Source organism: Mycolicibacterium aurum (assembly GCF_900637195.1).
Lineage (GTDB): Bacteria > Actinomycetota > Actinomycetes > Mycobacteriales > Mycobacteriaceae > Mycobacterium > Mycobacterium aurum.
The window spans coordinates 2,290,451-2,344,373 of the sequence record NZ_LR134356.1 but is presented as its reverse complement, the minus strand read 5'-3'; the positions used below and the strand labels follow the sequence as shown (position 1 = coordinate 2,344,373).

The 53,923-nt window shown below is 67.3% G+C and carries 62 protein-coding genes and 1 pseudogene (2 of these 63 cut by a window edge); 28 read left to right on the top strand and 35 right to left on the bottom strand.

What is annotated here, in order from left to right:
• The 4 genes in view from EL337_RS11195 to EL337_RS11180 are tightly spaced (at most 28 nt apart) and all read left to right on the top strand, a layout consistent with a single transcriptional unit that may run on beyond the window.
• Positions 1-565: the 3' portion of an amino acid ABC transporter permease gene (locus tag EL337_RS11195; RefSeq protein WP_048634723.1), read on the top strand. It extends 116 nt beyond the left edge of the window; only the last 565 of its 681 coding nucleotides appear in the window; its start codon lies beyond the left edge, outside the window; the stop codon is at positions 563-565.
• Positions 565-1,449, top strand: a complete 885-nt coding sequence (locus EL337_RS11190) for an amino acid ABC transporter permease (protein WP_048634722.1) — start codon at positions 565-567, stop codon at positions 1,447-1,449. The genes EL337_RS11195 and EL337_RS11190 overlap by 1 nt, the downstream gene beginning before the upstream one ends.
• Before the next feature lie 28 nt (positions 1,450-1,477).
• Positions 1,478-1,888: a DUF1622 domain-containing protein gene (locus EL337_RS11185; RefSeq protein WP_048634721.1), complete on the top strand. Its 411-nt coding sequence runs from the start codon at positions 1,478-1,480 to the stop codon at positions 1,886-1,888.
• Positions 1,885-2,157, top strand: coding sequence for a hypothetical protein (locus EL337_RS11180; RefSeq protein ID WP_048634720.1), 273 nt, complete (start codon positions 1,885-1,887; stop codon positions 2,155-2,157). Before EL337_RS11185 ends, EL337_RS11180 begins: the two co-directional genes overlap by 4 nt.
• Positions 2,158-2,182: 25 nt before the next feature.
• Here the strand turns inward: EL337_RS11180 and recX are convergent, their stop codons facing one another.
• Together recX and recA are read right to left on the bottom strand one after the other, a co-directional pair.
• Positions 2,183-2,734, bottom strand: coding sequence for a recombination regulator RecX (recX, locus tag EL337_RS11175; RefSeq protein WP_048634719.1), 552 nt, complete (start codon positions 2,732-2,734; stop codon positions 2,183-2,185).
• Entirely contained in the window at positions 2,703-3,752 is a 1,050-nt protein-coding gene (gene recA / locus EL337_RS11170) for a recombinase RecA (RefSeq protein WP_048634718.1), read from the bottom strand. The genes recX and recA overlap by 32 nt, the downstream gene beginning before the upstream one ends.
• 159 nt (positions 3,753-3,911) lie before the next feature.
• Here recA and EL337_RS11165 point away from each other — a divergent pair, with 159 nt between their 5' ends.
• Complete coding sequence (locus EL337_RS11165) at positions 3,912-4,802, top strand: alpha/beta hydrolase (RefSeq protein WP_048634717.1); 891 nt, start codon at positions 3,912-3,914, stop codon at positions 4,800-4,802.
• A 4-nt stretch (positions 4,803-4,806) separates the two neighbouring features.
• On the opposite strand, the gene EL337_RS11160 is transcribed toward EL337_RS11165, so the two are convergent.
• Both EL337_RS11160 and EL337_RS11155 read right to left on the bottom strand, forming a co-directional pair.
• Positions 4,807-5,001, bottom strand: a complete 195-nt coding sequence (locus tag EL337_RS11160) for a DUF3046 domain-containing protein (protein ID WP_048634716.1) — start codon at positions 4,999-5,001, stop codon at positions 4,807-4,809.
• A gap of 9 nt (positions 5,002-5,010) precedes the next feature.
• Positions 5,011-6,183: a glycosyltransferase gene (locus EL337_RS11155; RefSeq protein WP_048634715.1), complete on the bottom strand. Its 1,173-nt coding sequence runs from the start codon at positions 6,181-6,183 to the stop codon at positions 5,011-5,013.
• 43 nt (positions 6,184-6,226) lie between these two features.
• Between EL337_RS11155 and EL337_RS11150 the strand changes: the two genes are divergently transcribed.
• Positions 6,227-6,679, top strand: a complete 453-nt coding sequence (locus tag EL337_RS11150) for a limonene-1,2-epoxide hydrolase family protein (protein ID WP_048634714.1) — start codon at positions 6,227-6,229, stop codon at positions 6,677-6,679.
• Positions 6,680-6,691: 12 nt separating this feature from the next.
• On the opposite strand, the gene pspM is transcribed toward EL337_RS11150, so the two are convergent.
• From pspM to pgsA, 4 genes are all read right to left on the bottom strand, one after another.
• Positions 6,692-7,510: a phage shock envelope stress response protein PspM gene (gene pspM, locus EL337_RS11145; RefSeq protein WP_048634713.1), complete on the bottom strand. Its 819-nt coding sequence runs from the start codon at positions 7,508-7,510 to the stop codon at positions 6,692-6,694.
• A 17-nt stretch (positions 7,511-7,527) separates the two neighbouring features.
• Positions 7,528-8,352 carry a phage shock protein PspA gene (gene pspA, locus EL337_RS11140; RefSeq protein WP_048634712.1) on the bottom strand — a complete coding sequence of 275 codons (825 nt, stop codon included), beginning with the start codon at positions 8,350-8,352 and terminating at the stop codon, positions 7,528-7,530.
• Positions 8,353-8,458: 106 nt separating this feature from the next.
• Positions 8,459-8,791 (bottom strand): transcriptional regulator ClgR, encoded by a 333-nt coding sequence (clgR, locus tag EL337_RS11135; protein ID WP_048634711.1) that lies wholly within the window; start codon positions 8,789-8,791, stop codon positions 8,459-8,461.
• Between the two features lie 101 nt (positions 8,792-8,892).
• Positions 8,893-9,477, bottom strand: coding sequence for a CDP-diacylglycerol--glycerol-3-phosphate 3-phosphatidyltransferase (pgsA, locus tag EL337_RS11130; RefSeq protein WP_048634757.1), 585 nt, complete (start codon positions 9,475-9,477; stop codon positions 8,893-8,895).
• A 43-nt stretch (positions 9,478-9,520) separates the two neighbouring features.
• Here pgsA and EL337_RS11125 point away from each other — a divergent pair, with 43 nt between their 5' ends.
• Positions 9,521-10,042, top strand: a complete 522-nt coding sequence (locus EL337_RS11125) for an amino-acid N-acetyltransferase (RefSeq protein ID WP_048634710.1) — start codon at positions 9,521-9,523, stop codon at positions 10,040-10,042.
• A gap of 9 nt (positions 10,043-10,051) precedes the next feature.
• Here EL337_RS11125 and EL337_RS11120 read toward each other — a convergent pair whose 3' ends face one another.
• Positions 10,052-11,125: a type III polyketide synthase gene (locus EL337_RS11120; RefSeq protein WP_048634709.1), complete on the bottom strand. Its 1,074-nt coding sequence runs from the start codon at positions 11,123-11,125 to the stop codon at positions 10,052-10,054.
• Positions 11,112-11,978 (bottom strand): UbiA family prenyltransferase, encoded by an 867-nt coding sequence (locus EL337_RS11115; RefSeq protein WP_048634708.1) that lies wholly within the window; start codon positions 11,976-11,978, stop codon positions 11,112-11,114. The genes EL337_RS11120 and EL337_RS11115 overlap by 14 nt, the downstream gene beginning before the upstream one ends.
• A gap of 90 nt (positions 11,979-12,068) precedes the next feature.
• On the opposite strand from EL337_RS11115, the gene EL337_RS11110 reads away from it, so the two are divergent.
• Complete coding sequence (locus EL337_RS11110; RefSeq protein ID WP_048634707.1) at positions 12,069-13,124, top strand: class I SAM-dependent methyltransferase; 1,056 nt, start codon at positions 12,069-12,071, stop codon at positions 13,122-13,124.
• 2 nt (positions 13,125-13,126) lie between these two features.
• Here the strand turns inward: EL337_RS11110 and EL337_RS11105 are convergent, their stop codons facing one another.
• Positions 13,127-15,655, bottom strand: a complete 2,529-nt coding sequence (locus tag EL337_RS11105) for a DNA translocase FtsK (protein ID WP_109860214.1) — start codon at positions 15,653-15,655, stop codon at positions 13,127-13,129.
• 200 nt (positions 15,656-15,855) lie between these two features.
• On the opposite strand from EL337_RS11105, the gene EL337_RS11100 reads away from it, so the two are divergent.
• From EL337_RS11100 to EL337_RS11085, 4 genes are all read left to right on the top strand, one after another.
• Positions 15,856-16,170: a putative quinol monooxygenase gene (locus EL337_RS11100; protein WP_048634705.1), complete on the top strand. Its 315-nt coding sequence runs from the start codon at positions 15,856-15,858 to the stop codon at positions 16,168-16,170.
• A gap of 33 nt (positions 16,171-16,203) precedes the next feature.
• Entirely contained in the window at positions 16,204-17,022 is an 819-nt protein-coding gene (locus tag EL337_RS11095; RefSeq protein ID WP_048634704.1) for a mycofactocin-coupled SDR family oxidoreductase, read from the top strand.
• Positions 17,019-17,891, top strand: a complete 873-nt coding sequence (locus EL337_RS11090; RefSeq protein WP_048634703.1) for an SAM-dependent methyltransferase — start codon at positions 17,019-17,021, stop codon at positions 17,889-17,891. Before EL337_RS11095 ends, EL337_RS11090 begins: the two co-directional genes overlap by 4 nt.
• A gap of 412 nt (positions 17,892-18,303) precedes the next feature.
• Positions 18,304-18,969 carry a response regulator transcription factor gene (locus tag EL337_RS11085; RefSeq protein WP_048634702.1) on the top strand — a complete coding sequence of 222 codons (666 nt, stop codon included), beginning with the start codon at positions 18,304-18,306 and terminating at the stop codon, positions 18,967-18,969.
• A gap of 461 nt (positions 18,970-19,430) precedes the next feature.
• Here EL337_RS11085 and EL337_RS11080 read toward each other — a convergent pair whose 3' ends face one another.
• From EL337_RS11080 to thyX, 3 genes are read right to left on the bottom strand one after another with little or no spacing between them, the layout of a single operon-like run.
• A complete protein-coding gene (locus tag EL337_RS11080) occupies positions 19,431-21,107 on the bottom strand; it encodes a ribonuclease J (protein ID WP_048634701.1) in 1,677 nt (558 codons plus the stop codon).
• On the bottom strand, positions 21,107-22,015 hold the full coding sequence (gene dapA, locus EL337_RS11075) for a 4-hydroxy-tetrahydrodipicolinate synthase (protein ID WP_197724221.1): 909 nt from the start codon (positions 22,013-22,015) through the stop codon (positions 21,107-21,109). The genes EL337_RS11080 and dapA overlap by 1 nt, the downstream gene beginning before the upstream one ends.
• A 45-nt stretch (positions 22,016-22,060) precedes the next feature.
• Entirely contained in the window at positions 22,061-22,813 is a 753-nt protein-coding gene (thyX, locus tag EL337_RS11070; protein WP_048634699.1) for an FAD-dependent thymidylate synthase, read from the bottom strand.
• A 61-nt stretch (positions 22,814-22,874) separates the two neighbouring features.
• On the opposite strand from thyX, the gene EL337_RS11065 reads away from it, so the two are divergent.
• Positions 22,875-23,474 (top strand): tRNA-specific adenosine deaminase, encoded by a 600-nt coding sequence (locus tag EL337_RS11065; protein WP_048634698.1) that lies wholly within the window; start codon positions 22,875-22,877, stop codon positions 23,472-23,474.
• Between the two features lie 37 nt (positions 23,475-23,511).
• Here the strand turns inward: EL337_RS11065 and EL337_RS11060 are convergent, their stop codons facing one another.
• From EL337_RS11060 to EL337_RS11045, 4 genes are read right to left on the bottom strand one after another with little or no spacing between them, the layout of a single operon-like run.
• Positions 23,512-24,405: a haloalkane dehalogenase gene (locus EL337_RS11060; protein ID WP_048634697.1), complete on the bottom strand. Its 894-nt coding sequence runs from the start codon at positions 24,403-24,405 to the stop codon at positions 23,512-23,514.
• A gap of 3 nt (positions 24,406-24,408) precedes the next feature.
• The gene (locus EL337_RS11055; RefSeq protein WP_048634756.1) at positions 24,409-25,623 is read right to left on the bottom strand and encodes a winged helix-turn-helix domain-containing protein; all 1,215 of its coding nucleotides are present in this window, start codon (positions 25,621-25,623) and stop codon (positions 24,409-24,411) included.
• A 56-nt stretch (positions 25,624-25,679) separates the two neighbouring features.
• Complete coding sequence (locus tag EL337_RS11050; protein ID WP_048634696.1) at positions 25,680-26,165, bottom strand: dihydrofolate reductase; 486 nt, start codon at positions 26,163-26,165, stop codon at positions 25,680-25,682.
• Between the two features lie 2 nt (positions 26,166-26,167).
• Positions 26,168-26,968 (bottom strand): thymidylate synthase, encoded by an 801-nt coding sequence (locus EL337_RS11045; protein ID WP_048634695.1) that lies wholly within the window; start codon positions 26,966-26,968, stop codon positions 26,168-26,170.
• Between the two features lie 42 nt (positions 26,969-27,010).
• On the opposite strand from EL337_RS11045, the gene EL337_RS11040 reads away from it, so the two are divergent.
• Together EL337_RS11040 and EL337_RS11035 are read left to right on the top strand one after the other, a co-directional pair.
• On the top strand, positions 27,011-27,748 hold the full coding sequence (locus tag EL337_RS11040; RefSeq protein ID WP_048634694.1) for a dienelactone hydrolase family protein: 738 nt from the start codon (positions 27,011-27,013) through the stop codon (positions 27,746-27,748).
• Between the two features lie 5 nt (positions 27,749-27,753).
• Positions 27,754-28,674 carry an HpcH/HpaI aldolase/citrate lyase family protein gene (locus tag EL337_RS11035; protein WP_048634693.1) on the top strand — a complete coding sequence of 307 codons (921 nt, stop codon included), beginning with the start codon at positions 27,754-27,756 and terminating at the stop codon, positions 28,672-28,674.
• Here the strand turns inward: EL337_RS11035 and EL337_RS11030 are convergent.
• Genes EL337_RS11030 through dapB form a run of 4 tightly spaced genes read right to left on the bottom strand, consistent with a single transcriptional unit; the run spans position 28,668 to position 30,799 of the window.
• On the bottom strand, positions 28,668-29,129 hold the full coding sequence (locus tag EL337_RS11030) for a hypothetical protein (RefSeq protein WP_048634692.1): 462 nt from the start codon (positions 29,127-29,129) through the stop codon (positions 28,668-28,670). The genes EL337_RS11035 and EL337_RS11030 overlap by 7 nt on opposite strands.
• Positions 29,130-29,145: 16 nt before the next feature.
• Positions 29,146-29,601 (bottom strand): flavodoxin family protein, encoded by a 456-nt coding sequence (locus EL337_RS11025; RefSeq protein ID WP_048634691.1) that lies wholly within the window; start codon positions 29,599-29,601, stop codon positions 29,146-29,148.
• Positions 29,598-30,065, bottom strand: a complete 468-nt coding sequence (locus tag EL337_RS11020) for a hypothetical protein (RefSeq protein ID WP_048634690.1) — start codon at positions 30,063-30,065, stop codon at positions 29,598-29,600. The genes EL337_RS11025 and EL337_RS11020 overlap by 4 nt, the downstream gene beginning before the upstream one ends.
• Positions 30,062-30,799 (bottom strand): 4-hydroxy-tetrahydrodipicolinate reductase, encoded by a 738-nt coding sequence (gene dapB / locus EL337_RS11015; RefSeq protein ID WP_048634689.1) that lies wholly within the window; start codon positions 30,797-30,799, stop codon positions 30,062-30,064. The genes EL337_RS11020 and dapB overlap by 4 nt, the downstream gene beginning before the upstream one ends.
• 166 nt (positions 30,800-30,965) lie before the next feature.
• Between dapB and EL337_RS11010 the strand changes: the two genes are divergently transcribed.
• The 4 genes and pseudogenes from EL337_RS11010 (at position 30,966) to EL337_RS10995 (ending at position 34,038) form a co-directional block, all read left to right on the top strand.
• A complete protein-coding gene (locus EL337_RS11010) occupies positions 30,966-32,102 on the top strand; it encodes a 13E12 repeat family protein (protein ID WP_083443245.1) in 1,137 nt (378 codons plus the stop codon).
• 197 nt (positions 32,103-32,299) lie between these two features.
• Positions 32,300-33,382, top strand: coding sequence for an IS110 family RNA-guided transposase (locus EL337_RS11005; protein WP_048634688.1), 1,083 nt, complete (start codon positions 32,300-32,302; stop codon positions 33,380-33,382).
• A 7-nt stretch (positions 33,383-33,389) separates the two neighbouring features.
• Positions 33,390-33,632: pseudogene (locus tag EL337_RS11000) on the top strand (HNH endonuclease signature motif containing protein); the annotation flags it as partial.
• A 19-nt stretch (positions 33,633-33,651) separates the two neighbouring features.
• The gene (locus EL337_RS10995) at positions 33,652-34,038 is read left to right on the top strand and encodes a hypothetical protein (RefSeq protein WP_048634686.1); all 387 of its coding nucleotides are present in this window, start codon (positions 33,652-33,654) and stop codon (positions 34,036-34,038) included.
• Positions 34,039-34,041: 3 nt separating this feature from the next.
• Here the strand turns inward: EL337_RS10995 and EL337_RS10990 are convergent, their stop codons facing one another.
• A complete protein-coding gene (locus EL337_RS10990) occupies positions 34,042-34,554 on the bottom strand; it encodes an HTH-type transcriptional regulator AldR (protein ID WP_048634685.1) in 513 nt (170 codons plus the stop codon).
• Between the two features lie 113 nt (positions 34,555-34,667).
• On the opposite strand from EL337_RS10990, the gene ald reads away from it, so the two are divergent.
• Complete coding sequence (ald, locus tag EL337_RS10985; RefSeq protein ID WP_048634684.1) at positions 34,668-35,783, top strand: alanine dehydrogenase; 1,116 nt, start codon at positions 34,668-34,670, stop codon at positions 35,781-35,783.
• 8 nt (positions 35,784-35,791) lie between these two features.
• Here the strand turns inward: ald and EL337_RS10980 are convergent, their stop codons facing one another.
• A complete protein-coding gene (locus tag EL337_RS10980; RefSeq protein WP_048634683.1) occupies positions 35,792-36,175 on the bottom strand; it encodes a YchJ family protein in 384 nt (127 codons plus the stop codon).
• A 46-nt stretch (positions 36,176-36,221) separates the two neighbouring features.
• Between EL337_RS10980 and EL337_RS10975 the strand changes: the two genes are divergently transcribed.
• Positions 36,222-36,779: a DUF4334 domain-containing protein gene (locus EL337_RS10975; protein WP_048634682.1), complete on the top strand. Its 558-nt coding sequence runs from the start codon at positions 36,222-36,224 to the stop codon at positions 36,777-36,779.
• Here EL337_RS10975 and bla read toward each other — a convergent pair.
• The 5 genes from bla to EL337_RS10950 form a co-directional block, all read right to left on the bottom strand.
• Entirely contained in the window at positions 36,762-37,664 is a 903-nt protein-coding gene (bla, locus tag EL337_RS10970; RefSeq protein ID WP_048634681.1) for a class A beta-lactamase, read from the bottom strand. The genes EL337_RS10975 and bla overlap by 18 nt on opposite strands.
• An 18-nt stretch (positions 37,665-37,682) precedes the next feature.
• Positions 37,683-39,038, bottom strand: a complete 1,356-nt coding sequence (locus tag EL337_RS10965) for a M16 family metallopeptidase (RefSeq protein ID WP_048634680.1) — start codon at positions 39,036-39,038, stop codon at positions 37,683-37,685.
• Positions 39,016-41,283 (bottom strand): polyribonucleotide nucleotidyltransferase, encoded by a 2,268-nt coding sequence (locus tag EL337_RS10960; protein WP_048634679.1) that lies wholly within the window; start codon positions 41,281-41,283, stop codon positions 39,016-39,018. The genes EL337_RS10965 and EL337_RS10960 overlap by 23 nt, the downstream gene beginning before the upstream one ends.
• Before the next feature lie 336 nt (positions 41,284-41,619).
• Positions 41,620-41,889, bottom strand: coding sequence for a 30S ribosomal protein S15 (rpsO, locus tag EL337_RS10955; protein ID WP_048634754.1), 270 nt, complete (start codon positions 41,887-41,889; stop codon positions 41,620-41,622).
• A gap of 144 nt (positions 41,890-42,033) precedes the next feature.
• Positions 42,034-43,008, bottom strand: a complete 975-nt coding sequence (locus EL337_RS10950; RefSeq protein ID WP_048634678.1) for a bifunctional riboflavin kinase/FAD synthetase — start codon at positions 43,006-43,008, stop codon at positions 42,034-42,036.
• 87 nt (positions 43,009-43,095) lie between these two features.
• On the opposite strand from EL337_RS10950, the gene mntR reads away from it, so the two are divergent.
• Genes mntR through EL337_RS10935 form a run of 3 tightly spaced genes read left to right on the top strand, consistent with a single transcriptional unit; the run spans position 43,096 to position 45,959 of the window.
• A complete protein-coding gene (mntR, locus tag EL337_RS10945) occupies positions 43,096-43,809 on the top strand; it encodes a manganese-binding transcriptional regulator MntR (protein ID WP_197724220.1) in 714 nt (237 codons plus the stop codon).
• A 10-nt stretch (positions 43,810-43,819) separates the two neighbouring features.
• A complete protein-coding gene (locus EL337_RS10940) occupies positions 43,820-44,251 on the top strand; it encodes a type II toxin-antitoxin system Rv0910 family toxin (RefSeq protein WP_048634677.1) in 432 nt (143 codons plus the stop codon).
• A 43-nt stretch (positions 44,252-44,294) separates the two neighbouring features.
• The gene (locus EL337_RS10935; RefSeq protein ID WP_048634676.1) at positions 44,295-45,959 is read left to right on the top strand and encodes an acetolactate synthase large subunit; all 1,665 of its coding nucleotides are present in this window, start codon (positions 44,295-44,297) and stop codon (positions 45,957-45,959) included.
• 3 nt (positions 45,960-45,962) lie between these two features.
• Here EL337_RS10935 and truB read toward each other — a convergent pair whose 3' ends face one another.
• The 3 genes from truB to EL337_RS10920 are packed head-to-tail and all read right to left on the bottom strand — an operon-like array spanning position 45,963 to position 48,471.
• Complete coding sequence (truB, locus tag EL337_RS10930; RefSeq protein WP_048634675.1) at positions 45,963-46,898, bottom strand: tRNA pseudouridine(55) synthase TruB; 936 nt, start codon at positions 46,896-46,898, stop codon at positions 45,963-45,965.
• Positions 46,853-47,530 (bottom strand): 4'-phosphopantetheinyl transferase PptT, encoded by a 678-nt coding sequence (gene pptT / locus EL337_RS10925; RefSeq protein ID WP_048634674.1) that lies wholly within the window; start codon positions 47,528-47,530, stop codon positions 46,853-46,855. Before pptT ends, truB begins: the two co-directional genes overlap by 46 nt.
• Positions 47,527-48,471 carry an ACP phosphodiesterase PptH gene (locus tag EL337_RS10920; RefSeq protein WP_048634673.1) on the bottom strand — a complete coding sequence of 315 codons (945 nt, stop codon included), beginning with the start codon at positions 48,469-48,471 and terminating at the stop codon, positions 47,527-47,529. The genes pptT and EL337_RS10920 overlap by 4 nt, the downstream gene beginning before the upstream one ends.
• A gap of 164 nt (positions 48,472-48,635) precedes the next feature.
• On the opposite strand from EL337_RS10920, the gene EL337_RS10915 reads away from it, so the two are divergent.
• A complete protein-coding gene (locus tag EL337_RS10915) occupies positions 48,636-49,220 on the top strand; it encodes a DUF3558 domain-containing protein (protein WP_048634672.1) in 585 nt (194 codons plus the stop codon).
• A 40-nt stretch (positions 49,221-49,260) separates the two neighbouring features.
• On the top strand, positions 49,261-50,904 hold the full coding sequence (locus EL337_RS10910) for a CocE/NonD family hydrolase (protein WP_048634671.1): 1,644 nt from the start codon (positions 49,261-49,263) through the stop codon (positions 50,902-50,904).
• Here the strand turns inward: EL337_RS10910 and EL337_RS10905 are convergent.
• Entirely contained in the window at positions 50,893-51,453 is a 561-nt protein-coding gene (locus EL337_RS10905; protein WP_048634670.1) for a DUF1802 family protein, read from the bottom strand. The genes EL337_RS10910 and EL337_RS10905 overlap by 12 nt on opposite strands.
• Positions 51,450-51,716 (bottom strand): DUF2277 domain-containing protein, encoded by a 267-nt coding sequence (locus tag EL337_RS10900; RefSeq protein WP_048634752.1) that lies wholly within the window; start codon positions 51,714-51,716, stop codon positions 51,450-51,452. Before EL337_RS10900 ends, EL337_RS10905 begins: the two co-directional genes overlap by 4 nt.
• A 44-nt stretch (positions 51,717-51,760) precedes the next feature.
• Here EL337_RS10900 and EL337_RS10895 point away from each other — a divergent pair, with 44 nt between their 5' ends.
• Positions 51,761-52,528, top strand: coding sequence for an enoyl-CoA hydratase (locus EL337_RS10895; protein ID WP_048634669.1), 768 nt, complete (start codon positions 51,761-51,763; stop codon positions 52,526-52,528).
• A gap of 103 nt (positions 52,529-52,631) precedes the next feature.
• Complete coding sequence (locus tag EL337_RS10890; RefSeq protein WP_170216914.1) at positions 52,632-53,261, top strand: TetR family transcriptional regulator; 630 nt, start codon at positions 52,632-52,634, stop codon at positions 53,259-53,261.
• 23 nt (positions 53,262-53,284) lie between these two features.
• Here EL337_RS10890 and EL337_RS10885 read toward each other — a convergent pair whose 3' ends face one another.
• On the bottom strand, positions 53,285-53,923 hold the 3' portion of the coding sequence (locus EL337_RS10885) for a sugar phosphate isomerase/epimerase family protein (protein WP_048634667.1). Its footprint extends 228 nt past the window's final position; the window shows 639 of its 867 coding nt (coding positions 229-867); its start codon lies beyond the right edge, outside the window; the stop codon is at positions 53,285-53,287.

Here is a 53,923-nt window from a genome sequence, read left to right as displayed (position 1 = left end):
CCGGCTCGCACCGGTGCCGATGCTCAATCTGATCGGCACGGCGTACGTGAACATCGTGCGCAACACCCCCCTGACGCTGATCATCCTGTTCTGCTCGTTCGGGTTGGCCCAGACACTGGGGGTCACGCTGGCCACCCGGCAGTCGCCGACGTTCATCGAGGACAGCAGCTTCCGGTTGGCCATGCTCGGTCTGACGGTCTACACGGCGTCGTTCGTCTGTGAGACCATCCGCTCCGGGATCAACACCGTGCCCCTGGGGCAAGCCGAGGCGGCCCGGTCCCTGGGCCTGTCATTCGGCCAGAATCTGCGAATCGTGATGCTGCCGCAGGCCTTTCGGGCCGTGGTCATCCCGATGGGTTCGGTGCTGATCGCGCTGACGAAGAACACCACGATCGCGTCGGCGATCGGGGTGGCCGAGGCTGCGCTGTTGATGAAGGAGATGATCGAGAACACGGCGGCGGTGATGGTGGTCGGCGGCATCTTCGCCCTCGGTTTCGTCGTCCTGACTCTGCCGACCGGGTTGCTGTTCGGCTGGCTCGGAAAGCGGATGGCGGTGGCCAGGTAATGGCTGCCGGATCTTCTGTCCTGTTCGACGCCCCCGGGCCGCGGGCGCGGATACGCAACCATGTGATCAGCGCGGTCACTGTCGTCGTGTTCCTGGCGGTCGCGTGGGTGGTGTATTCGCGGCTGCAATCGGCAGGTCAGTTGACCGCGGCCAAGTGGGAGCCGTTCCTGACGTCCGACCTGTGGGTCACCTACGTGCTTCCTGGAGTGGAAGGCACCCTGAAGGCGGCCGCTGTCTCGATCGTGCTGGCGCTGGCGCTCGGCCTGGTGCTCGGCGTGGGCCGGATGTCCAACCACAGCGGTATCCGCTGGTTCTGCTCGGTGTTCGTCGAGTTCTTCCGCGCCGTCCCGGTGTTGATCATGATGATCTTCGCGTACTTCCTGTACGCGTTCTACGACGTGTTCCCGGCGCAGTACCTTGCGCTGGCCGGCGTCATCACCGGCCTCACGCTCTACAACGGCGCCGTGATCGCCGAGATCGTGCGGGCCGGCGTGCACGCCCTGCCGCGAGGGCAGGGCGAAGCGGCATCGGCGCTGGGCATGACGTCAGGGCAGACGATGAGGTCGATCCTGCTCCCGCAGGCGATCACGTCGATGCTGCCGGTACTGATCTCCCAGCTCGTTGTGGTGCTCAAGGACACCGCGATCGGCTACCAGATCACCTTCGTCGAGATGGTCCGCCAGGGCACGGTGGTGGGGTCCTCCTATGGCAACTACATCCCTGCCCTGATCGTCATCGCACTGCTGATGATCAGCGTCAACTTCGCGCTCTCGTGGTTCGCCACCCGACTCGAGCGCCGGCTGAGCCGGGCCGGGCGTGGGGCCGCCCCGATGAATGCCGATGCCGTCGAGCAAGAAGGCGTTCCGGGCGCCAAAGCTGTGTGACCCTCGCCGCGCGACGCCGGAAGGTGAGATGACGACATCCCTGCACGCATTCCAGATCCTGCCCGAGGCGACACTTCGCGACATGGTGGACCTGATGGTCCGGCTCATCGAGGCGTGCGGAGTCGTGGTCATCATGATCGGCGCGATTGTGGCGATCGTGAAGTTCGTCGTCGCCCTGGGACGTCGGGACATCAACCAGTTCTCGTCGGTGCGGCTGTCCCTGGCACGTTTCCTGGTGCTCGGGCTTGAGTTCCAGCTTGCCGCCGACGTTCTCCGCACGGCCATCTCACCGTCGTTCGAGGAGATCGGCAAACTGGCGGCGATCGCCGCGATCCGCACGCTGCTCAACTACTTCCTCAACCGCGAGATCGCGCAGGAACAGCGCGAGATCGAACTGCTGGACCGCAAGCGTCCGGCCGAACCCCCGCCCGCCTCGTGAGCATCGTCCTCGCGGCGTCGTGGTGTGTCGCCGTCGCCGGGATCGTGCTCGGTGTCGCCACGTTGGCCGTGTTCGGCAAGCCGCTGCCGGCGTTGCGCGTGATGCTCGAGTTGCTCACCGCGGCGGGACTGCTCCGCTTGAGCGCCGACGCCTCCTGGGCCGCGATCGCGGCCGCCGCCGCACTGATCGCCCTGCGGAAGACGCTCACGCACAGCCTGATCGCGGACTTCACCGCCTCGCCGTGGCGGGCGCGCCACACCACGAGCTAGCGGCCCGCGACGAGTCACGCCTGACTCACACCCTGCGGCGTTCCCTTTCGTTGGCCAGTTCCGTGGTGACCACGTCCAGCGCCATCGACTGGTGGTAGCCCCGCCGGGCCAGCATTCCGACCAGGCGACGCGCCACCTTGTTCTCGGCGTCCCGGTCTCCGGGGTCTCCCAGCTTCTCGCGCCGCAGCCTGTCCCGGACCAGCTGTTCGGCGCGGGTCCGTTCGGCGTCGGCGTCGATGTCGGCCAGTGCCGCGTCGATCACCTCGTTGCCCACGCCCTTGGTCCGCAACTCAGCGGCCAAGGCGCGCTTGCCCTTTCCGGCGTTGACGTGTCGCGATCGTACCCACTGCTCGGCGAAGTCCTCATCGTCGATGAGACCAACCTGGGTCAGCCGGTCGAGCACCGAGGCGCTGACGTCGTCGGGATATCCCCGCTTCGCCAGCCGCTCCTGCAGCTCGGCGCGGGTTCGGGCCCGCGCGGTGAGCAGGCGCAGGCACAGCGCCCGCGCCTGCTCGTCGCGCTTGTCGTCGGCCGTGCCGTCGGTGCTAGAAGTCGACGGGCGCGGGGAGAGCGTCATCAGCTTCAGCGGTCACCACGGCCCCGATACCGAGCTTCTCCTTGATCTTCTTCTCGATCTCGTTGGCCACCTCAGGATTTTCGATCATGAAGTTGCGGGCATTCTCCTTGCCCTGGCCCAGCTGCTCACCGTCATAGGTGAACCACGATCCGGACTTGCGGATGAAGCCCTGCTCGACGCCCATGTCGATCAGCGAGCCCTCCCTGCTGATGCCCTTGCCGTAGAGGATGTCGAACTCGGCCTGCTTGAACGGCGGCGACACCTTGTTCTTGACGACCTTGACCCTGGTGCGGTTGCCCACCGCGTCCGTGCCGTCCTTGAGCGTCTCGATGCGGCGCACGTCCAGACGGACAGAGGAGTAGAACTTCAACGCCTTACCGCCCGTTGTGGTTTCGGGAGACCCGAACATCACGCCGATCTTCTCGCGGAGCTGGTTGATGAAGATCGCGGTGGTGTTCGAGTTGCTCAGCGCGCCCGTCATCTTGCGCAGCGCCTGGCTCATCAGGCGGGCCTGCAGACCGACGTGGCTGTCACCCATCTCGCCCTCGATCTCGGCGCGCGGCACCAGAGCGGCGACCGAGTCGATGACCAGGATGTCCAGCGCGCCGGAACGGATCAGCATGTCGGCGATCTCCAACGCCTGCTCACCGGTGTCGGGCTGGGAGACCAGCAGTGCGTCGGTGTCCACGCCGAGCTTCTGGGCGTAATCGGGGTCGAGCGCGTGCTCGGCGTCGATGAAGGCGGCGATACCGCCTGCGGCCTGCGCGTTGGCAACCGCGTGCAGCGCCACGGTGGTCTTACCCGAGGATTCCGGGCCGTAGATCTCGATGACGCGGCCACGCGGCAGTCCACCGATGCCCAGCGCGACGTCGAGGGCGATCGATCCGGTGGGGATGACCGAGATCGGCACCCGCACCTCGTCGCCCAGGCGCATCACCGAGCCCTTGCCGAAGTTCTTGTCGATCTGCGCGAGCGCCAGTTCCAGGGCCTTCTCGCGATCGGGGGCTTGCTGAGCCATGATGTACCTCTCCAGGTAGTCGTTGTTGACCGGTTCTCGGTCGGTTGGCTGTGACGCTAGGCCAGGGCTCCGACAAATCCCCGCGGTCGAACTGCCACCACAGTAGACGAACAGGTGTTCGATTCAAGTGGACACGCCGATCGACTACTTTTCGGGAACATGACGACACGCGAGGACGTCCGGATACCTGCCCACGGTGAGCACCTGGCCGCCTACGTCTACCGGCCGGACACCACCGACGCCGACGTTGCCTGCATCGTCATGGCCCACGGTCTGTCCGGGACCCGCGAGGACGCCCTACCCGCGTATGCCGAGGCGTTCTGCGCCGCCGGGTATGCCGTGGTGCTGTTCGACTACCGCCATTTCGGCGCCTCCACCGGCCTGCCCCGTCAGCTCATCGACATCCGCCGCCAGCAGCAGGACTACCGCACGGTGGTCGCGTGGGCCCGCGACCTCGACGGCGTCGACCCGGATCGGATCGTGCTGTGGGGAACGTCCTACAGCGGCGGCCACGTCCTGTCCGTCGCCGCCGGAGATCCCCGCATCGCCGCGGTGATCGCCCAGGCGCCCTTCACCGACGCCGTTGCGTCACTGCTCGCCGTCCCGGCCAGAATCATCCCGGCGGTGCTGCTGGCTGCCGTACGCGACCAGGTCAACGCCTGGCGCGGGCGCGCGCCCGTGCTGCTGCCCGCCGTCGGCGACCCCGGCGACGTCGCGGCGATGACCTCACCCGACGCCCGACCCGGGCTGGAGGCGATCCTCGGACCGAACTCGCTGTGGCGCAACGAATTGGCAGCGCGCCTGATGCTGCGGTTCCCGTTCTACCGCCCCGGCGCCAAGACCGCCCGGCTGGGCATGCCCGTCCTGGTGTGCGTCTGCGACCGCGACACCACGACACCGCCAGGTCCGACGGTCCGAGCGGCCCGGCGGGCGCCGCGAGGGGAGCTGCGCCACTATCCGTACGGTCATTTCGACGTCTACCACGATCCGCAGGTCAAGGCCGATCAGCTGGCGTTCCTGGACCGGGTCTTCGCCGGGGTCGTCGCCTGAGCGCTCACCACTGATTGCGGGGAACATCGAAATCGGCGCAGAGCGCCCGCCAGACGTCCCGCGGATCGACGCCGTCCTCGATGGCCTGCGCCGGCGTGCGGCCGCCCAGGGCGGTCAGCACATGGTCGACGAGCATCGACGACGCCCGTATCGCACCGAACTGTCCCTCGACCAGTTCATGGAATTCCGTCAGCCGCACACGCCGAATCTACGCGCAGGCGCCCACCGCGTCATGGCACACCCGTACCGGATCAGCCACCTGCGCCGCGGTGGCCCCGGCCCGCCGGGCCGCGTCGCGATAGGTCGGCGAACCGAGGACCTCCCGTACCGCCGCAGCCAGCGCATCGGCGGTCAGCGGCCGAATTAGCTGCGCGCTGCCTTGGCGCACAACACGATTCGCAATCTCCCACTGGTCTCCCCCGCCCGGGACCACCACCATCGGCACACCCGCCAGCATCGATTTCGCGACGGTGCCGTGTCCGCCTCCGCAGATCAGCAGGTCCGCCCGAGACAGCAACTCGTCCTGGCGGCCCAGGCCGACCACCGCCCAGGGCGGCACCTCGAAGTCCGGCTCCTCCAGCCGCGACACCACCAGCCGGGCGCCGTCGGGCAGTACGTCCCCCGGCGTCAGTGTCGCCAGCGCGAGTTCGGTGAGCCCGGCCGCGCCCGTCATCGCGGTGGACGGTGCGACGACCACGACGGGGCCGTCTCCCGGGGGCAGCGTCAGCACCGTGGCGGTGGGCTCGTAGTGCAGCGGGCCCACCACGACCGCTTCCTCGGGCCAGTCGGGCCGCGGCACCTCCAGGGCAGGCAGCGTCGCGATGAGGCGGCGCACCGGGCCCGGATCGTCGGCAGGCAGGCCGATCCCGACACGCGCCTGCGCCCGCTGCTGCAGGCCGGCCCGCCACGACCGCGCGCTCAGCGCCCGCAACACGGCGTCGCGCACCCGGCCACGGAGGCCGGTGCCCGGCGCCAGGCCGCTACCCAGCGGCGGCAGACCCCGGGACGGCCGGTACAGCGGATGGGTGTTCAGTTCGATCCAAGGCAGACCGAGGAGATCGGCAGCCAGTCCCCCGCAGGTGGTGATCGAATCGGAGATCACCAGATCGGGATCGAGACCCGCGATCAGGTCCGTGTTCAGCACTGCCATCCGCGCGGCACGCCGGTGAAGCTTGGCACCGGAATCGGTGTCGTCGTCGAACGCCGTCGGATCCAGGCCGAGGAGTTCGGCGGCGTCGACACCTTCGGCGCGCGCCGCGTCGAGCCACTTCGTGCCGGTCAGCAGCGTGGGGGTGTCACCGGCAGCCAGAAACTTCAGGCACAACGCCAGCGCCGGAAACGCGTGCCCCGGATCCGGTCCCGCGACCACGGCAACGCGCATGCGGGCTACCCTGCCACAGCGTCTGCGGTTAGGCTCCGGCGATATGACTGATGAGGCACTGCCGACGGCGACCACCGCGATCGCCCACCACACCGACACAGTGCAGAGGTTCCTGTTCGCCCTCGCCGACGAGGACTTCGACACCGTCGAATCACTTGCCGCACCCGAGTTGGTCTGGGAGAACGTCGGGCTCCCGTCCATCCGCGGGCGCCGCAGGATCATGAAGTTGCTGCGCGGGGGCGAGGGCAAGTTCGGGTTCGGGGTGAAGTTCCACCGCGTCGCCGGCGAGGGCGGCACTGTGCTGACCGAGCGCACCGACGCGATCATCCTCGGCCCGGTACGCCTGCAGTTCTGGGTCTGCGGCGTCTTCGAGATCAACCGCGACGGCCAGATCACCCTGTGGCGCGACTACTTCGATCTCTTCGACGTCATGGTGAAGGCACCGCTGCGTGCGCTCGCCGGAATCGTGGTGCCCTCGCTGAACCCGAGGCTCTAGAACTCCCCGACGTCAGGCCTGCTTGAGCCGGCCCAACTCGTCGAAGGCCTGCGCCCAGCCCGTCAGCCGGTCGGTGGCCATCCCGAGTTGGTCGCGGTAGCGCCGCTGCGACATCGGCGAACTCGACATTGACCCGGAGTTCGCTGCCGACACCAATTGCGCTGCCGCAGAGACCATCTCGTTGTACTGGCGGGCGCCGAGGTCGAGTTGGGTGGTGAACGCGGTGATCGTGGGCGCCAGGTAGGCCCGCGACTGCGGCGCCGACTTGACGGCCTTCTCCATCGAGACGACCTCGTTGGCGGTGGCGGACATGGTCGCGGCGGTGTGTTCGGCGGCGACCCGCAGTTCGAGCAGTTCGCCGGCGGGCAGCATCTGACCGCGCTCCATGACGCCGAGCAGGGAGATCAGGCCACGTTCGGATGCCACCAGGGCCGACATCGGCTGCCTGGCCGCCGATCCCCAGGGGGGCAGCCTGCGCGCCGCCGGGGTGCGCTGCGGCGGGAGTGGTTCCCCGCGCAGCCAGCGATACCGCAGGAACGCCAGCGTGGCCAGGAATGCAGCCCCGACGGCGATGGGCGACGGAATGAACAGCGCCCACACCGGGGTGCTCCACGAAGCCAGCAGCGCCGTCACGCCCAGCCAGAACAGCGCCGACACCGTGAAGAACACGCCCAGCCGCAACGCCCAGCGCCGTTTGCGGAGCAACTTGGCCCGCGGATCGGCAGCCGCGCTGAGCTTCTCGGCCACAAGGCCGGACCAGTCCGCGGCGGTGTCGACGCCGCGTTGGGCCAGCGAGCGCCAGCGTTCCGGTCGGCTGGTCCGAGTGCTCACGTCTTACTCCCTGACATTTATTGCGACAGTGGGTTTTCCGGCGCGGGATTGGGATTGGCGGCTGGGGTGGCGGGATTCTGGGCCGGGGCGGCAGCAGTCCCACCACCGGCGGGCAACTGTTCACCGCGCATCGACGCGCGGATCTGCTCCAGACGGGAATGCCCGGCCATCTGCACGCTGGCCGACTGCACCTCCATCATCCGGCCCTGTACCGAGTTCTGGGCCAGCTCAGCCGAGCCGATGGCATTGGCGTAGCGGCGCTCGATCTTGTCGCGCACCTCGTCGAGGCTGGGGGTGCTGCCCGGCGCGGCAAGCTCGCTCATGGAGCGGAGCGACGCACTGACCTGCTCCTGCATCTTGGCCTGCTCCAGCTGCGACAGCAGCTTGGTGCGCTCGGCGATCTTCTGCTGCAGCATCATCGCGTTCTGCTCCACGGCCTTCTTGGCCTGGCCCGCTGCCTGCAGCGCCTGGTCGTGCAGACCCTTGAGGTCCTCCACGCTCTGCTCCGCGGTCACGAGCTGTGCGGCGAAGGCCTCGGCTGCGTTGGTGTACTCGGTGGCCTTGGCGGCATCACCGGCTGCGGTCGCCTGATCGGCGAGCGTGAGCGCCTGGCGAACGTTGACCTGCAGCTTCTCGATGTCGGCGAGCTGACGGTTGAGGCGCATCTCCAGCTGACGCTGATTGCCGATCACCTGCGCCGCCTGCTGGGTGAGCCCCTGGTGCTGGCGTTGAGCCTCCTCGATGGCCTGCTGGATCTGCACCTTGGGATCGGCGTACTCGTCGACCTTGGAGCTGAACAGCGCCATCAGGTATTTCCACGCCTTGCTGAACGGATTGGCCATGAATTCATTCCGCCTTCGTGTCTGTCTGTGTCGGCTGTACCCGGAAGTACCTTGACCCAACTTATCGGTTTCGCGCAGATCGCCACACCCCTGCGCGGTCAACCGGTCAGGCCACCGCCATGGACACGACCTGCGGAATGACAACCTTGGTCATGGCGTCGATGTTGGCGGCGCCGGCCGGTGCGGGCGCCGCGGCGCGGGACTCCTCGACCGCGAGCTCGTCGCCCGCCTCCGAGAGAACTCGCGACAGCGGGACATCCAGCGCCCCGCAGATGGCGCTGAGCAGCTCGCTGGACGCCTCCTTGCGGCCGCGCTCCACCTCGGACAGATAGCCGAGGCTGACCCGCGCCGAATCCGACACTTCACGCAGGGTGCGCCCCTGCTCGACCCGGGCGCGACGCAGCACGTCGCCGATCACCTCGCGCAGCAGTGTGGTCATCGCGCGTCCTCCTTGGCTCGACTACATAGCCCAACGCTCAACGTCGCCGGGATGGTTCCCGACGTCGCCACATCCCTTGAGGCCACCCTTGACGCCGACCCTCAACGCCGACGGGAATCCCGGGCCGCGGACACGAAGTAGTCGATGCCGGTGAGCACGGTCAGCACCACCGCGGCGAGCATGACGCCCCAGGCGACGGTGAGCCAGGTTCCGGACAGCGGCATGATGAAGAGCCCGATGGCCACGGCCTGCACAAGGGTCTTGACCTTGCCGCCCCGGCTGGCGGGGATGACGCCGCTGCGCAGCACCAGCAGCCGCAGCAGGGTTACCCCGAGCTCGCGGACCAGGATCACGACCGTCACCCACCACGGCAGGTCGCCGAGCATCGAGAGTCCGACCAGGGCCGCGCCGATGAGGGCTTTGTCGGCGATCGGGTCGGCCAGCGTGCCGAACTCGGTGACCATCCCATAGCTGCGGGCGAGCGCACCGTCGAAGTGGTCGGTGATCACGGCCACCGCGAAGATGGCGAATGCCGTTATTCGCCAGAAGGTTTCATGACCGTCTCCGACGAACAACGCCACCAGGAACACCGGGACCAAGACCATGCGGAAGCCGGTGAGCGCGTTGGCGAGATTCGCCACCCGGGCACGGGGAACCACAGGATCGGTATGTGGTTGGCCCGGCACCGCCACAGAATACTTGTTGCCGGTGCCGATACCCTTGGCGAGCATGAGCGCAGATGCGGACACGTCCGCCGATCAGCTCGTCGTGCGCCGTGCCCGGACATCCGATGTGCCGGCCATCAAGGGGCTCGTCGACATCTACGCAGGCAAGATCCTGCTGGAGAAGAACCTGGTGACGCTGTACGAGTCGGTGCAGGAGTTCTGGGTGGCCGAGTTGTCGGGCGAGCTGATCGGCTGCGGCGCCCTGCACGTGCTGTGGTCGGACCTCGGCGAGGTGCGCACCGTCGCGGTCCATCCCAAGGTCCGGGGTCGGGGTGTCGGCCACGCGATCGTGGACCGCCTGCTCGCGGTGGCCGCCGATCTGCACCTGCAGCGGATCTTCGTGCTCACGTTCGAGCAGGAGTTCTTCGCCAGGCACGGCTTCCGCGAGATCGAGGGAACACCGGTGACAGCGGAGGTCTACGAGGAGATGTGCCGCTCGTACGACACCGGCGTCGCCGAGTTCCTCGACCTGTCCTACGTCAAGCCGAACATCCTCGGCAACACCCGGATGCTGTTGTTGCTCTAGGCCGAACCCTCACCACCGCAGCAGCACGAGTTCGACACTGACCCCGGGACCGAGCCCGATCATCACGCCCGCAGATCCCGGCGGAGGCGGGTCCGCGATGGCCTTGTCCATGGTCTTCTCCAGGATGTGCAACACCGATGCCGACGACAGGTTGCCCACCTCGGCAAGCGAACGCCTGCTCAACTCCACCGCGCTGTCGGGCAGCTTGAGGCTGTTCTGGATCGCGTCGATCACCTTCGGCCCGCCGGGGTGGCACACCCAGCAGATGATCTCGTCGACGGTGAGCCCGTACTCGGCCAGGAAAGAGGTGACGGTGCCACTCAGACGCGCTTCGACCACGTCTGCCAGCTCCGCGGTCAACACGATGCGAAAACCGTCCGCAGCCAGACGCCAGCCCAGCGTGTCGCCGCTGTCGGGGTAGACCTCGCTGCGCGTGGCGACCACCGTCGGGCCGCCGGCACCCGGTCCGCCGGTGGCCACCAGTGCCGCAGCGCCGTCGCCGAACAGGCCGGTCACCACCAGATCCGCCGTCTCGATGTCGGTCGTGGGCCAGCTCAGCGAGCAGAGCTCCACCGCAAGCAACGCCGCGTGATGGTCGGGCCAGGCCAACAGGTAGTCGTGCAGCCGGGCCAGCGCCGCCGCGCCGGCGACACAGCCCAGCCCGAACACGGGCAGTCGTTTGACGTCGGGGCGCAGTCCCAGCCGCGGGATCAGCCGGGCATCGAGCGACGGCACGGCCACCCCTGTCACCGACGTGACGATCAGCAGGTCCACGTCGCGTCCGGTCAGCCCGGCCGCGTCCAATGCTGCGCGCAGCGCACGCTCCCCGAGGTCGGCCGCCTCCTGGATGTAGCGATCGTTGGCGCGCTCGATTCCACGCACGTCGCGGTACTCGGCCAGCGGCAGGGCCGTGTGCCGGTACTGCACGCCCGCCTTGCCGTGCAGTCGCCTCAGCAGCACGCGCTCGTCCTGGGTCACACCGCTGAGCTCGGCCACCTTCTCCGTCAGCTCCGCCTGCGGATACCGATGCACCGGGAACTCGGAGTGCACCGCCAGGATCCGGCTGACCTCAGGTCTGGGCATAGCCACCCACGGCCAGAACCACGACGTCGACCGCGGCGATGCCGAACGCCGCCGCGAACGGCACCCGGCCCTTGCCGATGGCACCCACGGCCGCGAGCATCGCGGCGGCGCCCAACCCTGCCAGCGCCACCCACCGGCGTTGCGAGGCGAACACCAGAAGCACCGATGCCGACAGCAGCAGCACCAGCGCCGTTGTGCGTACGGCCCCGGCGCCCCACCGGGCGTCCACCAGCTGGGGCAGACCGTTGACACCGGCGGCCCGATCCGTCACAAGGTCGGGCAGCACGTTGGCGAAGTGGCCGCCGAGGCCGACCAGCGCCGCCGCCGCGGTGGCATACCAGGTGGGTATCGGTTGGCCCGGCAGCGTGCTCGCCGCGTAGGCCGGTATGGGACCGAAACCGAGCAGGTACATCAGGCCGGATGCTGGGGTCGATTTCAGCCCGAGGTTGTAGGCCCAGGCCGCGCCGACGATCACGGCCAGGATGACCGCAGTGGTGAGGCTGATTGCCAGTGCCATCGCCAGGGCCGCCAGCAGCGCGACGACGGCCGCGATCCACACCGCCTGCACACTGACGGCTCCCGTGGCCACCGGCTTGTCCGTCCGGCCGGCGGCGGCGTCCCGGTGCGCATCGACGGCGTCGTTGGACCAGCCGATCGACAGTTGACCGGCCAGCATGGCAGGAGCGGTCAGGGCGGGTCCGATGCCGTGCGGGGCCGACTGCACCGCGAGCAGGGCGACCAGCGCCGTGATGGCCAGCGACGGTCCCGGATGACCCGCGACGAGCAACGCCCCGGCGCGGGTGACGCTGGGTGGGCTGTCCGGCGGTGGACGCTGATCCCTGGTTCGCCTCATGTCTCCGCCCCGGCACCGCAGAAACCGTGAATCGGCTTGAGATGGACCGTTGACATGGTAGTAAATTCCGCGACGGAAGGTCGTGAAAAGGTGAGGCTTGCGCTGCGCGGCGCCAATCCCGTCGAGTGGCTCGCCCTGCGGGCCGGAATCGTTCCGACCGCCGCCGCCGAGGCATGGGGCGGGATGGCGCTCTCGGCGGTCGTCATCACCGCGGTACAGACCGGTGTCACCGCCCGACTCGCACGGCGGCCCGCGACCGCCGAGGAGCTCGCCGCCGAGCTGAGTCTCGATCCTGTGCCGACCCGGCTGCTGCTGGACTGTCTTCGGTCGGGTGGCCACGTCACCGTGCGGCGCGGGCGTTACCGGCTCACCCGCAGATCGCGGCGCTGGCTGGACCCGGAGTCCGCGCTGTCGGTCGCGCAGTACGTGGCGGGCGCGTCGGACTACTGGGCCTGGTGGTCGGACCTGGACGAGGTGACCCGCACCGGACGACCCGCCGGACACCACGACGCACCGCCCGGTGACCCGTACTGGCGGCGCTACATCGGCGGACAGCTGGAGCTCGCGCGGCTCAGCGCCGGCGAGGTGGCGAAAAAGATTCGGCTGCCGCGTGATTCACGGACATTGCTGGACATCGGCGGTGGCCACGGCTGGTACTCCGCGCAACTGTGTCGCCGGCATCCACAGCTCACTGCGACCGTGCTCGACCTGCCGGGCAGCGCGGCGATAGGCCGGGAGATCATCGCGGCGGCGGGGATGTCGGATCGCGTGGTGCACCGGGAGGGCGATGCCACGACAGACGATCTGGGCGGCGGGTACGACGCGGTGCTGTGCTTCAACCTTCTGCATCACCTGACGGCCGAGCAGACCGTCGAGCTGTTCGGCCGGATCCGCGACGCGCTGGCCCCCGGCGGGACGCTGGCCGTCATGGACGCCTTCGCCGAACCGAGCCGCCGGTCCTCCGCTCAGGCGAACGTCCTGGGTCTGTTCATGTACCTCAGCTCGGGGTCGCAGGTCCACCCTCCCGAGAAGCTGCACAGCTGGTTGCGCGACGCGGGGTTCGGTGTGCCGCAGCGGATCCCGATCCTGCGCATCCCTGGGCAGGCCATGTATATGGTCACCAAGGCCGTCGCGGCCTCGGAGTAGCTCTACTCCCCCGAGGCGTCGGACCCGCCACGGATCAGCTCCAGCGTTCCCGCCAATTCGTCGGGCTTGACCAGCACCTCGCGCGCCTTGGATCCCTCTGACGGCCCGACGATCTGGCGAGTCTCCATCAGGTCCATCAGCCGACCAGCCTTGGCGAAGCCGACGCGGAGCTTGCGCTGCAGCATCGATGTCGAGCCGAACTGGCTGGACACCACGAGTTCGACCGCCTGGAGGAAGACGTCCATGTCGTCGCCGATGTCCGGGTCGACGTCGGTGCGCTCGCCGGTCGGCTTGGCCGTGGTGACGCCTTCGAAGTATTCCGGTTCGGCCTGCATCTTGGTTGCCTCGACGACGGCCTGGATCTCCTCGTCGGAGATGTAGGCACCCTGGAGGCGGATGGGCTTGTTGGCGCCCATCGGCAGGAACAGTCCGTCGCCCATGCCGATCAGTTTCTCGGCGCCGGCCTGGTCCAGGATCACCCGGCTGTCGGTCAACGACGAGGTGGCGAACGACAACCGGGACGGGACGTTGGTCTTGATCAGACCGGTGACGACGTCGACCGACGGACGCTGGGTCGCGAGTACGAGGTGAATGCCTGCCGCACGGGCCTTTTGCGTGATCCGCACGATCGCGTCCTCGACGTCGCGCGGAGCGGTCATCATCAGGTCGGCGAGCTCGTCGACGATGGCCAGGATGTAGGGATACGGCTTGTAGACGCGTTCGCTGCCCAGTGGTGCGGTGATCTCACCGGAGCGGACCTTCTCGTTGAACACGTCGATGTGGCGCACCCGGTTGGCCTGCATGTCCTGGTAGCGCTGCTCCATCTCCTCGACCAGCCACGCCAGCGCGGCGGCAGCCTTCTTCGGCTGCGTCACGATCGGGGTGATCAGGTGTGGAATGCCTTCGTACGGTGTGAGTTCCACCATCTTCGGGTCGATCAGGATCATCCTGACCTCTTCTGGGGTGGCCCGCGCCAGCAGCGAGACCAGCATCGAGTTGACGAAGCTGGACTTACCGGAACCGGTGGAACCCGCCACCAGCAGGTGCGGCATCTTGGCCAGGTTCGCCGAGATGAAGTCACCCTCGATGTCCTTGCCGAGGCCGATGACCAGCGGATGGTGATCGCGACGGGTGGTCGGCGCGGTCAGCACATCGGCGAGGCGCACCATCTCACGGTCGGTGTTGGGCACCTCGATGCCGACGGCCGACTTGCCGGGGATCGGTGAGAGCATCCGGACGCTCTCGGTGGCCACTGCGTAGGCGATGTTCTTCTGCAGCGCAGTGATTTTCTCGACCTTGACGCCGGGGCCGAGTTCGACCTCGTACCGGGTCACGGTCGGGCCGCGGGTGCAGCCCGTGACAGCCGCGTCGACCTTGAACTGCTGCAGTACCGACTGGATGACCTCGACCATCTTGTCGTTGGCCGCGCTGCGCAGTTTCGGTGGGTCGCCGGCGACCAGCAGATCCAGCGACGGCAGGACGTAGGGACCCTCGACCACTCGGTCCAGCGAGAGCTCCGGCTCCTTCTCCTTGCGCGACTTCTTCCGCGACCGGGCCGGTGGCGCCGCAGTGAGCTCGTCGTCCTCGTCGACGGGGTAGTTGTCCATCGGGGACCCGGACGGTCCGTCGGGACGGTCCAGCGGCACCGTCGGTTGGGTAGCCGACGGCCAGGACTGTGCCTGGTCGTCGGCGTAGCCGTTCTCGTCGTCGTAGTAGCCGTCCGAGAAATCTTCGGCACCCCTGGGATCGGCGTCGTCGTAGTCCTCGTCGTACTCGTCGTCGTACTCGTCGTCGTCGTAGTCGCGCTGCCAGCGCGTCGTGAACATGTCCCGAACGGTCGAGGGCACCTCGCGGATCGTCGTCCCGGTCACCAGCAGCACGCCGAACAGGACACCGATGGCCAGCAGGGGCGCAGCGATCCACGCCGTCAGGCCGTCCGAGAGCGGTCCGCCGATCGCGAACCCGAGGAAACCGGAGGCGTGCTCACGTGCGACCGGATCCTGCGGCGATCCCGACCACAGATGCCACAGTCCGAGAGCGGGCAGGCCGATCATCGCGGAGCCGAGGATCAGCCGGGGCCGTGACTCCGGGTCCGGTTCGGAGCGCATCAGCGTGACGCCGACGGCGGCGAGCGCGACCGGAACCAGCACCACGGCGGAGCCGATGATCACGCGCACGACGGTGTCGATCCATTCGCCCACCGGCCGCGCCGCGTCGAACCAGGAGCTCGCCGCGACGACGACAGCAGCGCCGAGCAACGCCAATGCGATGCCGTCGCGTCGATGCCCGGGTTCCAGTTCCCGGGCCCGGCCCACCGACCGCGCGGTGCTTCCGGCGCCTTTGGCCACCATCAGCCAACCGGCCCGCACCCCTTTGCCGACGGCGGTGCCTGCCGAAGCGACAGCCGACGGAGTGCGTTTCGCTGGCTTGCGGCGCGGAGCCGACGGCCGCGCGGTCCGTCCCCCACCGCGTGAAGGGGCCTTTGACCTGGGCTGACGGGCAACAGATCGGGCCGCGGTCTTACTCGCCATGCCGGTAAGCCTAGTCGCAATTGCCTCAGATGCACCATCTGCCACACAGGTCACAAGCAGGTGTCAACCCGGACTCGGACCGGCTGCGGCACCCCGGCTGCGGCGGAACTCAGCCCGAACCCCCTCGGCTGCATCGACTACGCCGCGAACCAGACAGTACGGTGACATCTGTTCAGTCACACTCATCGAGGAGTTTCTGCATGCCGATCGTCGTCATCGCCACCATGACCGCCAAGCCCGAGTCCGTCGACACGGTCCGCAACGCATGTAAGCAGGCCATCGAAGCCGTGCACGGCGAGCCCGGCTGCGACCTGTACTCGCTGCACGAGGCCGACGGCACGTTCGTGTTCGTGGAGCAGTGGGCCGACGCCGACGCCCTGCAGACCCACAGCACCGCACCCGCGGTCGGCGCGCTGTTCGGCACCATCGGCGACCACCTCGACGGCGCTCCTGACATCAAGGTGATGCAGCCGGTGGTGGCGGGCGACCCGGCCAAGGGTCAGTTGCGGCCCTAATGAGCGCTTGCGCGAGGAAGCCAAGAGACAGCCATGGGTGAACTCAGCGGCAAGGTCGCCTTCATCACCGGTGCCGCCCGGGGGCAGGGCCGCGCCCACGCGGTCAAACTGGCCTCCGAAGGCGCCGACATCATCGCCCTCGATCTCTGCGCCCAGATCGAGTCGGTCCCCTATCCGCTGGCCACCGCCGAGGACATGGCCGCGACGGTCAAACTCGTCGAGGACACCGGCGCGCGCATCCTCACCTACGAGGCCGATGTCCGGGACCGCGACGCCGTCAAGTCCGCCGTGCGGGATGGCACCGAGAAGCTCGGCAACCGCCTCGACATCGTGGTCGCCAACGCCGGTATCGCGCCGATGGCGGCGGCGGAGGCGTGGCAGGACGTCATCGACGTCAATCTCACCGGCGTCTACAACACCATCGACGTCGCCATGAAACCCATGGTCAAGTTCGGCAACGGCGGGTCGATCGTGCTGACCAGCTCGGTGGCCGGTCTGGTCGGACTCGGCGCGCCGGTGGCGGGTTCGGTCGGCTATGCGGCGGCCAAGCACGGCATCGTGGGCATCATGCGGGTCTACGCCAATTTCCTTGCGCAGTACAGCATTCGGGTCAACTCGGTACATCCGGCAGCGGTGAACACGCCGATGATCGACAACGAGTTCACCCGGTCCTGGTTGAGCGGGCTCGCACAGGAGACCGGCGGTGGTCCCGACATGGGCAACGCGCTGCCCGTCTCGGCGCTGGAACCCGAGGACATCGCGAACGCGGTGTACTGGCTGGTGTCGGACTCGGCCCGCTACGTCACGGGGGTCACGCTGCCGGTCGACGCGGGGTACGTCAACAAGCGATGAGTGCCCGAAATGCCGCCGCACAGACCGCCTATGGGCCGATCGTGCTGGCGGCGATCGAGCACAACGAGCCACCGCAGCGCCGCCTCGTCGACGATGACCTCGCGGAAGCGTTCCTGCCCGGCCGTTTTCGGTTCCTGGTCTCCCTGACCCGCTCAGCCGCGCTGCGCCGAGCGGTGATGGCCGCCTCCGAACGCTCCGCGCCGGGCCTGTGGGCAAGCATCGTGTGTCGCAAGCGGTTCATCGACGAACGGCTGTCGGACCCGCTGAATGACACCGACACCGTGATCGTGCTGGGCGCAGGTCTGGATACCCGGGCCAGCCGGATCGCCCGCCACAGTGATCTGCCGGTCTTCGAGGTGGATCAGCAGGTCAACATCGACCGCAAGGCGGCGGTACTGCGCCGCGTGCTCGGCACGCCGCCCGCGTCGGTACATCTCGTCCCCGTCGACTTCGAGCACGACCCGCTGATACCGGCGCTGGAATCCCACGGGTACCACCGCGATCACCGAGCGTTCGTGATCTGGGAAGGCGTCACCCAGTACCTCACCCCGGACGCAGTGCGCTCGACGCTGGCGCAGCTGCGCGACATCGCGCCAGGCAGTCGCCTGGTCTTCACCTACGTCCGGCAGGACTTCATCGACGGCTCCAACACCTATGGAGCCGACCGGTTGTACCGCCGGTTCCGGACGAGTCGGCAGGTGTGGAAGTCCGGACTGGTGCCCGAGCAGGTCGCCGACCTGCTGGCCGGATACGGCTGGCGTCTGGTCGAGCAGGCCGGTCCGAGTTACTTCCGCGACCTCTACATCCGCCCCACCGGTCGGGATGTGGCCGCATCCGCTGTCGAGTGGACGGTCTTCGCCGAGCGCTGAGCGAGGTGTCGGCAGCGCCCATCCGAGGGTCCGCAAACTCGACTCACGTGCCGCCACCGGGCTGTCCCCCGCCGTGGGTGTCGGGGCGCGGGAACCGCGACGACTTCTGCGCCGGCTGGCCGGCGAGCGGTCAGCGCGCGGGGATCTGCGGTGCCACATGGGCTGATCGCGTAGGATCGCGGTGTCGGGCGGTTGTCGGCGGTGATCGGGTTCCGACTCCCTTTCAGGCATCAGACCTGAATTCGGACCTCGGTCGCAGCCGGTCCGCCCGCGGTGAGCAAATTAGGGCGCGCGACGACTGCGCTGGTCTTGTTCTGGCGATCGGGCGCGTTGAGGCTGTCGCGCACGGAGAGATGTGGCCATGGGACCCAGACCCACGTTCACGGCCCGGCAATGCCGAAACGACGCGCCGGTGGCGTCCATCCTGATCGCCGAGGACGAACCGCGCGTCTCGGCGTTCGCCAGGAAGGGCCTGTCCGCCAATGGCTTCTCGGTCACCGTGGTGAGCGACGGCCCATCCGCCTACACCCATGCACGCAGCGGCGATTTCGATCTGATGGTTCTCGACGTCAGCCGCCCCGCTGTGGACGGGTTCATGGTGCTACGACGTCTGCGCGCGGAAGGCAGCTCGATCCCCGTGATCGCATTGACCGCGCGGACCACCGCCGCGGACGCAGCGCAGCTTCTCGAGGGCGGGGCTCAGGATTGCCTGCCAAAGCCGTTCCGGCTGGAGAACCTGCTCGCCCGCGTCCGGCTGCGACTGAATCCGCGTCGCGCCCCCGAGCCGCGGTCGCTGGCCTACGGCGGCCTGCGGCTGGACCCGCGTACGCACCGAGCCCACGTGGGTGACTACTCGGTCGACCTTTCCGCGCGCGAGTTCGCGCTGGTGGAAACATTCCTGCGCCATCCGGGCAGAGTGCTGTCGCGGGAGGAGCTGCTGAGCGACGTGTGGGGATACGACGACGAACCCGGGTCCAACGTCGTCGACGTCTACATCCGATATCTGCGCCGCAAACTGGGCTCCGAGCGATTCGTGACCGTGCGGGGCCTGGGGTACCGGCTCGCCGCCGTGCCGTGACCCGCACCCCACCCGCACGGACACCCGAGAAATAGTCCCCTCAGCAAACAAATTGGCGACAATTTTGTTTGCCAGCGAACAAATGGCGTCTCGTCATTCACGGCCGAGCCGGTATACATCGCGAAACGCATTGCAGGCTGCGGAGACCGCGCGCTCGGCGCGACGAAAAGGCGGTTTATCAGTACAAACGCTGCAACCAGGGAGTTGTGACACATTCGCTGGAAACGTAAAGGGCAAAATTAACGCAATTTTTCATTTGCGGAATCCAGACTTTTCCAGGCTCGCTATTGCGATTGCCAAATGGCGTGCATACGATATCGGAGCAACGACATCGGCCACAGCCACGCGGCCGCCGCGCCATGGTTGACGAGGGGTAGCCATGAATCCGGCGGGATCGCACTGCCGGAGCGCGGCGTGCCGCGGTCGTGGTCAGCGGGCGCAGGCCCGTCGTGCCGGGCGAGTCAGATCTCGATGACCGTGGGAACGATCATCGGCTGTCGCCGATAGGTCTCCCCGACCCACTTGCCGACCGCGCGACGTACCCCCTGAGCGATGCGCGTCGGATCGGTGACATTCTGCGAGGCGAGATGATCCAGCTCGGCATCGACCTTCTGGGCAGCCGCCTCGAGCGCCTTGGGGTCTTCGGAGAATCCCCGCGAGTGCAGATGGGCCGGGGCGACCGGCTTGCCGGTGCCGCGCCGCACGATGACGGTGATCGCGATGAAACCCGAGGATAGGATCAGACGCTCACCCAGCGTGGCGTCACCCACGTCGCCGGTGATGAGGCCGTCGACGAACATCTTTCCGACCGGTACCGCGCCTGCGACGCTCACTCGGCCGGCAACCAGGTCGACGCTGACGCCGTTCTCGGCGATGACGATGTTGTCCTCGGGAATCCCTGCGCTGGCGGCGAGCGCGGCGTTGGCGCGCAACATGCGCCATGTTCCGTGCACCGGCATGACGTTGCGCGGGCGCACCCCGTTGTAGAGGAACAACAGCTCGCCGGCGTAGGCGTGACCCGAGACATGCACTCGCGCATGCTGATTGGTGACCACGCGGGCGCCGATCTTGGCGAGTGAATCCATCACGCCGAACACCGCTTCTTCGTTGCCGGGGATCAGCGACGAGGACAGGATGATGAGATCGCCATTGGTCAACGTGATGCTGCGGTGCTCGCCACGCGACATCCGGGACAACGCGGCCATCGGCTCGCCCTGTGTACCGGTGGTGATGAGCACCACCCGGTCGGCGGGCATCATCTCGGCGGCGGCGATGTCGAGGACATCCTCGTCGGCCACCTTGAGATAGCCGAGGTCACGTGCGATGCCCATGTTGCGGACCATCGACCTGCCGACGAACGAGACCCGCCTGCCCAGGGCCACCGCGGCATCGATGATCGACTGCACACGGTCGACGTTCGAGGCGAAGCACGCGACAATGACCCTGCCCTCGGCGCCCCGCATCAGACGGTGCAGGGCGGGGCCGACCTCGCTTTCCGATGGGCTGACGCCCGGTATCTCGGAGTTCGTCGAGTCGCAGAGGAACAGATCGACACCGGAGTCGCCCAGTCGTGACATCCCCGGCAGGTCGGTGGGTCTGCCGTCAGGTGGCAACTGGTCGAGCTTGATGTCGCCGGTGTGCAGCACCGTGCCCGCCCCGGTGTGGATACCGATGGCCAAGCACCCGGGGATGGAGTGGTTGACCGCGAAGTACTCGCACTCGAATACGCCGTGGCGTGAACTGCCTCCCTCGGCGACCTCGACGAACACCGGCTTGATCCGGTGCTCGCGGCATTTCTCCGCGATCAGCGCGAGCGTGAACTTCGAACCGACGACCGGGATGTCCGCGCGCTGCTTGAGCAGGAACGGGATCGCGCCGATGTGGTCCTCATGTCCGTGGGTCACCACCAGGGCTTCGACGTCATCGAGGCGGTCCTGCAGATGACGCAGGTCCGGGAGGATCAGATCGACGCCCGGCTCGTCGTGGGTGGGGAAGAGCACGCCGCAGTCGACGATGAGCAGGCGCCCGAGATGCTCGAAAACGGTCATGTTGCGGCCGATTTCGTTGATGCCGCCCAGCGCGGTCACCCGGAGGCCGCCCGGCGCGAGCGGGGCCGGTGGAGTCAATGCTAGGTCCACTACCGGAGCACCGATGCGGCACGCAGGTCAGCGGCCAGCGCTGCGATCTGTTCGTCGGTGGCCGGCATCTGCGGCAGCCTCGGATCCCCGACCTCGAATCCCTGCAGCCGCAGGCCCTCCTTCGACAGCGTCACTCCCCCGAGTCGGGTCTGGGCCGCGTTCAGCGGGCCGAGCCCGACACTGATCTTGCGAGCTGTCGCGACATCACCGGAGGCGAAGGCCGTCAACATGTCTCGCAGCTGACCGGCGGCGAGGTGGCCCCAGACGCTGATGAAGCCGACGGCACCCACGGCAAGCCACGGCAGATTCAGCGCGTCGTCACCGGAGTAGTACGCCAGCCCCGTCTCGGCGATGATCTGGCCACCACCGTGCAGATCGCCCTTGGCATCCTTGATCGCGACGATGTTCGGGTGTTCGGCGAGCGTGCGAATCGTGTCCCACTCGATGGGAACCACCGACCGTGGCGGGATGTCGTACAGCACGTTGGGCAGGTCGGTGGCGTCGGCGACCGCGGTGAAGTGGGCGATCAGACCCGCCTGCGGTGGTCGCGAGTAGTAGGGCGTGACGACCAGAAGCCCGTGCGCGCCCTCCGCGGCGCTCGCCTTGGCCAGGTGCACGCTGTGCGCCGTGTCGTAGGTGCCCACCCCGGCGATGATCCTGGCGCGGTCGCCGACCGCGTCGACAACGGTGCGCAGCAGCAGAATCTTCTCGTCGTCGGTGGTCGTGGGCGATTCGCCGGTGGTCCCCGACACCACCAGGCCGTCGCAACCGGCGTCGATGAGGCGGGTGGCCAGGCGGGCGGCGGTGTCGGTGTCCAGCGACCCGTCAGGCTTGAACGGAGTAGCCATGGCGGTCAACATGGTGCCCACTCGGGCCGGTGCGTCGAATCCGCTGGTGCTCACGGGCACCAAGATTACCCGGTCACCCTCGCGCCCCACGAATGCCTTTCCGGCTCACACCTCGGTTGCCAGCGGGCTGGTGGCCACCTCGGTCCCGTCGGCCAGCACGGTGATCTCGAAGTCGGAGAACACCTGGGGCGCGACATCGGCCAGTTGTCGCAGGCACTCGATGGCCAACCGCCGGATCTCCACGTCGGCGTGTTCGCTGGCGCGCATCGCGATGAAGTGCCGCCAGGCGCGGTAATTGCCCGTGACGACGATCCGGGTCTCGGTGGCGTTGGGCAGCACGGAGCGGGCCGCCTGGCGCGCCTGCTTGCGGCGCAGTGTCCCACTGGGCTGATCCCCCAGCGCCGCCTCCAAGCCGTCAAGCAACTCGCCGTAGGCGGCGAAACTCGCGTCGGCGGCCTTGGCGAAGATCTCCAGCAGCTCCGGGTCGTCCTCGATCCCCGGCGGAGCGACGACCCGTGAGTCGTTCTCGGGTACGTAGCGCTGCGACAGTTGTGAGTACGAGAAGTGCCGGTGCCGGATCAGTTCATGGGTGCACGACCGCGACAAGCCGGTGATGTAGAACGACACCGACGCGTGCTCGAGCACGGAGAAGTGGCCCACGTCGATGATGTGGCGCAGGTAGGCGGCGTTGGTTGCGGTGCGGGGATTGGGCTTCGACCAGCTCTGGTAACAGGCCCGCCCGGCGAACTCCACCAGCGCGGCACCACCGTCGGCGTCGGTGCTCCACGGCACATCCGAGGGCGCCGAGAACTCCGTCTTGGCGATCAGCTGCACACGCAGCGGCGCGATCTCGGCCACCGGGAGAGCCTAGCGGTCGCGCTCCGCGCGCGACGCGCAAGCATCGACGTTAGGGTTCGCCATGGACACTCCGCCGGCCCCTGCCACGCTCGCCGCGCGCCTGCTCGATGTCATCAGCAGCGACATCCTTCCGCTGACCGAACGCGGTGTCGCGCGCGGCAACAAGGTGTTCGGAGCTGCACTGCTGACCAAGTCGGACCTGTCGGTGGTCATCGCCGGAACCAACGACGAGACCGACAACCCGTTGTGGCACGGCGAGATCAACACGCTACGGCAGTTCTACGCGATGCCGGACCGACCGGCGACCAAAGACCTTCTCTTCCTCAGCACCCATGAGCCGTGCACGCTGTGCCTGTCGGCCATCACCTGGGCGGGGTTCGACAACTTCTACTACTTCTACAGCCACGAGGATTCCCGCGACAGCTTCGCGATTCCGCACGATCTGGTGATCCTCAAAGAAGTGTTCGGCCTCGACCCCGGGGGCTATCGGCGCACCAACGAGTTCTGGACGGCGCATGCGATTGCCGACCTGATCGAGACCGGATCCGACGCGGTACGCGCCGAGCTGCTGGCACATCGCGACCGCATTCACGACCGCTACGCTTTGCTGTCGTCCCAGTACCAGGAATCCAAGGGCGACAACGACATTCCGCTGAACTAGCGGCTTCGCCGAGGACTACGCCGGATGGATGCTGGGTCTAGCGGTTGGCGTTGACGAAGTCGACGACCACCGCGGCGAGTTCGGCGCCCTTGTCCTCCTGGAGGAAGTGTCCACCGCCGGTGATCGTGATCTCCGGCTGCCCCTGCGCACCCGGAATCAGTCTGCGCAACGGCGCATCGCCGCCCCTGGTGATCGGATCCGAGTCGGAGAACGCGCACAGGAACGGCTTGTCGAACCGTCGCAGACCCTCCCAGGCCGCCCGGTTCGCCGGCGCGGCGGGGTCGTCGGGCCTGATCGGCACGAGCGTGGGGAACTGCCGCGCACCGGCCTTGAACGACTCGTCGGGAAACGGCGCGTCGTATGCGGCGATGACCTCCGGCGACAGTGTGGTGACGCAGCCGCCGTCGATGATGCGGCCAACCGGGAAGTCCGGCGTCTCCTGGCTGAATCGCTGCCAGGCCAGAAACGCCTCGCCGGGCTGCTGGTCACCGGTCGGCAGGGTCGTGTTGGCCGCCACCACGCGGGCGAACCGGTCGGGGTGCTCGCCGACCAACCGCAGGCCGATCAGACCGCCCCAGTCCTGACACACCAGGGTGATGTCGGTCAGGCCGATGGCCTCGATCGCCGCCCACGTCCAGTCGATGTGCGACTGGTAGGTGTAGTCCTCGCGACGGGTCGGCTTGTCGCTGCGGCCGAACCCGACTAGGTCGATGGCGACAGCCCGTAGACCCGCGTCGACGAGCACCGGGATCATCCAGCGGTACAGGTAGCTCCACGACGGCTCGCCATGCAGGAGCAACACCACGGGGCCGTCGGCGGGACCCTCGTCGAGGTAGTGCATACGTAGGGAGTCCACCTCGACGTACCGCGGCTCGAACGGGAAGTCCGGCAGGTCGGCGAAGCGCTCATCGGGGGTGCGGAGAACATCCATGGTTCAGCTAACCAAGGCCGCGCCCAGGTGCGCGACCAAATCGCCGCGCTGCCCGACGACGACGTCGGTGAGCCCGAGCCAGCCGGCCATCGACTGCAGCTGCGCGGCGAGGGGCCCGGCCACCTGTACCGGGTCGCGACCGCTCTCGGTGAATGCCCCGATGACCTGCAGAGCACCTGCAGCCCGGTCTGCCTTGAGGTCGACGCGGCCGACGAGATGACCGTCGAGAAGGAACGGCCAGACGTAGTAGCCGAACTGGCGCTTGGGTTGCGGCGTGTAGATCTCGATGCGGTAGTGGAAGCCGCCGAACAGCCGCTCCACGCGGGGCCGGAAGAAGATCAACGGGTCGAACGGACACAGCAGGGCGGTCCCCCGGTCCCGACGCGGGATGGTCTGGCCAGCACGCAGATAGGCCGGCGCGGACCACCCGTCGACGTCGACCTGTTCGATGTCCCCCGCCGCCAGCAGATCGGCGATGGCCGGCTTGACCTGACGGGCGCCGAGCCGGAAGTAGTCGCGAAGGTCGGCCTCCGTGGCGACACCCAGCGCGGTGGCGGCGCGCAACGTCAACTCGCGGATCGCCTCGGCTTCGCCGACCTGACGATCGACCACATCAGCGGGCAGAACGCGCTCGGTGAGGTCGTAGTGCCTGGCGAAGCCGACGCGGGTGGCGGTGGTCAGCACACCGGACGACCAGAGTGCCTCGGCGACCCACTTGGTGTCACTGCGGTCCCACCACGGACCTTTGCGGCCGCGCGGCTCCGATTCCAGATACGCCTCGATCTGTCCCGCTGTCGCCGGACCCAGTTCACCCACGGCGGCCACGATGTCGTCGGCGAGTTTGGTGTTCTTCTTGACGATCTCGGTGCCCCACCGGCCGTGCGCGTACTCCCGCATCCGCCAGCGCAGCAGCGGCCAGTCGTCCACAGCCATCAGCGCGGCCTCGTGGGCCCAGTACTCCACGAGCAGCCGTGGCGATCTCGTCGAGTGACTCCATGCGGCGCGGTCGAGGATGTCGCGGTCGTACGGGCCGAGGCGGCTGAACACCGGCGCATAGTGCGCCCGCACCGAGACCGAGACCGAGTCCAGTTGCAGCACCTGCAGCCTGGCGATCAGCCGTTTCAGATGTGCGCGTGAGACGACGCCGGTCGGCTTCGGCTCGTGAAAACCCTGCGCCGCGACCGCTACCCGCCGCGCCTGCGCAGCCGTCAGTCTGATCGCCACGACGTCATCGTGCCTGACGGCACCGACACGTCACCGAGCGGGCGTTCCCGTCAGGCGCGCTTATAGCTGTAGAACCGATACCGCAGCCCCGACGAACTGTCCTGCCACTGCCCTTCGGTGCCGACCCATGCCTCGTCCAGGAGCGGCGCCAGCGCGTCGTCGTCCTCCCTGCGTACGTCGATGTCCACCTCGGTGACCTCGCATCGGGTCGCCAGCGGCGCTGCCAGTCCGTAGATCTGCGAGCCGCCGATCACCCACGCATCATCGAGCGGGGCGTCCTCGATCGACGTGACGACCTCCGCCCCCTCGGCCGTGTAGTCCGCCTGTCGGGTGACCACGACATTTCGTCGTCCCGGCAGCGGGCGGAACTTCTCAGGCAGCGATTCCCACGTCATCCGGCCCATGATCACGGTGTGGCCCATGGTGAGTTCTTTGAAGCGGACCATGTCCTCGGGTACGTGCCAGGGAATCCCGTTGTCCCGACCGATCACGCCGGAGCTTGATTGCGCCCAGATCATTCCAAGGTTCGACGGCATACTCATACGGCGACCGGCGCCTTGATGGCCGGATGGGGGTCATAGTTGTTGATGACGACGTCCTCATAGGTGTAGTCGAAGATCGAATCACGGGGCGACAGAACAAGTTCCGGATATGGGCGCGGGTCACGCGAGAGCTGCTCGGTGACCTGCTCGACGTGGTTGTCATAGATGTGACAGTCCCCGCCGGTCCAGACGAACTCCCCCACCCCGAGGCCGGCCTGGGCCGCCATCATGTGGGTGAGCAAGGCGTAGCTGGCAATGTTGAACGGCACGCCCAGGAACAGGTCGGCGCTGCGTTGGTACAGCTGGCAGCTCAGCCTCCCCTCGGCCACGTAGAACTGGAAGAAGGCGTGGCACGGGGGCAACGCCATCTGCGGAATCTCGCCCACATTCCAGGCCGAGACGATGTTGCGCCGCGAGTCGGGATCGCTCCTGAGCAGGTCGAGCGCCGCACTGATCTGATCGATGTGCTCACCGGACGGCGTCGGCCACGAGCGCCATTGCACACCGTAGATCGGGCCGAGATCCCCTGTCGGAGAGGCCCATTCGTCCCAGATGGTGACTCCACGCTCCTGCAGCCACCGGACATTCGAGTCGCCGCGCAGGAACCACAGCAGCTCATAGATGATCGATTTGGTGTGCACCTTTTTGGTGGTGAGCAGCGGGAATCCGGCGTTCAGGTCGTAGCGCAGCTGATGGCCGAACAGGCTGCGGGTGCCTGTGCCGGTGCGGTCGGATTTGGTGATCCCGGTGTCGAGCACCAGACGCAGCAGATCCTCGTAGGGAGTGGCGATCGGCACGCGCTTAGCTTACGTGCAGCGGACCGGAGTAGAACGGATCCCATGCCGAGGATCACCGACACCGTCACAACGCCCGATGGCTCCTGCCCGGTCAGCCTGCACACTCCCGAAGGTGACGGCCCCTGGCCCGGTGTCGTCATGTATCCCGACGCCGGCGGCGTCCGCCCGACGTTCCGCGACATGGCCGACACGCTCGCCGGCCACGGATACGCAGTCCTGCTTCCCGACGTCTACTACCGCGACGGCGACTGGGCGCCGTTCTCGATGGACACGGTCTTCACCGACGAGGACGAGCGCAAGCGCCTGTTCGGGATGATCTCGAAGGTGACCCCGGAGATCATGACGTCCGACGCGACCGCGTTCTTCGACTACCTCGCGGCGCGTCCGGATGTGAACGGTGAATCGTTCGGCACCACCGGTTACTGCATGGGCGGGCGGACGTCCCTGGTGGTGGCCGGGCGGGTTCCGGAGCGGGTCGCCGCGGCGATGTCGTTTCACGGCGGCGGTCTGGTCACCGACGATGCCGACAGCCCACATCTGCGCGCCGGTCAGATGCGGGCCGCGGTCTATGTGGGCGCTGCGCAGGACGACAAGTCCTTCACAACGGAGGACGGTGAGGCGCTGGACGAGGCACTCACCGCGGCGGGCGTCGAGCACGCCATCGAGTGGTACTCCGCGCATCACGGGTTCGCGGTGCCCGACAACGGGCCCTACGACCAGGCAGCCGCGACTCGGCACTGGGAGGCGATGAAGTCGTTCTTCGGCGCTCACCTAGTCTGAGCGGCGTGTACGACCAGAGTTTCAGCGAATCGGCATTCGGCGAGCAGGGCCGACGGATCGACCCCGTCCTGGCACGGAGTTGGCTGCTGGTCAACGGCGCTCAGTACGACCGGTTCCTGCCCGCGACGAACTCCCGCGCCGACATCGTGATCCTCGACATCGAGGACGCGGTGGCGCCCAAGGACAAGGCGGCCGCCCGCGCCAACGTCACCCGCTGGCTCGGGGACGGCAACACCGACTGGGTGCGGGTCAACGGCTTCGGGACCGAGTGGTGGGCCGGCGACCTCGCGATGCTCTCCGGCACATCCGTCGGTGGGGTGATGCTCGCGATGGTCGAGTCGGTCGACCATGTGACCGAGACGGCGAAGCGGCTCCCGGACGTGCCGATCGTGGCGCTGGTGGAGACCGCACGGGGATTGGAACGGATCACCGAGATCGCGTCGGCGAAGGGCACGTTCCGCCTTGCGTTCGGGATCGGCGACTTCCGCAGGGACACCGGGTTCGGCGACAACCCGACCACACTGGCCTATGCCCGGTCGCGCTTCACGATTGCGGCGAAGGCCGCGCACCTGCCGAGTGCGATCGACGGTCCGACAGTCGGATCCAGCGCGCTGCGCCTGAGCGAGGCCACCGCGGTGTCCGCCGAATTCGGCATGACTGGAAAGATCTGCCTCACCCCCGACCAGTGCCCGACCGTCAACGAGGGACTTTCCCCGTCGGTGGAGGAAATCACCTGGGCCAAAGAGTTTTTCGTCGAATACGAGCGAGACGGCGGTGAGATCCGCAACGGCTCGGACCTACCGCGCATCGCGCGGGCGAACAAGATCCTGGATCTGGCCCGCGCCTACGGAATCGAGCCGTCGGACTTCGACGACGTCGACGGCCCCGCCCATGTCCCGGCGCCGTCGGACACCTACCACTACTGATCCGCGGCTCGACTGCGGGACAGATAGGTCGCCACCGCGCGCAGGGCACCGCGGCCGGCGTAGATGCCTGCCAGCACGGTGAGAATGATCAGCACGACGAACATCAGGAGCCAGTTCGCACGGCTGTGCTCCACGTTCCACCAGATGATGGTGAAGAGGATCGCGCAGATGAACACCACGATGTCGCGCCAATTGCCCTCGTAGGACATGGCCAGTTGCTTGATCTCACGGCTCTTGTCGACGCCGGCGATCAGGTCGTCGATGCGCATGTCGATGACTCGCTGCAGTTCGGCACGGCGCTCCACCTGGTCTGCAGGCAGACGTTCCAGCAGTTCCATGTCCTTGACGATCGCCGCGCGCACATCGGGCGTCCGCAGGTTGCCCGCTGCCATTCCCAGTAGGGCGCCACCGGCTATCGGCGCACCGGCGAGGGCGAACTCCGCGATACCCGGCATCAGACTCCCCTGTTCGTCATTCCATCAACTGCGCGGCGACCGTCGCACCGAGATTCCAGCACGATTCCAGGTCGTCCTTGGTCGGTTTACCGGACACGATGACGGTCTGGGCGACCGGTTCCCACCCGAGACCACCGGTGATTCCGGCGAGTGCGCGTTGAGCCCCCTCGGTGCCCTCGTTGCCATGCAGCCAGACGCCGAAGGGCCTTCCCTTCGTCGCGTCCAGCAGTTGGTAGTAGCTCTGATCGAACGCGTGCTTGAGGGCCCCGCTGACATACCCCAGGTTCACGGGCGAACCGAGAAGATAGCCATCGGCCTCCAGCATCTCGACCGGGGACACGGTGAGCGCCGGCCGCCGCAGCACCTCGACCCCGGTGATGTCAGGGTCGGTGGCGCCGGACACCACCGCGTCGAACATCTCATGACAGTGCGGGGACGGGGTGTGGTGCACGATGAGCAGACGCTTGCTCATCGTGCCGACTCCTCCATCAGCATCGCCTTCTTCATCGTCTCTCTGGCGCGACCCCGGTCGCCGGCATAGTCGTACGCGCGCGCCAGTCGGTACCAGCGCAGCCAGTTGTCGGGATCGGCTTCCAGTTCGGCCCGCACCGTTTCGAACAGCGCGTCGGCCGCGCCGCGCTCGAATCGTCCCGAACGCCGCCGCGGCAGCTCGCTGACGTCGAGCTCCATCCCTTTCTCACGGGCGAGACGGGCCAGACGTTGATGCGCGAGACCGGCTCTCAGCGTGGCGACCATGGCCCATGCGCCGATGGCGGGGAGCAGCAGAATCGCCAGCCCAAGACCGATCGGTGCGACCTCGCCCGACCTGATGAGAATCTGTGCGGCGCGGCCGAGAAACACGAAGTACACGACGAGCGCGACGCACATGAAGCCGATCAGCAGCTGGATGCGCAGTGTGCGCGCTCCCGCACTCATGTCAGGTCGAGCAGCGGTTCGATGCCGACCGTGAGTCCCGGGTGCTCGCCGATCTTGCGGACTGCGAGCAGCACGCCGGGCACGAAGGAGCTGCGATCGATGCTGTCGTGGCGGATGGTCAGCGTCTCGCCCTGAGTTCCGAAGAGGACTTCCTGATGTGCGACCAGACCGGCCAGCCGGATCGAATGCACCGGGATGCCGTCGACATCCGCGCCCCGGGCGCCCTCCAGGCCGGTGCTCGTCGCATCAGGGTTGGGCGGCATGCCTTTTCGCGCCTCGGCGATGAGTTTCGCCGTGCGTGCCGCGGTGCCCGACGGAGCGTCCGCCTTGTGCGGATGGTGCAGTTCGATGACCTCGACGGACTCAAAGTACTTGGCCGCCCGCTGTGCGAAATGCATGGACAGCACCGCGCCGATGGCGAAGTTCGGGGCAATGAGCACCGACACCCCGGGCGAGGCGGCGAGCCAGTCCTCGACTTGGGCCAGCCGCTCGTCGGTGAATCCTGTGGTTCCGACGACCGCGTGAATCCCGTTGTCGATCAGGAACTTCAGGTTGTCCATGACGACGCTGGGATGGGTGAAGTCGATGACGACGTCGGTCTTCGTGTCGACGAGGGCCGACAACGCATCCCCAGCGTCGATGCCGATGGTGAAGGTGAGGTCGTCGGCGGCTTCCACGCCGTCGACCATTGTTGCGCCCACTTTGCCCTTCGCGCCCAGCACTCCGACTCGCATGGGCTTACCCTAGCGTTCACTCCGGGCGACGAGATGTGGAGCCGATTGGCACCGCGGCCCCCGGGATCGAGACCTCTGAATTTTCTTCTGTCACTGGGGTTTCTGTGGTCACGGGGGTGCCCTGGTGTCACAGGGTGTGTCGGTTGATCGAACTAGTGTTCGATGTATGGATGGGGTGTCGGAGGCGGTCGCGACCATCGGCGAGCAGCTCGCGGTGCTGTCGAAGGCCTGCGACGAGCTGTCCCACCGCGAACTGATCAGCCTGCTGGCACAGGTGAACGCGGTGGTGCGTGCGGTGCCCGCGTTGGAGTACCGGGTGTTGGCGCGCCTGACCGGGGAGACCGAGCCGTGCCGGTTGGGCGAGAAAACCTGGCCCGCGGTCCTGACGACAGCGCTGCGGATCACCAGCGCCGAGGCCAAACGCCGCATTGCCCGAGCGAAAGTGTTGGGCCCACGCCGGAGCTTCACCGGCGAGCCGTTGCCGCCGCTGTGGGAATCCACTGCTGCCACCCAAGCCCGCGGGGAACTCGATGTCGAGCATCTTGAGGTCATCGAGCGCTTCCACAAAGCGTTGCCCTCCTGGGTCGATGTCGACACCCGCGCCGCGGCCGATGCTCAGCTGGCTGAGCTTGCGGCAGGGCTGGATCCCGACAACCTCGATGCCGCCGCGCGACGGTTGCTGGCGTGTATCGATCAGGACGGACCGCCACCCCAGGAGCGCGAACGTGCCCAGGCCGCCAAGCGTGGTGTGCGAGTCGGGCCACAGCAGCCCGACGGAACCGCCGCCATCTCGGGCTGGATGACCGCCGAAGCCCTGGCCATCTGGGACGCGATCTTCGCCAAAGAAGCCGCCCCCGGCCACAACAACGCCGACAGCCCGCAGGGCCCCGACACCCGCACCGCGGCCCAACGCCACCACGACGCCTTCCTCGCGATCGGGCGCCGAGTGCTGGAATCCGGAGACCTCGGCACCCACAACGGCCTCCCCGTCACCGTCATCGTGTCCACCACCCTGCAGGAGCTGGAAAAAGGCGCCGGGGTCGCGGTCACCGGCGGCGGCTCGCTACTGCCGATGCCCGACCTGATCCGGATGGCCGCCCCGGCCCATCACTACCTCTACATCTACGACCAACACACCGGCCAATCGTTGTATCTGGCCCGGACGAAACGGCTCGCCAGTGCGGCGCAGCGCATCGTGCTGCACGCCCGCGACCGCGGCTGCACCCGCCCCGGCTGCACCGCACCCGGCTACTGGTGTCAAGCCCACAGAGAGAATGGGGCGTCACTCGTTGCGGCGGCCTGACTCACAAGCTCATTGACGCCGACGGCTGTCCTTGCGTGGATTGTCGACCGGCGTAGCGGGTGACGCGTTCGACGTCACCGACGGACGGCTGTGACTTCATAGGAGCTTGCGCCACAAGCCCCCATCTCTGTTCTGTCCAACCGTCGACGCCGGTGACGCCACCTATCCACCGGTAACAGAGGACGGCAGGAACCAGCATGACAACTCAAGCAGATCTGCGCCAGATCGTGGCTGGAGTCGACACCCATAAACAGACCCATCACGCCGCTGTGCTTGACGCCAACACCGGACGACTGCTCGCAGACAACGAGTTCCCCGCCACGGCAGCCGGCTATCGACAATTGGCATCGTGGGTTGATACCTACGGCTCTCTGATCAAGGCCGGATTGGAAGGAACCGGCTCCTACGGCGCCGGCCTGCAGCGCCATCTCCAGTCCCAGGGCGTCACGGTGATCGAGGTGTCACGACCAAACCGTCAGGAACGCCGCAAGCGGGGAAAGTCTGATCCGATCGACGCCATCAACGCCGCGCGAGCAGTGCTGAGTGAATCAGCGGCCACGACCCCCAAGTTCCGCGACGGCTACGTCGAAGCCGTGCGCCAGATCCGCACGACGCGCCGCGGCGCCGTCAAAGCGCGCAGGTCGGCATTGAATCAACTGCACGGGCTGTTGTGGGGCGCCCCCGAGGAGCTGCGCGCCAAACTGTCCGGCTACGACCGAGCAGCTCTGGTAACCCGCTGCGCACGGCTACGCACCCCCACAGGTGCCGCGCTCGACGATCCCTCAATCACCGTGCGCCGGATGCTACGTCGCATAGCTAAGCGCATCCAAATGCTCGACGAGGAGATCGCCGATGCCAACCAAGAACTTGATGGCCTACTCACCGTGCACACGCCAAACCTGTTAGCAGTAACCGGTGTTGGAACCGAGGCTGCGGGCCAAATCCTCACCACGGCCGGCCAGAATCTCAACCGCATCAAGTCTGAAGCATCACTGGCCCGACTGTGCGGAGTCGCTCCCATCCCCGCCAGCAGCGGCAACACCACACGGCATCGACTCCACCGCGGCGGAGACCGCGACGCCAACAGTTCCATCCACCTCGTCGTCATCTCCAGACTGCGCTGGCACCAACCCACCAAGGACTATCTCGACCGCCGAACACGCGAAGGTAAAACCAAGAAAGAGATCATTCGCTGCCTTAAACGCGCAGTCGTCCGCGAGCTCTACCGAGCACTTCAAGCAGACCTCAACCCACAACGACAGCTACTTGACGCTGCATAGGAGCATCCACGCCGTCACCGACTGGACCGACGGCGGACACACCAACGTCGACGACATGACCCTGGCGTGTCCCCAAGACCACCGCATGCTCGACACCACCGCATGGCGCACCCGCAAAAACACCACAAACCAGACCGAATGGCTCCCACCCCCGGAACTTGATACCGGCCAGCACCGGGTCAACGGCTACCACCACCCCGAGCGATACCTCCTACCCAAAGACCACGAAGGCGAAGACGACGGGCCCTAGCCGGCACTAATCTCGGCGTATGAGCTGCACACGTGGGCGGTCGTCGATCCTCGCCGTCACTGCCGTAGGAACACTGCTGAGCGGGGTTCTGTCTGCAGCGCCCGCCATCGCCGCGCCGATGTACGGCAGTAACGGCGTGTTCGGCGTGACCACGCAGCCACGAGACGGATGGGCCACCACCTTCATCCCGCCGGGCCGATACCGGGTCGATCAGTCCCCCAGCATGCAGCCGTACCAGAGCCCGTCGGGAATGTGGTTGCGGTGCAGCAATTTTCCGTGCGGCGGAACCTTTCCCGGCAATATCATCGCCACCGGCGCCGCACTGCGCGATGCGCCGACCTTCGTGGACATCCTCCCTACCGATGTGGCGGTCTCGCTGCTCAACGTGACGCTGACGCCCGCCTGAGAGCTAGAGCGGCGAGGCGCCGCGCAGATGCTCGAAGATCAGTGAGGTCTGCGTACCGGCGACATCCGCGTCGGCGTTGAGGTTCTCCACCACGAACGAGCGCAGGTCGTCGGTGTCCCGCGCCGCCACGTGGAGGATGAAGTCGTCGGCGCCGGCGAGGAAATAGACGTCCATCACCTGAGGCTTGCGGCGGATGGTCTGGATGAAGTTGCGGATCTTGCCGCGCGCATTGAACTGCAGGTTGACCGAGATCATCGCCTGCAGGTTCAGCCCGATCGCCGCCGGATCGATATCGGCGTAGAACCCGCGGATGACGCCGAGGTCCTGCAGACGCCGCACTCGGCCGTGGCAGGTCGACGGTGCGATACCGACCAATTCGGCAAGAGCGCTGTTGGACATCCGGGCGTCGTCGTGCAGCGCGGTCAGGATGCGGCGATCGACGTCGTCGATGGCCGGCCGAACATCCTTCGGGCGCGCAGCTGCCACTCCCCCGGAGTTCGTCACTTGTTCCGTCATTCCGCCAACTTAGCGAATTATCGTCATAGTCATTGCCATCTTTTCGCTGTTTCTTCACTATTTATAGCTATCCAGTCCATCCCGGGGATCAGTCCCCAAACCGAGGAGCGATCATGCGCGTCGGCATCCCGACCGAGATCAAGAACAACGAGTTCCGTGTTGCGATCACGCCGTCCGGCGTTGCCGAGTTGGTCCAACGCGGTCACGACGTGCTGATCCAGTCCGGGGCCGGCGAGGGATCCGCCATCGCCGATGCCGACTTCAAGCGCGCCGGCGCCCAGATGGTCAATTCCGCCGACGAGGTGTGGGCCGAAGCCGAGCTGCTGCTGAAGGTCAAGGAACCGATCGAGGCCGAGTACTCGCGGATGCGTAAGGGGCAGACGTTGTTCACGTACCTGCACCTGGCCGCCTCCAAGCCGTGCACCGACGCGCTGATGGAATCCGGCACCACCTCGATCGCTTACGAAACCGTGCAGACCGCCGACGGTGCGCTGCCACTGCTCGCGCCGATGAGCGAAGTCGCGGGACGTCTGTCGGCCCAGGTCGGCGCTTACCACCTGATGCGCAGCCACGGCGGTCGCGGCGTGTTGATGGGCGGTGTCCCCGGGGTCGCTCCGGCCGAGGTCGTCGTCATCGGCGGTGGTGTGGCCGGCTACAACGCCGCCCGCATCGCCAAGGGCATGGGTGCCCATGTCAACGTCTTCGACGTCAACGTGAACACGCTGCGCAAGATCGACAACGAGTTCAACGGCAGCATCGAGACCCGCTACTCGTCGACGCTCGACCTCGAAGACGCGGTCAAGGAAGCCGACCTGGTGATCGGTGCCGTGCTGGTGCCCGGCGCCAAGGCGCCCAAGCTCGTTACCAATTCGACTGTCGCAGCGATGAAGTCGGGCGCGGTGCTGGTCGACATCGCGATCGACCAGGGCGGCTGCTTCGAGGACTCCCGGCCCACCACGCACGACGACCCGACCTTCACCGTGCACGACACGGTCTTCTACTGCGTGGCCAACATGCCCGGCGCGGTGCCGAGGACGTCGACCTACGCGCTGACCAACGCCACCATGCCGTATGTGCTCAAGCTCGCCGCCAAGGGCTGGAAGGCCGCCTGCCAGAGCGACCCCGCGCTGGCGAAAGGCCTGTCCACGCACGAGGGTGCACTGCTGTCCGAGCAGGTGGCCACCGACCTCGACCTGCCGTTCACCGATCCGGCTGCCGTGCTGGCCTGACGCGGCCGCTACGACACCTCCCCGTCGACGTACAACCACCGACGGGCTCGCACAGCGAACCGGGACAGCTCATGCAGCGTCCCGGTTCGTTGGCTCTCGCGGTAAAGCGCCCGGAATTCGACGTCACCCTCCGCGTCGCCGTCGAGGCCCCCGACGCACCGGACGATCTCCAGACCGGTCCACTGCACCTGCGGATCGATGTCGACGCTCTCCGGGCGTGTCCGGGGATGCCAGGTCCGCCACAGGTAGTCGGCATCACCGACCGCGAAGGCGCTGTAGCGCGACCTCATGAGCTGTTCGGCGGTCTGCGCCTGCGCCGCGCCGAGGTGAAGCGGCAGGCAGCAGACACCGAACTCGTCACCGCTGCCGCACGGGCAGTCTCCTGATCGCACAGCCAGAGTGTGCCCCACTTGACGGGTGTCAAGTATTCTGTGGGGCATGTTTGCCCTCACTGACACGCTCCCGACCGTGCCGACCACCACAGCCGAAGCCTTGGAGTTGTTCGATTCCTGCCCGGCTGTCGAGCCGGATTTCATGATCGGCACCTGGCACGGGGCGGAACTCCCCACCGGCCACCCTCTCGACGGCATGCTGGAAGCCAGCGGCTGGTGGGGCAAGCGTTTCCGCGACAGCGAGTCGGTGGACCCGCTGCTCTTCCCGACCGGTGACGGCACCGCGCTGTGGGCGCTCAACCCAGCGCTCGCTTTCGCGGGGCTCGGCGTGGCCACGAAGGTCCCGGGCCTCAAGAGCCGGCGGTTCACCGGCGCCATCGCAGCGCTCAAGCCCGTGCTCAACGCGCGCGGACCCAAAGCCCGGCTGCGCACCACCCGCTTCCGTGGCGTGGACACCGCGACGATGATCTACGACCAGCTGCCGATCAACGACGTGTTCCGTCAGATCGACGATGCCACCGTGCTCGGCGCGATGGACCTGCGCGGCATCAAGGCGCCGTACTTCTTTGCGCTGCAACGCGACAACTCACTGCGGCTGGTCTAGCTCCGCCAGCACCAGCGAGGCCACTTCACCGATCAGGGGGCGCAGGCTGGGCGCGTCCGGATCGTCGGTGGCCGACCTCGTCATGATCGCCAGGAGCACCCGCTGACCGGCGGGACCGTAGACGACTCCGACGTCATTGGTCGTCCCGTAGTCTCCGCTGCCGGTCTTGTCCGCGCTCGTATAGCCCGCGGGCAGCCCGGCCCGCATACTCGACGTCTGGTTGGCCAGCATCCAGTCCACCAGCTGCTGACGGCCGGCGGGCGCCAGCACATCGCCGGTGAGCACCGCGCGATATCCGCTGCCCAGTGCACGCGGCGTACTGGTGTCCCGCGGGTCACCGGGAATCGCGGTGTTCAGTTCGATTTCCCAACGGTCCAGCCGGGTTTGGTCGTCTCCGATGCTGCGCGCGAACTCGGTGATCGCCTGCGGACCGCCCAACACGCCCAGTAGCCCGTTCGCGGCAGCGTTGTCGCTCTGCTGCACCGCGGCCTGGCACAGCTCGGCCACGGTCATCGTCGTACCCACCCGCGGCTCCGTCACCGGAGAATGGGGCCGAATGTCTCCGGCCTCGATGGCGACCGGGTCGTTGAGTGTCAGCTGGCCACGTTGCGCTCGTTGCAGGATCGCCGCGGCGGCGTACGCCTTGAAGGTCGAGCACATCGCCAAGCGTTCGGTGTCGCGGTAGCTAAGGCTGTTCTGCGTGTTCAGATCGACTGCGTACAGCCCGATCTGGGCATTGTGCCGACGCCCCAGCGCTGCGATGCGCTCGTCGATGGCGGGTAGTGGTTGCGCGGGATCAGCCAGCACGGTCTGTGGCGAACACGCGGTCACCGCGACCAGCGACAGTCCACCGAGCAGTACGTGCCTACGGGATAGTTCTGTCATCACCTGCGAGGCTACCGGTCAACCCGAGATCGTTTGGAGGGCCCGTGGCAGCGATCGTTTGCCCCGCACCGGCCCGAGCACCGCGGCGCCGAACTGCCGGGTGAGCAGCTGACGAGCCACCGCATTGACCTCGTCGAGGGTGACATCATCGATCTTGGCCAGCGTGTCGGCGATGCTGCGGTGCTGCCCGTAATTGAGCTCGCTGCGTCCCATCCGGTTCATCCGGGAGCCGGAATCCTCCAGGCCGAGCACCAGCCCACCACGCAGCGACCCCTTGGCGATCCGGCACTCGTCCGCGGTGATGCCGTCGCGCGCCACCTCGGCCAGTACATCGGTCGTCACCTGGACCACCTGATCGAAGCGCTCCGGCAGGCACCCGGCATAAATCGACAGCGCGCCACTGTCGGCGAAGGTGTCGACGGTCGAGTACACCGAGTACGCCAATCCCCGGGTTTCCCGAATCTGTTGGAACAGGCGCGAACTCAGACCCCCGCCGAGCGCGGTGTTGAGCACCGACAACGCCCAGCGATGATCCCAGTGCCGCCCCGGCGTGCGCACTCCCAACGACAGATGGGTCTGCTCGCCGTCGCGTCGGACCACGTGCAGCGTCGGCTGCCCGCCGACCCGTCCGGCGCCCTTGCGCGGCGGCACCGGGGACGCGCCGCGAACCAGCCGCGGGCCAAAGTGTTCACGGGCCAGTCGGACGACTTCGTCGTGGTCGATGTTGCCCGCCACCGCCAACACCATGCGATCCGGTGTGTAGCGGCGCACATGGAAAGAGTGCAGCTGCGCCCTCGTCATCGACGAGATGGATTCCACGCTGCCGATGACCGGACGTCCCACCGGATGGTCGCCGAACATCGCCGACAGGAACACATCGCCGAGGGTGTCCTCGGGATCGTCGTCGCGCATGGCGATCTCTTCGAGCACCACGTCGCGCTCGAGTTCCACATCGTCGGCATAGCACCGGCCCCGCAGCACCACGTCGGCGACGAGATCGACGGCCAGGGCCAGATCCGAGTCGATCACGTGCGCGTAGTAGCAGGTGTGCTCCCTGGACGTGAACGCGTTCAGCTCGCCACCCACGGCGTCGACCGCCTGGGCGATCTGCACCGCGGTTCGCGTCGGGGTCGCCTTGAACAACAGGTGCTCAAGGAAGTGCGCGGCACCGGCCACGCTGCGACCCTCGTCGCGGGATCCCACGTTCACCCACAACCCGACCGAGGCCGAGTGCACGTGCGGGATGTGCTCGGTGACCACACGCAGGCCACCGGGCAGATCCGTACGCCGCACCCCCACCGACTGTGCAGCCGTGTCGTCGCCGGCCTTACCGCGGCGCAGCGACCTGGAGCTAGCTGTTGGCGGTCGCTGCATCAACCGGAGCCGGCGTCTCCACGGGTGTATCGGAGGCAGTGTCGGCTGACTCATCATCGGCAACGAGGATCAGCGAGATCTTGCCGCGGTTGTCGATGTCGGCGATCTCGACGCGCAGCTTGTCGCCCACCTTCGCGACATCCTCCACCTTGTTGATCCGCTTGCCGCGGCCCAGCTTGGAGATGTGCACCAGGCCGTCGCGACCGGGCAGCAGGGACACGAACGCGCCGAAATCGGTGGTCTTGACCACGGTTCCGAGGAAGCGCTCGCCCGTCTTCGGCAACTGCGGGTTGGCGATGGCATTGATCAGATCGATCGCCGCCTGAGCCGCCTCGCCGTTGCTCGCGCCGACGAACACCGTGCCGTCGTCCTCGATCGAGATCGACGCGCCCGTCTGCTCGGTGATCGAGTTGATCATCTTGCCCTTGGGCCCGATGACCTCACCGATCTTGTCGACCGGCACCTTGATCGTGGTGATGCGCGGGGCGTACGGGCTCATCTCGTCGGGCTCGTCGATGGCCTCGGCCATCACCTCGAGGATGGTGATCCGGGCGTCCTTGGCCTGGGACAGCGCCCCGGCCAGCACCTGCGACGGGATGCCGTCGAGCTTGGTATCGAGCTGCAGCGCGGTGACGAAGTCCTTGGTGCCTGCGCACTTGAAGTCCATGTCGCCGAACGCGTCTTCGGCGCCGAGGATGTCGGTCAGGGTGACGAAGCGACGCTCGGTCTTTCCGTCCACCTCGACGTCGTCGGACACCAGGCCCATCGCGATACCCGCGACCGGAGCCTTCAGCGGCACACCGGCGTTCAGCAGCGACAGCGTCGACGCACACACCGAGCCCATGGACGTCGATCCGTTGGAGCTCAACGCCTCCGACACCTGGCGGATGGCGTACGGGAACTCCTCGACGCTCGGCAGCACGGGCATGAGGGCCCGCTCTGCCAGCGCGCCGTGGCCGATCTCGCGGCGCTTGGGCGAACCGACGCGGCCGGTCTCACCGGTCGAGTACGGCGGGAAGTTGTAGTGGTGCATGTAGCGCTTGCTGGTCTCAGGCCCCAGCGAGTCGATCTGCTGCGCCATCTTGACCATGTCCAGCGTGGTGACGCCCATGATCTGGGTTTCGCCACGCTCGAAGATCGCACTGCCGTGCGCGCGCGGGATGACGGCCACCTCGGCCGACAGCGCCCGGATGTCGGTGACACCGCGGCCGTCGATCCGGAAGTGGTCGGTCAGGATGCGCTGCCGGACCAGCTTCTTGGTGAGCGAGCGGTACGCCGCGCCGATCTCCTTCTCGCGGCCGGCGTACGTCTCGCCGAGACGCTCGAGCACCTCAGCCTTGATCTCGTTGGTGCGCTCGTCGCGCTCTTCCTTGCCGGCGATCGTCAGCGCCTTGGAGAGCTCGTCGGTGGCAACCGAGGACACCGCGTAGAACACGTCGTCCTGGTAGTCCGGGAAGACCGGGTAGTCGGCGACCGGCTTGGCCGCAGCGTCGGCCAGCGCCTGCTGCGCGTCGCACAGGACGGCGATGAACGGCTTGGCGGCCTCCAGACCTTCGGCAACGACGGCCTCGGTCGGGGCGCCGGCGCCGCCGGCGATGAGCTCGATGACCTTGTCGGTGGCCTCGGCCTCAACCATCATGATCGCCACGTCGTCGGCGGTCTTACGGCCGGCCACGACCATGTCGAACACAGCGTTCTCCAGCTGCTCGACCGTCGGGAACGCGACCCACTGGCCGTCGATGAGGGCGACGCGCACGCCGCCGACGGGGCCGGAGAACGGGATGCCGGAGATCTGGGTGGACGCGGACGCCGCGTTGATGGCCAACACGTCGTACAGATCCTTGGGATCCAGGCTCAGGATGGTGACGACGACCTGGATCTCATTGCGAAGACCCGAGATGAACGTCGGGCGCAGCGGCCGGTCGATCAGCCGGCAGGTCAGGATCGCGTCGGTGGACGGGCGTCCTTCACGACGGAAGAACGAGCCGGGGATGCGACCCGCGGCATACATCCGCTCTTCCACGTCGATCGTGAGAGGGAAGAAGTCGAAATGGTCTTTGGGCTGCTTGCTGGCGGTGGTGGCCGACAGCAGCATGGTGTCGTCGTCCAGATAGGCGACGACGGCGCCGGCGGCCTGCTTGGCGAGGCGGCCGGTCTCGAAGCGGATGGTGCGGGTACCGAAGGTCCCGTTGTCGATCACGGCGGTGGATTCGAATACGCCGTCTTCTGTTTCAGTTGCAGACATACGTGTCTTAGGCCTCTTTGGTTCTCATATTCAGCTGTTTCGCGTGACCACGCGCAAAGAATCAACGACCTCGGGGTGGCTCGAAAGCCCCCGAGACCGGCCCGGATGCGTCGACGGCCGTCGATCGAAGCGGCCGGAATTCATCCGGCAGCCACTACCGAAGACCGCGCGATCGGGCGGTATCTGTGGTGTCACGCGGGAACGGTGCTTGCGGATCTGCGAGGACCGCACCCGGTTGTTCGCGCCGTACGGCTGGCGAACGGACCCATCGTACATCCCGGCGTATGCGCAATCCCTAATCCGGATGGCATTCGCCGGGCACACAGTGCGCCGAGATCAGCGGCGCAGGCCCAGGCGCTCGATCAGCGAGCGGTAGCGCGCGACGTCGACCTGCGCGATGTACTTGAGCAGCCGACGGCGACGGCCGACGAGCAGCAGCAGTCCGCGACGCGAGTGGTGATCGTGCTTGTGGAACTTCAGGTGCTCGGTGAGGTCGGAGATCCGCTTGGTCAGCATCGCGACCTGGGCCTCCGGCGAACCGGTGTCGGTGTCGTGCAGGCCGTACTGGCCGAGGATTTCTTTCTTCTGCTCGGTGGTGAGCGCCACGAATACATCTCCATCACTTCGGTCCGCGAACATTCGGGGATGACACCCCGTGAAAAGCACGGCCACCGCGAACTGCAGCTCGTGCCGGGTCGGCACGGAGTCTAGCAGCGGCCGCGCCCACGCTGCTAATCGCCGAAAGCGCAGCTAGTGGGCCGACAGGATGGTGCGGGCGCGCTCGGTGTCGCGCTCCATCGCGGTCACCAGATCGGCCACCGAGTCGAATTTCTCCTGCCCGCGCAACCGCGCGACGAAGTCGACCGCGACATGCTGGCCGTACAGATCTGCCGACGTGTCCAGGACGAACGCCTCGACCGTGCGGGTGCGCCCGGAGAACGTGGGGTTGGTGCCGACGGAGACCGCGGCCTGGTAGCGCTCGCCAGGGGTCACGCTGCCGACCACGGGACCGTGCCCGAGCACGGTGAACCAGGCGGCGTAGACGCCGTCGGCGGGTATCGCCGAGTACATCGGCGGGGCGACGTTGGCTGTCGGGAACCCCAGCACCCGGCCCCGGCCGTCGCCGCGGACGACGACGCCCTCGACCCGGTGCGCACGACCGAGCGCCTCGGCGGCGGCGACCATGTCACCCGCATCCACGCAGGACCGGATGTAGGTCGACGAAAACGTCACCGTCTCGTCGCGGTGGTGCTCGGCCACCAGCGACAGCGAGTCGACGGCGAACCCGAACCGGTCGCCGGCCTTGCGGAGAAACTCGACGTTGCCTGCCGCCTTCTTGCCGAAGGTGAAGTTGTCCCCCACCACGACCTCGACGACATGCAGGCGTTCGACCAGCAGTTCATGGATGTAGCGGTCGGGCGTGAGCTTCATGAAGTCGGAGGTGAACGGCATGACGAGGAACACGTCGATGCCCATTTCCTCGACCAGCTCGGCCCGTCGCGCCAGGGTGGTGAGCTGCGCCGGATGACTGCCCGGGAAGACGACCTCCATGGGGTGCGGGTCGAACGTCATCAGCACCGTGGGCACTCCGCGCGATCGACCCGCCTTGACTGCACGGCCGATCAGCTCCTGGTGTCCGCGGTGGACACCGTCGAACACACCGATGGTGACGACGCATCGGCCCCAGTCTGTGGGGATTTCGTCCTGCCCCCGCCAGCGCTGCACGCCCGCTAGCCTACGACCCGCCGACGCCTTTCGGCCAAACTGCGGGCGAGCGACACCAACGAATCAGGCCATGATTGCCTAAACTTCATGCTCGTGAGTCCTGACGGAAACCCCACCGACCTCTCCACGGTGGCTCAGGACTACCTGAAAGTGATCTGGACCGCCCAGGAGTGGTCACACGAGAAGGTCAGCACCAAGCTGCTCGCCGAACGCATCGGCGTGTCGGCGAGCACTGCGTCGGAGTCCATCCGCAAGCTCGCCGACCAGGGCCTGGTCGACCACGAGAAGTACGGAGCGGTGACACTCACCGACGCAGGCCGCCGTGCCGCCCTGGCGATGGTGCGCCGTCATCGGCTCATGGAGACGTTCCTGGTCAACGAACTCGGTTACGGCTGGGACGAGGTGCACGACGAGGCCGAGGTGCTCGAGCACGCTGTCTCCGACCGGATGCTCGACCGCATCGACGCCAAGCTGGGGTATCCGACCCGGGACCCGCACGGGGACCCGATCCCCGCTGCCGACGGCAGGGTTCCCACGCCACCCGCGCGGCAGCTGTCGAACTGTCAGGACGGCGAGGCCGGCACCGTCGCCCGCATCTCCGACGCCGACCCCGAGATGCTGCGGTACTTCGACAGCGTGGGAATCAGCCTGGATTCCCGGCTGCGGGTGGTGGCCCGGCGCGACTTCGCCGGCATGATCTCGGTGGCGATCGAAAGTTCAGCGGAACCCGGCAGCACGGACGCCGAGTCCACCGTCGATCTGGGAAGCCCTGCAGCACAAGCAATTTGGGTTATAGCTTAGGAGTTCTCGCATGGCCAAGATGGAGTTGTCCCGCTCACTGCCGCTGTCTGCCGAGCAGGCATGGCAGCACGCGTCCGACCTGGAGAGCCTTGGCGACTGGATGACCATGCACCAGGGTTGGCGTTCGGATCTGCCGGCCGAACTCGGCGTCGGTGCCACGGTCGTCGGCGTCGCCGGCGCCAAGGGCATGCGCAACCGCGTCACGTGGACCGTCCGCAGATTCGACCCGCCGTCGGCGCTCGAGATCAGCGGCGAAGGTGTGGGCGGCACGCGCTACAAGCTGGCGATGACGGTGGCGTCCGCCGGTGACGGTTGCACGTTCACGGTGCGAATGGATCTGGGCGGCGCCCCGTTGTTCGGGCCGATCGGGTCCGCTGCCGCCCGTGCGGTCAAGGGCGACATCGAGAAATCCATCGAGAGGTTCGAGGAGCTCTACACCTGACGTCTCGGGCTCCGATCGCAGGCCGGCGCTGTGGTTAGCTCGGATGGTGTCCGATACCGAGCGCACGACTGCAGACCTGATCGTCGAATGCCTCGAGAACGAGGGGGTCACGCATGTGTTCGGCATCCCCGGTGAAGAGAACATCCGGCTGGTGGACGCGCTGTCGAGGTCGTCGATCGAATACGTCCTGGCCCGTCACGAGCAGGGCGCGTCGTTCATGGCCGAGGTGTACGGCCGGTTGACCGGCAAGGCCGGCGTGTGTTCGGCCACCCTGGGTCCGGGTGCGATCAACCTGCTACTCGGCGTCGCTGACGCCACCACGAATTCGACTCCGGTGCTGGCGCTTTCCGCGCAGGTGGGGATGCAGCGCAGCTACAAGGAATCACATCAGAGCGTCGACCTGGTGTCGATGTTCGCCCCCGTCACCAAGTGGTCGGCGCTGGTCGCGACGCCGGGGGCCGTCCCGGAGATGGTGCGCAAGGCTTTCAAGCTCGCGCAGACCGAACGTCCCGGGGCGGTGTACCTCGCCGTCCCCGAGGACGTCGAGGAGGCCGCCGCTGCCGCGGATGCGGCGCCGCTGCGCGTCAACGTGCCTCGTTCCGATGACCCGTCGGCGGCCCAGATCGAGCGGGCGGCGGAGATCCTGCGCTCCGCGCGCAATCCCATCCTGCTCGCCGGACACGGCGCGGCGCGCAGCGACTCCTCGGCAGCGGTGCGTCGATTCGCCGAGGCGCTCGGAATGCCGGTCGCCACAACGTTTCACGGCAAGGGTGTGATGCCCGACGATCATCGGTTGGCGCTCGGCGCCGTCGGCTTCATGCGCCACGACTACGTCAACTTCGGATTCGACCACGCCGACGTCATCGTCGCAGTCGGTTACGAACTGCAGGAGTTCGATCCCGTCCGCATCAACCCGCGGGGCGACACCAAGATCATCCACGTGCACCGGTTCCCGGCCGAGGTCGACGCCCACTACGACGTCGCCGTGGGTCTGCACGCCGACATCGGCCGGTGTCTCGACGCGCTCGCTGCCGAGGTGGGTCCGGCGCAGCCCAACTCGTCGGGGCAAGAACGGATCCGGGCGTTGCTCGCCGACGAACTCGACCGCGGCCGCGCCGATGACAGCTTCCCTCTCACACCGGCGCGCATCGTTGCCGATACGCGATCGGCTCTGGCCCGCGACGACATCGCGCTGGTCGACACCGGCGCATTGAAAATGTGGATGGCCCGGCTGTTTCCGACGTACGAGCCGAACACCTGCCTGATCTCCAACGGCCTCTCGACCATGGGCTGGACGGTTCCGGGTGCGATAGCCGCGAAGATCGCACGACCGTCCGCCAAGGTCCTCGTCGCCACCGGGGACGGCTCGTTCCTGATGAATTCGCAGGAGATCGAAACCGCTCTACGAGTGGGCACCCCGATGGTGATCCTCGTGTGGGTCGATGATGCCTACGGTCTCATCAGCTGGAAGATGGACCTGGAGATCGGACACAACGTCGACACCGCTTTCGGCAACCCCGACTTCGTGGCGTATGCCGAGAGCTTCGGCGCCAAGGGATATCGCATCGCGTCGGCCGGCGAGCTGCTGCCGGTTCTGCAGGAGGCGCTGGCGGCAGAGACCGTCAGCGTCGTCGCGTGCCCGGTCGACTACAGCGCCAACAGCGCGCTGATCTCCGCGCTGGGCGAGCTGGACGAATCCTGGTCGTGAGGGCTACAGCGTCGCGGGACGGATGACGACCACGGATCTGGTCCGCGTGCCCGCGTCCTCGAGCAGCGCCATCACCCGACCGTCCGGCGCCGTCGCCGCGTAAACGCCGTCGATGCCCGCCGATGTCAGCGCGCGACCGTGGCCGACGTCGATCACCTGCGCCTCGTCGAGGTCGCGCCGCGGAAACGCCTGCAGGCAGGCCTGGTCCAGCGAATAGCTGAGCTCGGCACGCTCGGTGAGCTGCTCAAGGGTGCGCGCCTGGCCGAGCCCGAATCCACCCACCCGGGTCCGCCGCAGGGACGTGAGATGCCCGCCGACTCCGAGGGCATCTCCCACGTCACGAGCCAGTGCGCGGATGTAGGTGCCGCTGGTGCAGTCGACCGTGACGTCCACATCCACCACACCTGCGCCGACATCGGGCTCGTGGCGGACGGCCAGGACGTCGAAGCGGTCGATGCGCACCACACGGGCCTTCAGCTCGACCGTCTGGCCTTCCCTGGCCAGCTGGTAGGCCCGCTTGCCGTTGACCTTGATCGCGCTGACCGCCGACGGGATCTGCTCGATCTGACCGCGCAGCGGCGCGATCGCGGCCTCGATCTGGGCGGCCGTCAGATCCGATGCCGAAACCTCCTGCAGCAGTTCGCCTTCAGCATCTTCAGTTGACGTCGACTGCCCCAGCCGGATGGTGGCCGAATACGATTTGTCCGTCGCGGTGAGCAGGCCGAGGATCTTGGTGGCCCGCTCGATACCGATCACGAGCACCCCGGTCGCCATCGGGTCCAGCGTGCCGGCGTGGCCCACCTTGCGGGTACCGAACAGCCGCCGGCAACGGCCGACCACGTCATGGCTGGTCATCCCGCCGGGTTTGTCGACCACGACGAGCCCGGCGGGCGTCACAACACGATCGCTGTCAGCGCGATCCCGTTCTGCACCGACCATCGTCCGGTCAGGGAGGTCAGCGGCGGCCCCGTCTCGGCGGCCGGATCGATGAGGATCCGCGAGGTGAAGGTTCCGGCCTGTCCCGATCCGTCGACGTCGAAGCTGATGTGAGCGTCTTCGAAGCCCAGCCACCGGTGGGTCAGCGGATACCACGCCTTGTAGGTCGCCTCCTTGGCGCAGAACAACACTCGATCCCAGTGCACCCCCTGCGGCATCGCCTGCAGTTGATGCCGCTCGATCGGCAGGCTGATCGCGTCGAGTACACCGTGGGGCAGTACGTCGTGCGGTTCGGCGTCGATGCCCAGCGAGCGGAACTCGCTGCGGCGCCCGACGGCGGCGCCACGAAATCCCTCGCAGTGGGTCAGGCTTCCGACCACACCGTCGGGCCAACACGGTTCACCCTTGTCGCCCTTGAGAATCGGCACCGGCTCCAGGCCGAGGTCGACCAGCGCCTGCCGCGCGCAATAGCGCACGGTGATGAACTCGTTGCGGCGTTTGGCCACCGACTTGGCGATCAGCGGTTCCTCTTCGGGCAGCGGCGCGAGTTCCTTGGGATCGGAATACAATTCGGCAGCGGCCAACGCGTCGATCTCGCCTGGCAGCACACCCGCGAGAAGGGTGGCTGCGATCATGCCCGATCCTTGATCCGCTGCTGCATCTTCTGGGCGTTGTCGCGCATTTCCTGGGTGATCTCGAAATGCCCGCCGAATTCGTTGAGGTAGCCGGGCGCGTACTTGGGGTCCGGCAGGATCTGCCGAAGCCAGCGATACGGTCTGCGGCGGCGCCACTCTCGCGGATAGCCCACCGACACCTCTTCGAAGCGCACGCCGTCGTACCACGTGGTGCGCGGGATGTGCAGGTGTCCGTACACCGAGCAGATGGCGTTGTACCGGGTGTGCCAGTCCGCGGTCGCGGTGGTGCCGCACCACAGTGAGAACTCCGGGTAGAACATCGCGTCGCACGGTTCGCGCACCATCGGGAAATGATTCACCTGAACAGTCGGTGTCATCCAGTCCAGATCTTCGAGACGCTTGCGCGTGTAGTTCACGCGATCCCGGCACCACGCATCACGTGTCGAATACGGCTCGGCCGACAGCAGATACTCGTCTGTGCCGACGATGTTCTTCTCGCGTGCGATCGCCAGCCCCTCGGCCTTGGTGCCCGCCCCCTGGGGCAGGAACGAGTAGTCGTAGAGCAGGAACATCGGCACGATCGTCGCCGGCCCGCCCTCCTCGGTCCACACCGGATACGGATGCTCAGGGGTGACGATGCCCATCTCGTCACACATGGTGACGAGGTAGTCGTAGCGGGACTTGCCGAAGATCTGCATCGGGTCGCGCTGAGTGGTCCACAGCTCGTGGTTGCCCGGGATCCAGATGACCTTGGCAAACCGCTTGCGCAGCAGGTCCAGTGCCCACCGGATCTCGTCGGTGCGCTCAGCGACATCGCCGGCAACGATCAGCCAGTCATCGGGCGAAGCCGGATGCAGCGATTCGGTCACCGGCTTGTTGCCGGTGTGGCCGGTGTGGAGGTCACTGACCGCCCACAGAATGGGGCGCCGTTCGTCAGTCACAACCCATCAGCGTACTGGTGGGTGCCGGGTGGCCACCTCCCGGCAACTAGAACAGGTTCTAAGTTCCGGCCCGGCTGGGCACCGCCGCCCGTTACACTCCCGGGCAGGATCACGATGAGACAAGTGGTGCCCGATGTGAACGGGCCACGAGACCAGGGGGTGTGATGGTCGCCAAGCTGCGACTGTTCTCGGCGCTGAGTGCGCTGGTCGCGGCGGTGGTCGTGGTCTGGCAGGCCAACCCTGCTGTTCCGGGGCTGTCCGGAGGGGTCGATCTCCGGTCGACGTTCGCGCCGTTGCCCGCTGCCACCACCACCATCAAGTCCCCCGTGATCGAACTCACCGACCCGGATCCATTCGACCCGTGCCGCGACATCCCGCTCGATGTCATCCAGCGCATCGGGCTGGCATACACACCCCCCACGCCGGAAGACAGCCTGCGCTGCAAGTACGACGCCGGCAATTATCAGATGGCCATCGAGGCCTTCGTGTGGCGCACCTTCGAACAGACGCTGCCGCCCGACGCCGTCGAACTGGACATCAACGGCCATCGCGCCGCCCAGTACTGGATCATGAAGCCGACCGACTGGAACAACCGGTGGTGGATCACCTGCATGGTGGCGTTCAAGACCAGCTACGGGGTCATCCAGCAATCGCTGTTCTACTCGCCGATCTACTCCGAACCCGACCCGGACTGCATTCAGACCAATCTGCAGCGTGCCCACGAGCTGAGCCCGTTCTATATCTACTGACTGATCGCGGTCGCGTCACCGCGATGCGTAGCCTCGGGACGTGACATTTCAGCAGTCCGTTCTTCGTAAGGTCAGCAGCGCGCTCGGCGTGCCGCCGTCAACCACCGATTTCTCCGTCGACCGACGCGTGAGCGTGCCCATGCGCGACGGCGTCGAACTGCGGGCCAACCATTACGCGCCCGATACCGCGACCCCGGCAGGCACACTGCTGGTGCGCGCGCCCTACGGACGTGGCTTCCCGTTCTCCGCCCTGTTCGGCGCGGTGTACGCCGCCCGCGGATACCACGTGGTGTTCCAGAGCGTGCGTGGGACATTCGGCTCGGGCGGCGAGTTCGACCCCTTCGTCAACGAGGCTGCCGACGGCGCCGACACGGTCGCGTGGCTTCGCGAGCAACCCTGGTACACGGGCTCCTTCGGCACCATCGGGCTGTCCTACCTGGGATTCACCCAGTGGGCGCTGCTCAGTGACCCACCGCCGGACATGAAGGCCGCCGTCATCACCGTCGGCCTGCACGACGTCAGTGGCCCGCGTTGGGGCGCCGGGTCTTTCGGCCTCAATGACTTCCTCGGCTGGAGCGATCTGGTGTCCCGCCAGGAGGATCCACGCCGGCTACGCGTCATGCTCCATCAGCTGCGGGCCCAACGCTTCGTGGACGAGGCAGCGCTGAAGCTGCCCCTCGGTGAGGCGAGTCGCGCCCTGCTCGGCGAGGGTGCGCCCTGGTTCGAGTCGTGGCTCGAGCACCCCGAGGCCGACGATCCGTTCTGGACCCGGCTGCATCTGCGCGACGCACTCGACCGCGCCGAGGTCCCGGTGCTGCTGTTGTCCGGCTGGCAGGACCTGTTCGTCGAACAGACGCTGGAGCAGTACCGCGCACTGAACAGCCGCGGGGTGCCCACCGGGCTCACGGTGGGTCCGTGGACGCACAGCCAGATGATGACCAAGGCCGCCCCCACGGTGCTCCGCGAAAGCCTCGACTGGCTGGGCACGCACCTCGGGGGCGCGCCGTCGCAGCGATCCTCCCCGGTGCGCATCCACCTCAGCGGTCCGTCCCAGGACCCACGCTGGCTGGACCTTCCCGACTGGCCGCCCGCGATGCCCGACGCGGTTCTCTACCTCGGACCGGACCGCCGGCTGTCCGACACCGCGCCGGCTCCCGGCGACTCGGCAACCTTCGTGTACAACCCGGGCGACCCGACGCCGACGGTCGGCGGCAGGCTGCTGTCCCCCGTCGGCGGCTACCGCGACGACACTTCGCTGGCCCGGCGCGCCGACGTGCTGACCTTCACGAGCCCCTCGCTGCCCACCGACCTCTATGTCGTCGGCGCCCCGGTGCTCGAATTGGAGCACTCGTGCACGACGCCGCACAACGATCTGTTCGTCCGCATCAGTCAGGTCGACGAGGACGGGAGTTCCCGCAACGTCAGCGACGGCTATCTGGCGTCGGCACCCGATGCCGGGGCGGTGCGCATCGAGCTGGACCCCGTTGCGTGGACGTTCGCGGCCGGCTCCCGGATCCGGGTGCTCATCGCGGGCGGCTCGCATCCCCGCTTCCTGCGCAACCTCGGCACCGGCGAACCCGTCGTCAGTGCAACCACATTCACCACGGCGCGGCACACCGTGCACTTCGGTGAAGCCACCAAGCTGGTGCTGCCGGCAGACAGCAGTCCGCCGTCAGCCGACTGACGCGCGAACCTGCGCCGCGATCTCCCCCAGAGCCGCATCGTCGTGCACGGGCTCACCCCACTGTGGGTGCACGGGCAGCTGAACCCAGCTGGTGCATCCCCGGTAGTCGGGAGTGCGTTCGAGCCGGATGGGTTCGCGCAGCGGTGCGGCCGAGACCACCAGCACGGTGAGCCGGTGTTTGGGCCGGAATTCGAGCCGGTCGGCGCGGACCGATTCCGCGGTCCAGATATGCAGAGGGGCGAGGGCGTCCAGGTTGTCGGGCCGTTCCACCTGGATCGCGTCGGTGACCCGGGCTCCCGCGCGCAGAACGAGTTCGTCGTCGGTGCTGTCCGCCGCCGCCGGGGTCAGCAGCTCGCGATGCTCGGGACGTACCCGCTCCGCGTGGCTGTGGGCCACGGTCGGGAACAGCAGGAACCGGGAGGATGCGACCTCGAACCGCTTCTCGCCGATCCCGCCCTTGCGCAGCAGCACCGTCTGCCTGCCGTCGAGCAGGGCGTGTACCGCCGCGCTCCATTCCTTGAGCGCGGGGCTGGTCAGCGTGGACGTCATCCGAGCCCGAGGCGCGCCCGGACCTCGGGGCGGCGTAGCGGTGGAACGGTTTTCGGTGGTTGCCTGCGCGGCTGAAGTCCGGCCAGAAGGCGCTGCGTGGTGGCCGTGACCTCGGCGACCGCTCGCTCGAAGGCGTCGACGTTGGCGCCCGACGGTCGGGTGACTCCGCTGACCTTGCGGACGTACTGACGCGCGGCGGCCTCGATCTCGTCATCGGTGGCCGCCGGCTCCAGGCCACGCAGTTCGGTGATGTTTCGGCACATGACCTCCACGATAGGCGCTTGACACGTGTCGATACGGTGAGCGGATGACCACCGCTGACTCCTCGGACGTCCTGCTCGTCGACACCCGCGACCGCATCCGCACGCTCACCCTGAATCGGCCCGCTTCCCGCAACGCGCTCTCGTCGGCGCTACGCAGTCGCCTGTTCGAGGCGCTGCGCGAGGCCCAGGGCGACGACGACGTCGACGTCGTCATCCTCACCGGGGCCGACCCGGTGTTCTGTGCCGGCTTGGACCTCAAGGAGCTCGGAGACACCACCGAACTGCCCGACATCTCGCCGAAGTGGCCGCCGATGAGCAAGCCCGTGATCGGGGCGATCAACGGCGCCGCGGTGACCGGTGGGCTGGAGATCGCGCTGTACTGCGACATCCTGATCGCCTCCGAGCAGGCGCGTTTCGCCGACACCCACGCCCGCGTCGGCCTGATGCCCACCTGGGGGCTGTCGGTGCGCCTTCCTCAGAAGGTCGGCGTCGGCATGGCCCGCCGAATGAGCATGACCGGCGACTACCTGTCTGCCGAGGAGGCCTTGCGCTGCGGGCTCGTCACGCAGGTGGTCCCGCACGGCGAGCTGCTCGACACCGCCCGGGGCATCGCCGCGTCGATCGTGGGCAACAACCAGAAGGCCGTGCGCTCACTGCTGGCGTCCTACCACCTCATCGACGACCAGCAGAACAGCGGGCCGTTGTGGCAGGAGGCAGCGGCCGCGCGCGAGTGGATGAAGAGCGCCAGCGGCGATGACATCGCCGAGAGTCGGAGCGCTGTCATCGAGCGGGGCCGCTCCCAGGTGCGCTGAAAGCCAAGCGGCGCAGCGCTTCAGGCAACGGGTTGACGGACACGGTGGACGTCGCCGGCCCGACTGGTTAGGGCAATCCGCGGCGACGTGTCACAGTGGAACGATGGGACGTCCCCCCCAAGGGCTTTTGAGCAAACAGAAGCTTATCGACGGAGCCGTGGAGCTGATCGACACACACGGCCTCGAGGAATTCACCATGCCCCGACTTGCGGCGTCGCTGGGCGTGCGCACGTCCTCGCTGTACCGATATTTCGCCGACAGGGCGGAGCTGATGACAGCGGTGGCACAGTCGGTGACGGCGATCGACGCACCGCCCGACATTCCGCCGCCGGGGCCGAACTGGACCGAGTTTCTGATGGCGCAGACCATGGCCTTGCGCAAACGTATTCTGCGGCATCCGAATTGCGCCCCGCTCATCGTGCAGTACATGCCCAAAACCGGCGTCTTCGACGAGTACGAAGCCCTGTGCCAGTACCTGGGGGCCGCGGGAGTTCCTGCGACGCACCACGTTCGGATCATCGATTGTCTGACGCTCATGGCGGTGGGTTCGGGTTTCCTCGTCGAGAGCGCAGCTGACTACGCGCCGACAGGACGAGGCCCCACGCCCGATCCAGAGCTCTACCCGGCGATGACGCAGGCCCTGGCCGCAGTGGACGGCAGCACCGCCGATGAGCTGTTCACCGATTTCATGCGGGCCTACCTCAGCACCGTCGTCGCCGAGATCGGCAACTAGGTGGCCGCGGTCTGCGCCAGGGTCTACTCCGCCGTCTGAGAGTGGTCAGCCCCGGGCGAGTCGAGCGCGGGCCAGACGAGCTCGCGGTAGCGCTGCTTCATCGTCTCCAGAACAGTGACACCGTTGGTGGCCCAAATGGTTTCGTTGAAAATCTCCACCTCGACGTCGCCGGCGTAGCCGGCGTCGCGGACCATCGTGCCGATGGCCGAGAAGTCGATGATCCCGTCCCCCATCATGCCCCGCGAGACCAGCGGGTCGGGCGCCATCGGCACCAGCCAGTCGCATACCTGGTAGCTGCTGATGCGGCCCTGCGCGCCGGCACGGGCCACCGACTCGGCCAGCGCGGGATCCCACCACACGTGGTACGTGTCGACGACGACCCCGACCGTCCGCGCGGGGTGCGGAGCGGCCAGATCGAGCGCCTGTCCGAGCGTGCTGATCACGGCCCGGTCGGCACAGAACACCGGATGCAGCGGCTCCAGCGCCAACCGGACGTCGTGGTCGGCCGCGTACGGGACCAGTTCGGCGAGTCGGTCGGCCAGGCGCCCGCGGGCGCCGACCAGATCACGGTCGGGCATCCCACCCGTGACCATCACCAACTCCGAGGCGCCGAGAACGGCGGCCTCGTCGATCGCGCGGCGGTTGTCCTCCAGCGCCGCGTC

What these genes read in the sequence shown, in the direction of transcription:
- EL337_RS11105 (WP_109860214.1), bottom strand. Translation starts at nt 15,655, where the DNA reads ATGGCGAGTAAGACCGCGGCCCGATCTGTTGCCCGTCAGCCCAGGTCA.
- EL337_RS10995 (WP_048634686.1), top strand. Translation starts at nt 33,652, where the DNA reads ATGAGCTGCACACGTGGGCGGTCGTCGATCCTCGCCGTCACTGCCGTA.
- EL337_RS11030 (WP_048634692.1), bottom strand. Translation starts at nt 29,129, where the DNA reads ATGCCGGGTATCGCGGAGTTCGCCCTCGCCGGTGCGCCGATAGCCGGT.
- mntR (WP_197724220.1), top strand. Translation starts at nt 43,096, where the DNA reads ATGCTCGTGAGTCCTGACGGAAACCCCACCGACCTCTCCACGGTGGCT.
- EL337_RS11050 (WP_048634696.1), bottom strand. Translation starts at nt 26,165, where the DNA reads ATGCCGTCGAACCTTGGAATGATCTGGGCGCAATCAAGCTCCGGCGTG.
- EL337_RS11125 (WP_048634710.1), top strand. Translation starts at nt 9,521, where the DNA reads ATGAGCGCAGATGCGGACACGTCCGCCGATCAGCTCGTCGTGCGCCGT.
- EL337_RS10940 (WP_048634677.1), top strand. Translation starts at nt 43,820, where the DNA reads ATGGCCAAGATGGAGTTGTCCCGCTCACTGCCGCTGTCTGCCGAGCAG.
- EL337_RS10915 (WP_048634672.1), top strand. Translation starts at nt 48,636, where the DNA reads ATGGTCGCCAAGCTGCGACTGTTCTCGGCGCTGAGTGCGCTGGTCGCG.
- EL337_RS11025 (WP_048634691.1), bottom strand. Translation starts at nt 29,601, where the DNA reads ATGAGCAAGCGTCTGCTCATCGTGCACCACACCCCGTCCCCGCACTGT.
- ald (WP_048634684.1), top strand. Translation starts at nt 34,668, where the DNA reads ATGCGCGTCGGCATCCCGACCGAGATCAAGAACAACGAGTTCCGTGTT.
- EL337_RS11020 (WP_048634690.1), bottom strand. Translation starts at nt 30,065, where the DNA reads ATGAGTGCGGGAGCGCGCACACTGCGCATCCAGCTGCTGATCGGCTTC.
- pptT (WP_048634674.1), bottom strand. Translation starts at nt 47,530, where the DNA reads ATGATCGCAGCCACCCTTCTCGCGGGTGTGCTGCCAGGCGAGATCGAC.
- EL337_RS11165 (WP_048634717.1), top strand. Translation starts at nt 3,912, where the DNA reads ATGACGACACGCGAGGACGTCCGGATACCTGCCCACGGTGAGCACCTG.
- clgR (WP_048634711.1), bottom strand. Translation starts at nt 8,791, where the DNA reads ATGACCACACTGCTGCGCGAGGTGATCGGCGACGTGCTGCGTCGCGCC.
- EL337_RS10935 (WP_048634676.1), top strand. Translation starts at nt 44,295, where the DNA reads ATGGTGTCCGATACCGAGCGCACGACTGCAGACCTGATCGTCGAATGC.
- dapB (WP_048634689.1), bottom strand. Translation starts at nt 30,799, where the DNA reads ATGCGAGTCGGAGTGCTGGGCGCGAAGGGCAAAGTGGGCGCAACAATG.
- pspA (WP_048634712.1), bottom strand. Translation starts at nt 8,352, where the DNA reads ATGGCCAATCCGTTCAGCAAGGCGTGGAAATACCTGATGGCGCTGTTC.
- EL337_RS11060 (WP_048634697.1), bottom strand. Translation starts at nt 24,405, where the DNA reads ATGGATGTTCTCCGCACCCCCGATGAGCGCTTCGCCGACCTGCCGGAC.
- EL337_RS11065 (WP_048634698.1), top strand. Translation starts at nt 22,875, where the DNA reads ATGGACACTCCGCCGGCCCCTGCCACGCTCGCCGCGCGCCTGCTCGAT.
- EL337_RS10960 (WP_048634679.1), bottom strand. Translation starts at nt 41,283, where the DNA reads ATGTCTGCAACTGAAACAGAAGACGGCGTATTCGAATCCACCGCCGTG.
- EL337_RS11100 (WP_048634705.1), top strand. Translation starts at nt 15,856, where the DNA reads ATGCCGATCGTCGTCATCGCCACCATGACCGCCAAGCCCGAGTCCGTC.
- EL337_RS11005 (WP_048634688.1), top strand. Translation starts at nt 32,300, where the DNA reads ATGACAACTCAAGCAGATCTGCGCCAGATCGTGGCTGGAGTCGACACC.
- EL337_RS10990 (WP_048634685.1), bottom strand. Translation starts at nt 34,554, where the DNA reads ATGACGGAACAAGTGACGAACTCCGGGGGAGTGGCAGCTGCGCGCCCG.
- recA (WP_048634718.1), bottom strand. Translation starts at nt 3,752, where the DNA reads ATGGCTCAGCAAGCCCCCGATCGCGAGAAGGCCCTGGAACTGGCGCTC.
- recX (WP_048634719.1), bottom strand. Translation starts at nt 2,734, where the DNA reads ATGACGCTCTCCCCGCGCCCGTCGACTTCTAGCACCGACGGCACGGCC.
- bla (WP_048634681.1), bottom strand. Translation starts at nt 37,664, where the DNA reads ATGACAGAACTATCCCGTAGGCACGTACTGCTCGGTGGACTGTCGCTG.
- EL337_RS11185 (WP_048634721.1), top strand. Translation starts at nt 1,478, where the DNA reads ATGACGACATCCCTGCACGCATTCCAGATCCTGCCCGAGGCGACACTT.
- truB (WP_048634675.1), bottom strand. Translation starts at nt 46,898, where the DNA reads ATGGTCGGTGCAGAACGGGATCGCGCTGACAGCGATCGTGTTGTGACG.
- EL337_RS11115 (WP_048634708.1), bottom strand. Translation starts at nt 11,978, where the DNA reads ATGAGGCGAACCAGGGATCAGCGTCCACCGCCGGACAGCCCACCCAGC.
- EL337_RS11095 (WP_048634704.1), top strand. Translation starts at nt 16,204, where the DNA reads ATGGGTGAACTCAGCGGCAAGGTCGCCTTCATCACCGGTGCCGCCCGG.
- EL337_RS10975 (WP_048634682.1), top strand. Translation starts at nt 36,222, where the DNA reads ATGTTTGCCCTCACTGACACGCTCCCGACCGTGCCGACCACCACAGCC.
- EL337_RS11040 (WP_048634694.1), top strand. Translation starts at nt 27,011, where the DNA reads ATGCCGAGGATCACCGACACCGTCACAACGCCCGATGGCTCCTGCCCG.
- EL337_RS11120 (WP_048634709.1), bottom strand. Translation starts at nt 11,125, where the DNA reads ATGCCCAGACCTGAGGTCAGCCGGATCCTGGCGGTGCACTCCGAGTTC.
- EL337_RS11155 (WP_048634715.1), bottom strand. Translation starts at nt 6,183, where the DNA reads ATGCGCGTTGCCGTGGTCGCGGGACCGGATCCGGGGCACGCGTTTCCG.
- EL337_RS10900 (WP_048634752.1), bottom strand. Translation starts at nt 51,716, where the DNA reads ATGTGCCGAAACATCACCGAACTGCGTGGCCTGGAGCCGGCGGCCACC.
- EL337_RS11090 (WP_048634703.1), top strand. Translation starts at nt 17,019, where the DNA reads ATGAGTGCCCGAAATGCCGCCGCACAGACCGCCTATGGGCCGATCGTG.
- EL337_RS10890 (WP_170216914.1), top strand. Translation starts at nt 52,632, where the DNA reads ATGGGACGTCCCCCCCAAGGGCTTTTGAGCAAACAGAAGCTTATCGAC.
- EL337_RS10965 (WP_048634680.1), bottom strand. Translation starts at nt 39,038, where the DNA reads ATGCAGCGACCGCCAACAGCTAGCTCCAGGTCGCTGCGCCGCGGTAAG.
- EL337_RS11150 (WP_048634714.1), top strand. Translation starts at nt 6,227, where the DNA reads ATGACTGATGAGGCACTGCCGACGGCGACCACCGCGATCGCCCACCAC.
- EL337_RS10895 (WP_048634669.1), top strand. Translation starts at nt 51,761, where the DNA reads ATGACCACCGCTGACTCCTCGGACGTCCTGCTCGTCGACACCCGCGAC.
- EL337_RS11010 (WP_083443245.1), top strand. Translation starts at nt 30,966, where the DNA reads ATGGATGGGGTGTCGGAGGCGGTCGCGACCATCGGCGAGCAGCTCGCG.
- EL337_RS11190 (WP_048634722.1), top strand. Translation starts at nt 565, where the DNA reads ATGGCTGCCGGATCTTCTGTCCTGTTCGACGCCCCCGGGCCGCGGGCG.
- EL337_RS10905 (WP_048634670.1), bottom strand. Translation starts at nt 51,453, where the DNA reads ATGACGTCCACGCTGACCAGCCCCGCGCTCAAGGAATGGAGCGCGGCG.